At 61.9% G+C, this 55,931-nt stretch carries 59 protein-coding genes (2 of these 59 running past the window's edge); 38 read left to right on the plus strand and 21 right to left on the minus strand.

What is annotated here, in order from left to right; translation table 11 throughout:
- Positions 1-252 carry the end of an alpha/beta hydrolase gene (locus YH3_RS14220; protein WP_047269408.1) on the plus strand. Its footprint begins 441 nt before the window's first position, so the window shows 252 of its 693 coding nt (coding positions 442-693); its start codon lies off the left edge, out of view; it ends in the stop codon at positions 250-252.
- Positions 253-306: 54 nt separating this feature from the next.
- Here YH3_RS14220 and YH3_RS14225 read toward each other — a convergent pair whose 3' ends face one another.
- Both YH3_RS14225 and YH3_RS14230 read right to left on the minus strand, forming a co-directional pair.
- Positions 307-738, minus strand: coding sequence for a MarR family winged helix-turn-helix transcriptional regulator (locus YH3_RS14225; protein ID WP_003942924.1), 432 nt, complete (start codon positions 736-738; stop codon positions 307-309).
- 146 nt (positions 739-884) lie between these two features.
- Positions 885-1,553 (minus strand): DsbA family protein, encoded by a 669-nt coding sequence (locus tag YH3_RS14230; protein ID WP_007730785.1) that lies wholly within the window; start codon positions 1,551-1,553, stop codon positions 885-887.
- A gap of 140 nt (positions 1,554-1,693) precedes the next feature.
- Between YH3_RS14230 and YH3_RS14235 the strand changes: the two genes are divergently transcribed.
- On the plus strand, positions 1,694-2,521 hold the full coding sequence (locus YH3_RS14235) for an AraC family transcriptional regulator (RefSeq protein ID WP_030536057.1): 828 nt from the start codon (positions 1,694-1,696) through the stop codon (positions 2,519-2,521).
- Here the strand turns inward: YH3_RS14235 and YH3_RS14240 are convergent.
- Positions 2,508-3,503 (minus strand): ABC transporter substrate-binding protein, encoded by a 996-nt coding sequence (locus tag YH3_RS14240; protein WP_007730787.1) that lies wholly within the window; start codon positions 3,501-3,503, stop codon positions 2,508-2,510. The two genes, YH3_RS14235 and YH3_RS14240, sit on opposite strands and share 14 nt — an antisense overlap.
- Before the next feature lie 6 nt (positions 3,504-3,509).
- Positions 3,510-4,904, minus strand: a complete 1,395-nt coding sequence (locus YH3_RS14245) for an MFS transporter (protein ID WP_003942889.1) — start codon at positions 4,902-4,904, stop codon at positions 3,510-3,512.
- A 119-nt stretch (positions 4,905-5,023) separates the two neighbouring features.
- Here YH3_RS14245 and YH3_RS14250 point away from each other — a divergent pair, with 119 nt between their 5' ends.
- Positions 5,024-5,686, plus strand: a complete 663-nt coding sequence (locus YH3_RS14250; RefSeq protein ID WP_030536056.1) for a TetR/AcrR family transcriptional regulator — start codon at positions 5,024-5,026, stop codon at positions 5,684-5,686.
- Positions 5,687-5,692: 6 nt separating this feature from the next.
- Here the strand turns inward: YH3_RS14250 and YH3_RS14255 are convergent, their stop codons facing one another.
- A complete protein-coding gene (locus tag YH3_RS14255) occupies positions 5,693-6,913 on the minus strand; it encodes an SfnB family sulfur acquisition oxidoreductase (protein ID WP_064443616.1) in 1,221 nt (406 codons plus the stop codon).
- Positions 6,914-7,011: 98 nt separating this feature from the next.
- Between YH3_RS14255 and sfnG the strand changes: the two genes are divergently transcribed.
- Positions 7,012-8,136, plus strand: coding sequence for a dimethylsulfone monooxygenase SfnG (gene sfnG, locus YH3_RS14260; RefSeq protein ID WP_007730790.1), 1,125 nt, complete (start codon positions 7,012-7,014; stop codon positions 8,134-8,136).
- Between the two features lie 12 nt (positions 8,137-8,148).
- On the opposite strand, the gene YH3_RS14265 is transcribed toward sfnG, so the two are convergent.
- The gene (locus tag YH3_RS14265) at positions 8,149-9,675 is read right to left on the minus strand and encodes an aldehyde dehydrogenase family protein (protein WP_030536053.1); all 1,527 of its coding nucleotides are present in this window, start codon (positions 9,673-9,675) and stop codon (positions 8,149-8,151) included.
- 127 nt (positions 9,676-9,802) lie between these two features.
- Between YH3_RS14265 and YH3_RS14270 the strand changes: the two genes are divergently transcribed.
- Positions 9,803-10,945 carry an acyl-CoA dehydrogenase family protein gene (locus YH3_RS14270; protein WP_030536052.1) on the plus strand — a complete coding sequence of 381 codons (1,143 nt, stop codon included), beginning with the start codon at positions 9,803-9,805 and terminating at the stop codon, positions 10,943-10,945.
- A 9-nt stretch (positions 10,946-10,954) separates the two neighbouring features.
- Positions 10,955-11,647: a GntR family transcriptional regulator gene (locus tag YH3_RS14275; RefSeq protein ID WP_030536051.1), complete on the plus strand. Its 693-nt coding sequence runs from the start codon at positions 10,955-10,957 to the stop codon at positions 11,645-11,647.
- A gap of 10 nt (positions 11,648-11,657) precedes the next feature.
- On the opposite strand, the gene YH3_RS14280 is transcribed toward YH3_RS14275, so the two are convergent.
- Complete coding sequence (locus YH3_RS14280) at positions 11,658-12,278, minus strand: TetR/AcrR family transcriptional regulator (RefSeq protein ID WP_030536050.1); 621 nt, start codon at positions 12,276-12,278, stop codon at positions 11,658-11,660.
- 95 nt (positions 12,279-12,373) lie between these two features.
- Here YH3_RS14280 and YH3_RS14285 point away from each other — a divergent pair, with 95 nt between their 5' ends.
- The 3 genes from YH3_RS14285 to YH3_RS14295 all read left to right on the plus strand — a co-directional run bounded on the left by YH3_RS14285 (position 12,374) and on the right by YH3_RS14295 (position 15,750).
- Entirely contained in the window at positions 12,374-13,264 is an 891-nt protein-coding gene (locus YH3_RS14285) for an oxygenase MpaB family protein (RefSeq protein ID WP_223304557.1), read from the plus strand.
- A gap of 104 nt (positions 13,265-13,368) precedes the next feature.
- Positions 13,369-14,508, plus strand: a complete 1,140-nt coding sequence (locus YH3_RS14290) for an EstA family serine hydrolase (RefSeq protein WP_030536048.1) — start codon at positions 13,369-13,371, stop codon at positions 14,506-14,508.
- Positions 14,509-14,655: 147 nt separating this feature from the next.
- The gene (locus YH3_RS14295; RefSeq protein ID WP_042446343.1) at positions 14,656-15,750 is read left to right on the plus strand and encodes a GGDEF domain-containing protein; all 1,095 of its coding nucleotides are present in this window, start codon (positions 14,656-14,658) and stop codon (positions 15,748-15,750) included.
- Between the two features lie 9 nt (positions 15,751-15,759).
- Here the strand turns inward: YH3_RS14295 and YH3_RS14300 are convergent, their stop codons facing one another.
- Both YH3_RS14300 and YH3_RS14305 read right to left on the minus strand, forming a co-directional pair.
- Positions 15,760-15,972: a hypothetical protein gene (locus YH3_RS14300; RefSeq protein ID WP_007730800.1), complete on the minus strand. Its 213-nt coding sequence runs from the start codon at positions 15,970-15,972 to the stop codon at positions 15,760-15,762.
- 32 nt (positions 15,973-16,004) lie between these two features.
- Positions 16,005-17,435, minus strand: coding sequence for an MFS transporter (locus tag YH3_RS14305; RefSeq protein WP_064443617.1), 1,431 nt, complete (start codon positions 17,433-17,435; stop codon positions 16,005-16,007).
- Positions 17,436-17,498: 63 nt separating this feature from the next.
- On the opposite strand from YH3_RS14305, the gene soxR reads away from it, so the two are divergent.
- Positions 17,499-17,939 carry a redox-sensitive transcriptional activator SoxR gene (gene soxR / locus YH3_RS14310; RefSeq protein WP_003943238.1) on the plus strand — a complete coding sequence of 147 codons (441 nt, stop codon included), beginning with the start codon at positions 17,499-17,501 and terminating at the stop codon, positions 17,937-17,939.
- Between the two features lie 12 nt (positions 17,940-17,951).
- Here soxR and YH3_RS14315 read toward each other — a convergent pair whose 3' ends face one another.
- Both YH3_RS14315 and YH3_RS14320 read right to left on the minus strand, forming a co-directional pair.
- Positions 17,952-18,758, minus strand: coding sequence for an ABC transporter ATP-binding protein (locus tag YH3_RS14315; RefSeq protein WP_003943111.1), 807 nt, complete (start codon positions 18,756-18,758; stop codon positions 17,952-17,954).
- Between the two features lie 15 nt (positions 18,759-18,773).
- Entirely contained in the window at positions 18,774-19,478 is a 705-nt protein-coding gene (locus YH3_RS14320; protein ID WP_003943086.1) for a FadR/GntR family transcriptional regulator, read from the minus strand.
- A 166-nt stretch (positions 19,479-19,644) separates the two neighbouring features.
- Here YH3_RS14320 and YH3_RS37310 point away from each other — a divergent pair, with 166 nt between their 5' ends.
- Positions 19,645-19,941: a cupin domain-containing protein gene (locus YH3_RS37310; RefSeq protein WP_064443618.1), complete on the plus strand. Its 297-nt coding sequence runs from the start codon at positions 19,645-19,647 to the stop codon at positions 19,939-19,941.
- A gap of 53 nt (positions 19,942-19,994) precedes the next feature.
- Here YH3_RS37310 and YH3_RS14330 read toward each other — a convergent pair whose 3' ends face one another.
- Positions 19,995-21,143, minus strand: a complete 1,149-nt coding sequence (locus YH3_RS14330) for a sugar diacid recognition domain-containing protein (RefSeq protein WP_058226894.1) — start codon at positions 21,141-21,143, stop codon at positions 19,995-19,997.
- Between the two features lie 158 nt (positions 21,144-21,301).
- On the opposite strand from YH3_RS14330, the gene YH3_RS14335 reads away from it, so the two are divergent.
- From YH3_RS14335 to YH3_RS14345, 4 genes are read left to right on the plus strand one after another with little or no spacing between them, the layout of a single operon-like run.
- Positions 21,302-22,726 carry a sodium:solute symporter gene (locus YH3_RS14335; RefSeq protein ID WP_058226895.1) on the plus strand — a complete coding sequence of 475 codons (1,425 nt, stop codon included), beginning with the start codon at positions 21,302-21,304 and terminating at the stop codon, positions 22,724-22,726.
- Complete coding sequence (locus YH3_RS37155) at positions 22,723-22,851, plus strand: hypothetical protein (RefSeq protein WP_268875601.1); 129 nt, start codon at positions 22,723-22,725, stop codon at positions 22,849-22,851. The genes YH3_RS14335 and YH3_RS37155 overlap by 4 nt, the downstream gene beginning before the upstream one ends.
- Positions 22,844-23,239: a RidA family protein gene (locus YH3_RS14340; protein ID WP_058226896.1), complete on the plus strand. Its 396-nt coding sequence runs from the start codon at positions 22,844-22,846 to the stop codon at positions 23,237-23,239. The genes YH3_RS37155 and YH3_RS14340 overlap by 8 nt, the downstream gene beginning before the upstream one ends.
- Positions 23,236-24,495 (plus strand): D-amino acid dehydrogenase, encoded by a 1,260-nt coding sequence (locus YH3_RS14345; RefSeq protein ID WP_058226897.1) that lies wholly within the window; start codon positions 23,236-23,238, stop codon positions 24,493-24,495. The genes YH3_RS14340 and YH3_RS14345 overlap by 4 nt, the downstream gene beginning before the upstream one ends.
- Positions 24,496-24,644: 149 nt before the next feature.
- Here YH3_RS14345 and YH3_RS14350 read toward each other — a convergent pair whose 3' ends face one another.
- Positions 24,645-25,205 (minus strand): QsdR family transcriptional regulator, encoded by a 561-nt coding sequence (locus tag YH3_RS14350; RefSeq protein WP_003943195.1) that lies wholly within the window; start codon positions 25,203-25,205, stop codon positions 24,645-24,647.
- A 157-nt stretch (positions 25,206-25,362) separates the two neighbouring features.
- Between YH3_RS14350 and YH3_RS14355 the strand changes: the two genes are divergently transcribed.
- The 6 genes from YH3_RS14355 (at position 25,363) to YH3_RS14380 (ending at position 31,392) form a co-directional block, all read left to right on the plus strand.
- Entirely contained in the window at positions 25,363-26,334 is a 972-nt protein-coding gene (locus YH3_RS14355) for a phosphotriesterase (RefSeq protein ID WP_030536044.1), read from the plus strand.
- 3 nt (positions 26,335-26,337) lie between these two features.
- Positions 26,338-27,993, plus strand: coding sequence for an AMP-binding protein (locus YH3_RS14360; RefSeq protein WP_064443619.1), 1,656 nt, complete (start codon positions 26,338-26,340; stop codon positions 27,991-27,993).
- A gap of 250 nt (positions 27,994-28,243) precedes the next feature.
- A complete protein-coding gene (locus YH3_RS14365; RefSeq protein ID WP_058038323.1) occupies positions 28,244-29,635 on the plus strand; it encodes an MFS transporter in 1,392 nt (463 codons plus the stop codon).
- A 68-nt stretch (positions 29,636-29,703) separates the two neighbouring features.
- Complete coding sequence (locus YH3_RS14370; protein ID WP_054187504.1) at positions 29,704-30,378, plus strand: TetR/AcrR family transcriptional regulator; 675 nt, start codon at positions 29,704-29,706, stop codon at positions 30,376-30,378.
- Between the two features lie 38 nt (positions 30,379-30,416).
- The gene (locus YH3_RS14375; RefSeq protein WP_064443620.1) at positions 30,417-31,049 is read left to right on the plus strand and encodes an HAD family phosphatase; all 633 of its coding nucleotides are present in this window, start codon (positions 30,417-30,419) and stop codon (positions 31,047-31,049) included.
- A 55-nt stretch (positions 31,050-31,104) separates the two neighbouring features.
- Complete coding sequence (locus YH3_RS14380) at positions 31,105-31,392, plus strand: putative quinol monooxygenase (RefSeq protein WP_007730819.1); 288 nt, start codon at positions 31,105-31,107, stop codon at positions 31,390-31,392.
- A gap of 74 nt (positions 31,393-31,466) precedes the next feature.
- Here YH3_RS14380 and YH3_RS14385 read toward each other — a convergent pair whose 3' ends face one another.
- Entirely contained in the window at positions 31,467-32,969 is a 1,503-nt protein-coding gene (locus tag YH3_RS14385; RefSeq protein ID WP_064443621.1) for a class I adenylate-forming enzyme family protein, read from the minus strand.
- 137 nt (positions 32,970-33,106) lie between these two features.
- On the opposite strand from YH3_RS14385, the gene YH3_RS14390 reads away from it, so the two are divergent.
- Positions 33,107-33,787 (plus strand): TetR/AcrR family transcriptional regulator, encoded by a 681-nt coding sequence (locus tag YH3_RS14390; RefSeq protein ID WP_030536039.1) that lies wholly within the window; start codon positions 33,107-33,109, stop codon positions 33,785-33,787.
- Between the two features lie 73 nt (positions 33,788-33,860).
- Here the strand turns inward: YH3_RS14390 and YH3_RS14395 are convergent, their stop codons facing one another.
- A complete protein-coding gene (locus YH3_RS14395) occupies positions 33,861-34,337 on the minus strand; it encodes a MaoC family dehydratase (protein WP_003942878.1) in 477 nt (158 codons plus the stop codon).
- 157 nt (positions 34,338-34,494) lie between these two features.
- On the opposite strand from YH3_RS14395, the gene YH3_RS14400 reads away from it, so the two are divergent.
- From YH3_RS14400 to YH3_RS14455, 12 genes are all read left to right on the plus strand, one after another.
- Positions 34,495-35,316, plus strand: coding sequence for an SDR family oxidoreductase (locus YH3_RS14400; RefSeq protein ID WP_003942864.1), 822 nt, complete (start codon positions 34,495-34,497; stop codon positions 35,314-35,316).
- On the plus strand, positions 35,313-36,116 hold the full coding sequence (locus YH3_RS14405) for an enoyl-CoA hydratase-related protein (RefSeq protein ID WP_030536038.1): 804 nt from the start codon (positions 35,313-35,315) through the stop codon (positions 36,114-36,116). Before YH3_RS14400 ends, YH3_RS14405 begins: the two co-directional genes overlap by 4 nt.
- The gene (locus YH3_RS14410; RefSeq protein ID WP_019745701.1) at positions 36,103-37,323 is read left to right on the plus strand and encodes an acyl-CoA dehydrogenase family protein; all 1,221 of its coding nucleotides are present in this window, start codon (positions 36,103-36,105) and stop codon (positions 37,321-37,323) included. The genes YH3_RS14405 and YH3_RS14410 overlap by 14 nt, the downstream gene beginning before the upstream one ends.
- A gap of 1 nt (position 37,324) precedes the next feature.
- Positions 37,325-38,107 carry an SDR family oxidoreductase gene (locus tag YH3_RS14415; RefSeq protein WP_007730827.1) on the plus strand — a complete coding sequence of 261 codons (783 nt, stop codon included), beginning with the start codon at positions 37,325-37,327 and terminating at the stop codon, positions 38,105-38,107.
- Positions 38,100-39,134 (plus strand): phosphotransferase family protein, encoded by a 1,035-nt coding sequence (locus tag YH3_RS14420; RefSeq protein ID WP_039973187.1) that lies wholly within the window; start codon positions 38,100-38,102, stop codon positions 39,132-39,134. The genes YH3_RS14415 and YH3_RS14420 overlap by 8 nt, the downstream gene beginning before the upstream one ends.
- 45 nt (positions 39,135-39,179) lie before the next feature.
- Positions 39,180-39,938, plus strand: coding sequence for a 3-oxoacyl-ACP reductase FabG (fabG, locus tag YH3_RS14425; protein WP_020909429.1), 759 nt, complete (start codon positions 39,180-39,182; stop codon positions 39,936-39,938).
- A 34-nt stretch (positions 39,939-39,972) separates the two neighbouring features.
- Positions 39,973-41,166, plus strand: coding sequence for an acyl-CoA dehydrogenase family protein (locus YH3_RS14430; RefSeq protein ID WP_003943047.1), 1,194 nt, complete (start codon positions 39,973-39,975; stop codon positions 41,164-41,166).
- Positions 41,163-42,260: an acyl-CoA dehydrogenase family protein gene (locus YH3_RS14435; protein ID WP_064443622.1), complete on the plus strand. Its 1,098-nt coding sequence runs from the start codon at positions 41,163-41,165 to the stop codon at positions 42,258-42,260. Before YH3_RS14430 ends, YH3_RS14435 begins: the two co-directional genes overlap by 4 nt.
- A 31-nt stretch (positions 42,261-42,291) precedes the next feature.
- Entirely contained in the window at positions 42,292-43,275 is a 984-nt protein-coding gene (locus YH3_RS14440) for an NADPH:quinone oxidoreductase family protein (RefSeq protein ID WP_003943088.1), read from the plus strand.
- A gap of 80 nt (positions 43,276-43,355) precedes the next feature.
- Positions 43,356-44,555 (plus strand): acetyl-CoA C-acyltransferase, encoded by a 1,200-nt coding sequence (locus tag YH3_RS14445; protein WP_007730836.1) that lies wholly within the window; start codon positions 43,356-43,358, stop codon positions 44,553-44,555.
- Complete coding sequence (locus YH3_RS14450) at positions 44,552-45,337, plus strand: RhlG family 3-oxoacyl-ACP reductase (RefSeq protein ID WP_007730838.1); 786 nt, start codon at positions 44,552-44,554, stop codon at positions 45,335-45,337. Before YH3_RS14445 ends, YH3_RS14450 begins: the two co-directional genes overlap by 4 nt.
- A 173-nt stretch (positions 45,338-45,510) precedes the next feature.
- Positions 45,511-46,710: a DUF4185 domain-containing protein gene (locus tag YH3_RS14455; protein ID WP_064443623.1), complete on the plus strand. Its 1,200-nt coding sequence runs from the start codon at positions 45,511-45,513 to the stop codon at positions 46,708-46,710.
- A 6-nt stretch (positions 46,711-46,716) separates the two neighbouring features.
- Here the strand turns inward: YH3_RS14455 and YH3_RS14460 are convergent, their stop codons facing one another.
- From YH3_RS14460 to YH3_RS14485, 6 genes are all read right to left on the minus strand, one after another.
- Positions 46,717-48,750, minus strand: coding sequence for a YhgE/Pip domain-containing protein (locus YH3_RS14460; RefSeq protein WP_064443624.1), 2,034 nt, complete (start codon positions 48,748-48,750; stop codon positions 46,717-46,719).
- A 133-nt stretch (positions 48,751-48,883) separates the two neighbouring features.
- Positions 48,884-49,480, minus strand: a complete 597-nt coding sequence (locus YH3_RS14465) for an SRPBCC domain-containing protein (RefSeq protein ID WP_064443625.1) — start codon at positions 49,478-49,480, stop codon at positions 48,884-48,886.
- Positions 49,477-49,854, minus strand: coding sequence for a helix-turn-helix transcriptional regulator (locus tag YH3_RS14470; RefSeq protein WP_050655974.1), 378 nt, complete (start codon positions 49,852-49,854; stop codon positions 49,477-49,479). The genes YH3_RS14465 and YH3_RS14470 overlap by 4 nt, the downstream gene beginning before the upstream one ends.
- A gap of 62 nt (positions 49,855-49,916) precedes the next feature.
- Positions 49,917-50,600, minus strand: a complete 684-nt coding sequence (locus YH3_RS14475) for a GntR family transcriptional regulator (RefSeq protein WP_019745689.1) — start codon at positions 50,598-50,600, stop codon at positions 49,917-49,919.
- Positions 50,601-50,636: 36 nt separating this feature from the next.
- Positions 50,637-51,413 (minus strand): aspartate/glutamate racemase family protein, encoded by a 777-nt coding sequence (locus YH3_RS14480; protein ID WP_225320168.1) that lies wholly within the window; start codon positions 51,411-51,413, stop codon positions 50,637-50,639.
- A 129-nt stretch (positions 51,414-51,542) separates the two neighbouring features.
- Positions 51,543-52,046, minus strand: coding sequence for a PASTA domain-containing protein (locus YH3_RS14485; protein WP_030536029.1), 504 nt, complete (start codon positions 52,044-52,046; stop codon positions 51,543-51,545).
- A 209-nt stretch (positions 52,047-52,255) separates the two neighbouring features.
- Here YH3_RS14485 and YH3_RS14490 point away from each other — a divergent pair, with 209 nt between their 5' ends.
- From YH3_RS14490 to YH3_RS14505, 4 genes are all read left to right on the plus strand, one after another.
- Entirely contained in the window at positions 52,256-52,882 is a 627-nt protein-coding gene (locus tag YH3_RS14490) for a type 1 glutamine amidotransferase (RefSeq protein ID WP_007730853.1), read from the plus strand.
- Positions 52,883-53,001: 119 nt separating this feature from the next.
- On the plus strand, positions 53,002-54,171 hold the full coding sequence (locus YH3_RS14495; protein ID WP_064074987.1) for a DUF4185 domain-containing protein: 1,170 nt from the start codon (positions 53,002-53,004) through the stop codon (positions 54,169-54,171).
- Positions 54,172-54,193: 22 nt separating this feature from the next.
- Positions 54,194-55,456 carry a response regulator transcription factor family protein gene (locus YH3_RS14500; RefSeq protein ID WP_003943037.1) on the plus strand — a complete coding sequence of 421 codons (1,263 nt, stop codon included), beginning with the start codon at positions 54,194-54,196 and terminating at the stop codon, positions 55,454-55,456.
- Between the two features lie 148 nt (positions 55,457-55,604).
- Positions 55,605-55,931: the start of an S-(hydroxymethyl)mycothiol dehydrogenase gene (locus YH3_RS14505; RefSeq protein ID WP_007730860.1), read on the plus strand. The gene runs 762 nt beyond the window's last position; 327 of the gene's 1,089 nt are visible here — the first part of the coding sequence; its start codon is at positions 55,605-55,607; its stop codon lies beyond the right edge, outside the window.

Here is a 55,931-nt window from a genome sequence, read left to right on the forward strand (position 1 = left end):
GCGCTGACGCAGAAACCCATTGCGGGTCAGTGCTTCTCGGACCCGTCAGGGCCGCCGGCATGGCGTGGGAAGCCCAGTTGGTATCAGGTTTCAGGGCAGGACCGAATGATTCCGCCGGAAACCGAGCGATGGATGGCAGAGCGTATCGGTGCCCGCGAGATCGAGGAACTCGACGCAGGCCATGCATCCTTGGCGTCCCACCCGCACGAGGTCACCCAGTTGATTCTGCGTGCTGCTGCAGAATTGTCGTGACGGCGTAAATCGTCCGGCTGTTCGAGTGGGCTGCCCATCACGATTACTTTGTCGTCAGTCCTCGGAACTGCCCAGTCGGTGAAGCAGCGCTGTCAGCGTGGTGATGTCGTCCGTATCCCATTTCGCGAGTCGGGCGCGCCAGCGATCTATCTGGTGATTGCGGATGGTCGTGAGCTTCGTTCGCGCCTCAGGGGTCAGAGCTACCAACTTGGCGCGAGCGTCGTCGGGATCGGGGATTCGTTCCACCAGACCGAGTCGAGCTGCGGCGTCGATTTGCCGGGTCAAGGTGGACTTCTCGATATCGAGGGTGCAGATCAGGTCGGACATCCGCACCGCATCCGAACGGTTCAGGATGACCAGAACCGGGTAGAGCGCCGGATCGAGTTTGGGATGAATTGCGCGCGCATAGGTGCGCGCCTGGGCGCGTCCTCGTTGCCACATGTCGGCAAGTTCCATCTCCAGGCCCGTGATCGGATCTGAAACCACTGTCGTTTCCCCTTTGGTGCGATTCGTTCGGTGTTCATCAAACCAGAAGGGGGGCCGAAGTGATTTGGGTGAAGTCACGCTGAGCGAAAGGTACGTTCGGCGTACTGAAGGCGCCGGGCGTACCTTTCGCTCGCAAGGTGGGTGGGTCAAGCCACCGCATACGCCCGCACGCACGTGTTCAGGTCGCGGGTGAGATCGGCCGCGGTACTGGTCGGAGAACCGAATTTCACGACGGACCCGTCGCTCCCGTGGAACAACAGCGTCGGAAACGAAGTGGCGCCGAGCCTGCGTGCTCGGACGAAATCAGCGCGGGCGGCATCCTTCGAGGCGGCGGTGAACAGGGAAGACACCGCGGCAGATGGGTCGAGTTGGAGGGATTCCGCGATGGATCGGTACGTCTCGGGATCGGAAAGGCTGCGACCGTCTCGGTAGAACGCGATCTGCATGGCCTCCGCGATGTCGAGGGCGCGTGTCGGATCTTGCGCGCGCAGTGCGGCGAGTCCGATCGCTGCATCCGTCGAATCCATGACGAACCGCCCATCAGTCACCAGTTGTGAATATCCGTCACCGAAGACAGCGCCGGTCTGGGCGGCGATGGTCGCGTTGGCTGATTTCAGGTACGGAGCCGAAGACATGGGCGCGACGCGCTCACCGGTGAACAGTCCGCCGCTGACCACGGACAAGTCGATGGAATCGGCATTTTGACGGACGAACTCCGTCAACGCAGGGCCGAAGCCGAAACACCACCCGCAATAGGCGTCGAAGACGTAGGTGAGTTGCGTCTTGCCTGCTGTTTCCGAGCGTGATGTCTGCACTGGAAGATTCCTATCCGAGCGTGAACTGATTGATACCCTGACGATATGTCGCATTCGGGTATTCGGTCACGGTGAAGATGAGTCCCGAACTAGTGAAAAACAGACAAGTACCCGTCCGGGACGTCGGGTACGCATCGTCGGTGGCTGACGCGACCGAGATCGAAGTACTCAGCCTGGACACCATTCGCATCAACGGGGGAAGCGCAGAGTTCGTCGGCCCCCAACGTCCGCAATTTCACTTGCTCGCGCTGGTGACCGAGGGCTCGGCGCTACACACCATCGACTTCGTGAACTACGCGGTGAGCCCGGGGACCGTGTTCTGGGTCAGACCGGGGCAGGTGCAACAGTGGGGGCGAATCCAGGACTTCGAGGCGACGGTTGTTCTGTTCACGCCCTCGTCGCTCGATGCCGTCAGCCAGCAGTTGTTGGACGGGAACGCCCGCAGTCGGCAGGCAGCGTGGCAGTTGTCCGGCGAGAACCTCGAGACCATCAGCACGGGTATGAAACACCTGAACCTGAACTACGGCTGCCCGGATACTTCCGCGCCGGTCGTTCGCGCGGCCATTCTGCGGCACACGCTGACAGCAATTCTGTTGAAACTGACCCATCTCGGTGGACAGGAACAGAGTTCCGTGCTGGCGCACAATGACGTGTTCGAAAGGTTTCATGCCGTTGTCGAACGTGACTTCGCCACGGTCCGTTCGGTTTCGGAGTACGCCAACAAGATCGGGTACTCCGAGAAGACTGTGCTGCGGGCCACCCGAGCCGCTGCCGGGATGACGGCAAAGCAGTACATCGATCAGCGTGTGGTTCTCGAAGCGAAACGTCTGCTGTCTTTCGGCACGGACACGGTCACCCAGGTGGCGTCGAAGTTGGGGTTCGACGATTCTGCGAACTTCACGAAGTTCTTCGCCACCCGGGTGGGTGTTTCTCCGCTGACCTTCCGTCAGGACGTCAGAGCGCGCTGAATGCCGCCCATCGCGCGTCGGCGCTGTCGAGGGTTCCGATACTGTTCTGCCCCTTGCCATGTGCGATGCCGTCCAGATCCTGGATGATCCAGTAGATGGCAAAAGGATGGCTGCCGAACCAGAGATCACCGCTGACGTCCAGAGCGTGCGCCGGATCGGGTGTCAGGTTGTCGAACAGTGGAGTGTTTCGCACGATGGATGCGTCGTACTGCTGCCCGGAAAGTACGGCGACGGTCTGCGCCGCATGCTCGGGTAGGAGTTCCGGCGAGACGGGGGAAATCGTGCCGGTGTCTTGATTGTTGGTCGCGTTGACTTCCGATGCCGGCCTGGTGAATCCGGCCTCGGTGACCAGTGTGGAGATGGGAGTGGTCGGTGGCACGGTGAACAGGTTTCCGCTGTAGCCGAGAAGGATCGCAAGGCTCTGGCCGGCAGCCGCGGACTTGACGCCTTCGAGGCCGGATTCCAGCTTTCCGATCATGGCGGTAGCTTCGCTGCCTCGATCGAGCTGTGCCCCAGCGTGTTCGAGCACATCACGCCACGGCGCCGAGTACGGGAGGACCAAGGTTGGCGCCACGGAATTGATCTGCGCGAACAGGCTCGGTAGTGGACCGGCATTGCTCATCAAGATCTCGTCGGGTTCGACGGACGCGATCTCCTCGACGGCGGGGTTGGCGAAGAAAGTCGGCTTGTCGAGAACTTCGACGCCCTGCTCGCGCAGAATCGACTTGGCGACGTCCGATCGCAGGGTGCTGTAGACGACGGTGGGCTTCACGCCGAGTGCGAGTGCACTCAACCCCGCGTACTCGTCGAGCGCGAGAATGCGCTGCGGTGAGGCCGGAACTTCGACGGTGCCGAGTTCGTGGGTGACGGAGCGAGTTGCAGAGGCGGTGTCGGACTCGGCGGAGCTGCTGCACGCGCTTGCGCCGGCGACGGTCAGGAGAAGCGCCGAGACGATGCCGAATGCGGTTCGGGTGGTGAACATCTGAGGTCAACGATCCATTCGTGGGAAGAAGAAGGACAGGAGGGTACCGGCCAGCAGTAGGCCGGAGCAGACGAAGAGGGCCTGGGAGTATCCGGAAACCAGTGCTTCGGTCGGCGCGCTGTCCGAACGTGCCGTCGAGGAAGCGGCGACGCTCACGAGAACGGCTAGTCCGAGTGAACCGCCGATCTGACGCGATGTACTCAGTAGCCCGGATGCCATGCCGACTTCTTCGGGGGGAGCGTCGGCGGTGGCGACGTTACTGAGCGGCATGAACGACAGACCGATGCCGATGCTCGCCAGAAGCGAAGGCACCAGGATGACGGCCCAGAAGGGACTGTCGAGGTTCATGGTCGAAAACATGAAAGTTCCGATTGCGGCGACTGCTGTCCCGACTACGAGCAGCGGTCGAACTCCGTAGCGCGGAAGGAGTTTGGTGGACGCGAGGATGCCGATCACCAGGCCGAAGCAGAAGGGCAGGAAAGCCAGACCGGTGGTGGTCGGTGAATAGCCCAGCCCGCGTTGCAGGAAGAGTGAGACGAAGAAGAACGCGCTGAACTGTGCCGCGCACACCAGGCACATGATGGCGTTGGCCAGTCCGATTCGGGGTCGAAGCAGGGTGGACAGTCGTACCAGTGGTGTGGCGCAGCGGCTTTCGACCACAACGAAAGCAGTGAGCAGCGCGATCGTGAGCGCGAATCCACCCAGCACGTAACCTGAAGTCCAGGAATGTGATTCCGTGGCGATCACTGTGCCGACAAGGGCGGTGATTCCGGCCGTCGCCAAGATGGCTCCGGGGAGATCGAGGGAGCCGCCTCTGGCGGCTTGGCCGGCCGGCAGGCCACGGGCACCGGCAACTGCGGCGATCAGGGCCACTGGTGCGCCGGCGAACATCACCCATCGCCAACTGAGCCCTTCGGTCAAAATGCCGCTCAGGACGACACCGAGTGCGCCGCCCAGTGCTGACGACATTGCGCCGATGCCGAATGCCTTGGCCCTGGCGCGTCCGGTGGGAAAGGCCTGACTGAGTGCGGCGAGCCCGGCCGGCGCGATCAGTGCAGCGCCGACGCCTTGAAGCGCCCGAGCTCCGACAAGCATTTCGGCGGACACGGAGAAGGTGCCGACGATGCTGACGAGGGCGAACAGCAGAAGCCCGGAAACCAGAACTCGACGAGTGCCCATCACGTCGCACAGACGACCGCCGAGAAGCAGCAGTCCGCCGAAGGCGAGGGCGTACGCGTTGACGACCCAGGACAACCCGGCGTCGGAAAAGTTCAGCGATTCCTGAATGTCGGGCAGTGCGACGTTGATGACCGACATGTCGAAGGCCACCAGGAACTGCGCTGCCGCGGCGGCTGTGAGGACCAGAGCCGGTGCGGCTACCGCTCGAGTTGTTGTTGTCATTGCAGGTACCTAATTTGTATACGCGTTCTCATAAGTAGTTAGGTTTACCTTGCTGGCGACTGAGATGCAAGGGGTTCCCCGGGCGAGAGCGTCGTAGCAGGGGCGCGCACAATCGACGGATGGCCGAAAAGATGGAACCGAGATCACCGCGGCTCGGACGTCCCCCGACGATCACGTCGGAGCAGATAGTCGACGAGGCGAAACGGCAGCTACAGACCGGCGGCGCCGACGCGTTGAGCATGCGAGCGTTGGCGAAGTCGCTCGGCACCACGCCGATGGCGCTGTACCGGCACGTGGGCGACAAGGAACAGCTGATCAGCGCGGTGCTCGATGTGTACTCACAAGATCTCGGCGCGCTGGTCCTGCCGCAGGATCAGGTCGAACGGCTTCGCACGATCTTCACCGCGATCTTCGAAAAGCTGGCGTCGGAGCGCTGGATCATTGAGTTGCTTCAGCGCGGTGGCCGTGGTGGGAGCGGCGCTGTGGTCTTGGTCGATCGGGCGATGGCTGCGTGTGTCGAACTCGGTACGTCACCTCGTCGCGCACTGTTGGTCTATCGAGCGCTGTGGAACTACACACTCGGCGCATTGCTCAACATCTACGACACCACTACGCGACCGGAAGGCAGCGTGTCACCTCTCGCGGTCAAGATCCGAGAAATCGGGCCCGAGAAACTGCCGGTGCTCAGTGAGGTGCTCGAGGACTGGCCTGGAGGGACGACGACTGAGAGCTACTTGGAAGGACTGGAAGTCTTGATCAGCGGATATATGAACTCCGACTGAGTGTGTTCACAGCAGCCCGTGCCGCGGTGGGATTGTCCCGGACAGTGTCCACCGGCCGATGTGCTGGACCTTCCACCTCGTCGGATCGTGCAGGGTGTGCGTGCGCGCGTCACGCCAGAACCGCGAGAGGTTCGCCGATTCGCCTGCGCTTCTGGTGCCACCGATCTCGAACAGCGTGCTCGTGGCCGCCAATGACGCCCTGGCGCCGACCACTTTGGCAGTTGCAGCGTCGATGGATGCTCGGGCCGTGGAGTCCTCGGTGGGATCACGACGCGCCACGTCGATCGATCGCGCTGCTTCCGCCAAGAGGGATCTGGCAGCGCGAACCTCGATTGCCGCTTCGCCGGCGAGTTGAACGAGCAGTGGATCCTCCACCGCTGTATCGACTTTCGCCTCGAAGAAGGGACGCGCCTTTGCCGCGAGTTTCACGGATTCACGCAGTGCAGCCGACGCGATGCCGGTGTCGATCGCGGCGTGCAGGATCTGGGCCTGTGCTCCGTAGGTGGTCGGGTGAGTGAAGAGCGACGTGAAGGGTACGACATTGAACTGCGGTACCGAAACGGATTCCAGGGTCACGGTTCCGCTTGCAGTTGTCTTCTGTCCCATGCCGTCCCAGTCGTCGACGATCGACAGTCCGGGAGTATTCCGGGGTAGGTAGACCGCGGACTTCACCTGTGCGCCGGTCTCGGTGAATTGATCCGCATTGGCGGCACGCACCACGATCCAATCTGCGAAAAGCGCTCCGGTGCAATAGAATTTTCGACCTTCGAGCACAAAGTCTTCCCCGTCGGGGGTGAGAGTGGTGCCGTCGATGTCGATGGTCTGGTTGCCGCGCTCGCTCTGGGCGTTGGCGAACTGCTTGCCCGACAATGCTTCGGCGTAGAAGAACTGCTTCTGCTCGTTAGACCCCTGGTACCGGAGCGCTTCCAGGAAAGTGAAGTGGCTGTGCGGAATCTGCGCGATGCTGGGATCGCCCTCGGCGAGTAGGCGGAAGACCTCGGCCAACGTCTCGGTGCTTGCGTCGATGCCACCGAACTCCTTCGGCACCGAGAGTCCGAGCAAGCCGGACCGCGCCAGGGTGCGAACCTCGTCGTGGGGAAGGTGGCGCTGCGCATCGCGGACTCCGGCACCTGCCGCGAACTCGTCGGACAGCTGTGACGCCACCGAGAGCGCCTCGTCCTCGCTGGTGATGCGGTGCGCGATCTCCTGAATGTCCACAGCAGTCATGCTGCCACCGTTTCACAGTCGCAGCACCCACCCAACACTTACAACCTGTGTGATCGCTACCCTGGAAACCACTGGGAACTGCATGTTTGCTGGGTTTCATGTCTACTGAACGTATCGCCGACGAGATCAAGTTCGCCTACTGGGTGCCCAATGTCAGTGGTGGTCTGGTCACCTCCGACATCGAGCAGCGGACCAGCTGGGACTACGAGTACAACAAGAAGCTGGCGCAGACCGCCGAGAACAACGGCTTCGAGTACGCCCTGAGTCAGGTACGTTACGAGGCGAGCTACGGGGCCGAATTCCAGCACGAATCCACGAGCTTCAGCCTTGCGCTTCTCCTGGCCACTGAGAAGCTCAAGGTGATCGCCGCGGTGCATCCGGGACTCTGGCAGCCGGCCGTGTTGGCGAAACTGGGCGCTACCGCCGATCACTTGTCGAACGGTCGTTTTGCCGTCAACGTCGTCAGTGGTTGGTTCAAGGACGAGTTCACACATCTAGGCGAGCCGTGGCTCGAGCACGACGAGCGTTATCGGCGTAGCGCCGAGTTCCTTCAGGTTCTTCGGAAGATCTGGACGGAGGACGACGTCGATTTCCGCGGCGACTTCTACCGCATCCACGACTTCACGTTGAAGCCGAAGCCTCTCAACACTCCGGAGCGCCCCAATCCCGAACTGTTCCAAGGTGGTAACTCGGCGGCAGCCCGTGAGAACGCGGGCCGGTATTCGGATTGGTACTTCAGTAACGGCAAGGACTACGACGGCGTCACCGAACAGTTGGTCGACGTTCGCCGTGTTGCTCGTGAGAACGATCGGGAGGTCAAGTTCGGGCTCAACGGATTCATCATCGCCCGCGACACCGAGGCGGAAGCAAAGGACACACTGCGCGAGATCATCGCCAAGGCCAACCGCCCTGCGGTCGAGGGATTCAAGAATGCAGTCCAACAGGCCGGCGCATCGACCGCGTCCAAGGACGGGATGTGGGCGGATTCGACGTTCGAGGACTTGGTTCAGTACAACGACGGTTTCCGCTCGCAACTGATCGGCACGCCGGAACAAATCGCGCATCGGATCGTCGAATATCGCCGTCGCGGTGTCGATCTGATTCTCGGCGGATTCCTGCATTTCCAGGAGGAGATCGAATACTTCGGGGCCAAGGTGCTTCCGCTGGTTCGTGAACTCGAAGCAGCCGACAGCGACGAGCAGGTGCTCGTCACCGCCGGCTGATCGCCTGATCTCTCAGGACTTCGCGTGGCGTTTCGCCAGCATCCAACGTGAGATCTTCATGTCCCTGGCTTTTCGCTCGATGGTCAGCAGGTCCAGTGGAGCGCTGAACTTCTGAACGGCCAGTGATTTCACACTGCTGAACTCACGCAGCCCATCGGCTCCGTGGATACGGCCGAATCCGGAATCGCCGACCCCGCCGAACGGCAGGGCGGCGATTCCGGCGAAACCGAGAACCGAATTAACCGTGACGACACCGCATTCGAGCTTTTCGGCAATCGCTCGGCCCTTCGACGAACTCTTGGTGAACACCGAGGCGCCCAAGCCGTACTTCGACGCATTGGCGCGTTCGATCCCCTCGTTCATGTCGGAGACCTTGTTCACCACGACGCTCGGCCCGAACGTCTCCTCGGTGATCGCCGTGGAATCCTCCGGAACATCCGTCAGGATGATCGGATCGATGAACGGACCGTTGAACGAATCAAGTCCGCCGAGTACAGCTTTCGCGCCGCGACTGAGAGCGTCTTCGATCTGGCCCCGGACTATCCCAGTCTGCTTTCCCAGCGTCATCGGCCCGTAGGTCGAGCTGTCGGTGGCGCCGGCGTGGGCGTCTCGTAGCGCGGCGGTGAGCTTGGACAGGAAGGCGTCGTACACGGGCGCTGCGACGTAGATTCGTTCGACGCCGGCACAGGTTTGTCCGCCGTTGCCCACTGCCCCGAATGCCGCGAAGCTCACGGCCGCATCGAGGTTGGCATCGGAGTCCACCAGCATGGCGTCCTTGCCACCGCATTCGGCGACCAGGGGAGTGAGGGTGTCCGCGCAGGCGGCCATTACGCGCTTTGCGGTAGCGGTCGAACCGGTGAATGCGATCTTGTCGACGCCGGACGAACACAGAAGTGCTCCGGTTTTGCCGTCGCCGGTAATGGTCTGCAGGACAGGGTGTCCGGGTGTCGCGATGTCCCACAGCCGGGCCAATTCGACGCCGACGCCTGGTGAGAGTTCGCTCGGTTTGAACACGACGGCGTTACCGGCGGCCAGTGCGTAGCCGATCGACCCCATCGGTGTGTACAGCGGATAGTTCCAGGGGCCGATCACGCCGACGACGCCCATCGGCCGGTAGCCAACGGATGCAGACTGGTTGGCGCTGATCAGTCCTGCACCGACGCGTCTGCGGCGTAACACTTTCTGTGCGTTGCGTGCCGCCCAGTCGAGATGTTCGACGGCCAGCATGACTTCGAGTAGTGCGTCGTCGCTGGGTTTTCCGGTCTCGGCGGAAATGATCGCCGCCATCGATTCGGCGTGAGTGGCGATCGCGGCGCGGAAATTGCCGAGCACCTTCCGGCGGCCTTGGAATCCGAGTTGATCCCACCACTTCGACGCCGTGCGTGCTGCGGCGACCGCTTTCTCGATCTCCTGCTGGTCTGCAATGGGGTGCTGCGCGACCACGGAATCATTGCGAGGGTCGAGGCTCGCGAAAGTGTGATCGTCCGATCTCGGATCTGTCGACGTGGACGTGCTCTGGCGGCCGAGCTGTTCTGTCATGTTCTTCAGATCCTCCACATGTCGGTGCATCACATATATGTGATGTGATTTACTGTGCTGGTAGTCACAGTATGCGTCGGACCGAGCTCCGACAAGCCTCCAGCCTCATCTCACTCGGGAGTTTTCGATGTACATGGATTTCACGCAGGAGCAGTCTGATTTCGCCAAGTCGGTAGCGTCGTTCTGCAAGAAGGAAAGTGGTACCCGTGAGCAGCGAGACCTGCTGACCGATCATGGCGCCCATAACCACAACCAGGCGTTCTACGAGAAGATGGCGGAATTGGGATGGCTCGGGCTGACTGTCCCGGAGGAATACGGCGGATCCGCCGGAAGCACGGTCGACCTGTGCATCTTTCTGGAGGAAGCCGCCAAGGGCATGGCGCCGATCGGTGGACTCGGCCCGACCGTCATCACCGGGGCTGCATACGAGAAGTTCGGCAGTCCGGCCCAGAAGGAGGCAGTGCTCGGCGGGATCGTCCGTGGCGCGTCTCAGTCGATCTCGATGTCCGAACCCGAAGCGGGCTCCGACGTGGGAAATCTGAGTTGCCGCGCCGAGAAGGTCGACGGTGGGTGGCTGATCAACGGCCAGAAGACGTGGTGTTCCAACGCGCACTTCGCCGAGAACGTCCTTCTGGTGGCTCGCACATCCCGAGGTGAAGGCAAGCATGAGGGCCTGACGATGTTCCATGTCCCGGCCGACATCTCCGGATTGAAGATCAGTGGAATCGACACCATGGGCGGCAAGGAGGTCAACGATCTCTACTTCACCGACACATTTCTGCCCGAGGACGCGGTGGTTGGGGAAGTAGGCAACGGCTGGCGTCAACTCATGGCCGGACTCAACATAGAACGCCTCATCCTCGCGGCGATGATGCTCGGGACCGCGCAGCGCGCTTTCGACGACACCCTCGAATTCGTAACCACGCGTAAGCAGTTCGGCCGTCCGGTCGGATCGTTTCAGGCGCTTCGCCATCGGATCGCGGATCTCGCCACGGAGATCGAATGCGGCCGTCTGCTGGTCTACAGCGTGGCCAGGATGGTCGACGCCAACCCGACCAAGATGTTCCCGCGGGAAGCGTCGATGGCCAAGCTCAAGCTGACCGAGACCGCCAAGAAGGTCGCGCTCGAGGGGATGCAGATGATGGGTGGGTACGGTTACGCGACTGAGTTCGACATGGAGCACCATGTGCGAAAGACTCTTGTGTCCTCCATTTATGGTGGTACCAACGAGATTCAGCGAGACATCATCGGCAAAACGTACGGACTGTGAGGATCGGTTGTGGCAACGTCTGCACGCACTCGGAGAGCGACATCTGAGCTGAGGAGACGGCCACAGTTGTCGGAGGACGTGGCCAACCACGTTCGCAACCTGATCATGTCCGGCTCGGTCCGTCCGGGCGAGTTCGTCAGGCTGGACGAAACCGCGGCCGACCTCGGGGTCAGCGTCACGCCGGTGCGAGAAGCCCTCGTCGCATTACGCGGCGAGGGGATGGTCGAGTTGGTTCCGCATCGCGGCTATCTCGTCTCGCCCCTCAGTCGCCAGGACATCGAAGACATCTTCTGGTTGCAGGGGCAGATCGCGGTCAAGCTGGCGTTGCGGGCGATGGACAACATCACCGCTGATCAACTCGCGGAACTCGCGGAACTCAATGCCGATTTGCGAGCGGCGGTCGACGCTTCGGATGCAGCTGCGATCGAGCAGTGCGAATTCGAGTTCCATCGCCTGATCAATCGCGCTGCGGGTGGTGCGAAGTTGGCATGGTTCCTGTTCGGCGCGATTCGGTACACCCCTGCTCGTCTCTACGCGACGGATCCAGGCTGGGGTGAGCTTGCGGTATCGAGCCACGATGCTTTGATCGCGGCGTTCGAGAAGCACGATCGAGAACAGGTGGACGCGCAGATGAGTCTGCAGTTCTCCGACGGCGCTGCTCGACTTCTCGCTCACCTCGACAACATCGGGATCTGGGACTGAATGCAGGAGCTCAAGACGGCGGCAGGGCGGGTGCGAGCAGGATCGCCGCACATTCGGCGACCAGTTCTTCTTCCGTCACGTCGATGTACCCGTCGAGCCATGCACTGAGGGTCTGCGCCAGGCCGCCGACCAGGAACGTGGCCGTCAGGGTCAGATGACCGCTGTCGTTCAATCGGTAGAAGGTCTTCGCGTTGGCGGCCAGGAGACCGATGAATATCGTCGTCGACGCTTGGCGCTTCTCGGCCAGGACAGGGCTCGTCAGGGCGCTGGAGAACAGTAGACGTCCGCGACGGGGATCGTTCGCGATAGTGCGGACGATATTCGCGATTCCAGCGAGCGCCTTGCCGCGTTCGGTCTCGGCGGCGTCCACTGCAGCCTGGGTTGAAACGGCGATGTCCGTGATGACGGTGTCGTAGACGGCCGACATCAGAGCATCACGATCGGTGAAGCTCTCGTAGAAGTACCGCGCCGCGACACCGGCCTTCTTGCACACTCCGCGGACCGTCAGTTCGGGCTCGGCGGAGCCCATGAGTTCCAGACCGGCCTCGATCAGCGCACCCCGTCGTTGGGCTACGCGGAGCGCGCCGTCGACGCCACCGTACGAACGCGGTTGGTCATTCATGAAGACCATCTTTGCATCCTGAGATTGCTTGACATCTCGGCATTTCAGCGTTTCACTCATCTGAGAACATGCGTTCGCAGATATGACTTCGAAGGGGTTCTGCCATGACGGTGAGTAGGGATTCGACGGGCGGGCGCGAGGAAGCGGTGGCAGGCGGCATCGGAGCGGTCGGCGTCCAGGCGGTCGACATCGACGCCGAGGTTGAAAAGGCGATGTCCGGGCTCGGACTGTTGGCAGCCGGCGCCAACGTCATCATGCAGTTGGCGCGCCCGGCGGTGGGTTACGGCGTGTATGAGAGCAAGGTCGAGACGGGTCGGTTGGATCGGCATCCGGTGAAGCGAACCCGGACGACGCTGACGTATCTCGCCGTCGCAAGCCTGGCGACGGACGAAGAAAAGAAGCTGTACCGACGCGCAGTCAACGGCTCTCACAAGCACGTTCGCTCCGATGAGAACAGCGCGGTCGAATACAACGCGTTCGATCCCGAACTGCAGTTGTGGGTAGCCGCCTGCCTGTACCGAGGCTTCGAGGACGTCTACAAAATCTTGTACGGGGATCTCGATCCGGTCACCCGGGATGCGTTCTATCAGCGCAGCGCCACGTTCGGTACAACCCTTCAGATGCGACGCGACATGTGGCCGGCGGACCGGGATGCGTTCGAGGTCTACTGGAACGAGAACCTCGACAAGGTGGCGATCGACGAGACGATTCGTGAGCATCTCTACGGGATCGCGTCGGCGACCTTCACACCGAAGTTGTTGCATCCCGTGGTCGGTCCGCTCAACCGATTTGTCACCACCGGGTTCCTGCCCCAAGCCTTTCGTGACGAAATGCGGCTCCCGTGGTCAGTGCGTCAGCAGCGTAACTTCGACCGATCCATGCGCGTCGCCGCGCTGGTCAATCGGTTCAGTCCGAAGATTCTGCGGATGTTTCCCTACAACTTCTATCTCTGGGATCTGCGTCGGCGCATCGCCAAGGGAATCCCGTTGGTCTGAGCCGACTCTGGCACTTGAAGTGATTGACACCACAGGTGAATCGGACACATACTCGACATAGTTGAAGTTGACGTCAAGTTTCATCATTCCTGTGGAGGCTGTCAGTGGCGAACACCGAAGGCGTATGTGACCAGCGATTCTCTGGCTTGAAGGAGGCGCTGGCACGCAATCTCGATTCCGGCGAGGACGTCGGGGCAGCGATCGCACTGACGATCGACGGCGAATCCGTCGTCGACATGTGGGGCGGTTGGGTCGACGTCGAGCACACTGCTCCTTGGTCTCGCGACACCGTTACCAATGTCTGGTCCTGCAGCAAGACCGTGACCGCACTGGCCGCGCTCATGCTCGTCGACCGCGGGTTGCTTGATCTCGACGCCCCGGTCGCGCAGTACTGGCCGGAATTCGCAGCAGCGGGCAAGGACCGAATTCGGGTCCGGCAACTGTTGTCGCACACCTCGGGTGTGTCGGGGTGGGATCAACCGTTCACCCTCGAGAACATTTGCGACGACGAATATGCCACCGCCCGGTTGGCGACACAGGCTCCGTGGTGGGAACCGGGTACGGCATCCGGATACCACGCCCTCAACTACGGCCACCTGATCGGCGAGGTCGTCAGGCGCATCGACGGACGAACCCTCGGCCGCTTCATCGACGAGGAAATCGCCGGCCCACTCGATGCTGATTTCCGCCTGGGCTTGCCGAAGTCGGAATACGGGCGAGTCTCGAATGTGATTGCGCCACCGCCGTTGCCGATCGACATCGCGGCACTCGGGATGGACAACATCATGGTGAAGACATTCACCGCGCCGCCCGCTGACGCTACAGGTTCGTGGACCGACGGGTGGCGCGCCGCCGAGATCGGTGCGGCCAACGGTCATTCGAATGCGAGGGCACTCGCAAGGATCCAATCGGTGATCGCGTGCGGTGGCAAGGTCGGTGACGTTCGCTTGCTGTCGGAGGAAACGATCGACAAGATCTTCGAGGAGCAGTCGTACGGGGTCGACCTCGTCCTCGGCGTGCCGGTCCGCTTCGGCGTCGGATTCGGATTGCCGACGCCCGAGTCCGTCCCGTTCATTCCGGAGGGGCGAATCTGCTTCTGGGGAGGTTGGGGTGGCTCGCAGATCATCATCGACACCGAGAAGCGCATGACGTTCTCGTACGTGATGAACAAGATGGGGCCGGGTCTGCTCGGTTCCGAGAGATCGGCGCAGTACGTATCGGCGGCCTACGACGCTTTGAGTTGATCGACCGATTCAAATCCGGCAGAACGGTTTTTGTCTGTCGCCGCTGACTATGCTGCCGGATATGCCAGTGTGCTCCGGGGGGAAATCAGCGAGTCCGTTTCGTCGAAGTACGCCCAAAAGTTGCGGAGCTGCATCGGCTGATCGGCGATGAACGGTTTGGTCGACGTCGTCATGCGCTGGTGGCAGTTGCCGGACCAGTTCCACAGTTTCAGCAGGTACCTCCAGGACCGCGGGTTCTTGACTTCCTGCCGGGCGCTGGTCGGCGGAACAGCATTCTGGATGGGGCTGGTGTTGCTGTCGGCGCGATTCAGTGACGTCGGTCCGCAAGGTACGTTCTGGCGAGCGGTCAATCTGGCGGTCATCGCGCTGTGCCTCGGTGCGGCCCTGATCTGGTGGCTGTTTCCGCCTACGCCGCTGTGGTCGTACACCTTTGTCGTGGGTTCCGACGTCGCGATTGCGGCGGCGGCCGCAACCGACTCGGAACCGCTGGGACGACTCATCGCGTGCGTCGTTTTCGCGTCGATCGGCGGCTACATCGCGTTCTTCCACAATCCGAAACTCCAAGTCGGTCACTTGGTCTTCGCCTCGACCGTCACGGTGCTTTCGGGGTGGACTTTGTTGTTCGGGCCAGCAGCGGACGTCGGCTTGGGGCTGGCGAAGATCTCGGTTGTGCTGGCTACGATCATCGTGATTCCTGTTGTGTCACAGATTGTTCTGGCGGTCCTGGGTTCGGATGCCACTACCTCCGACATCGACCCGTTGACCGGACTGCTCAACCGTCGCGGATTGGCGCGTCGGGTGAACGACTTGATGGGCGCTCCGGTCACCGAAGCGGATGCACTGCTCGTAGTGGTGATCGACCTCGATCGCTTCAAGACGATCAACGACGTTCACGGCCATGACGTAGGAGACAGCACGATCATGCGAACTGCACTGCGCATCCGTTTGTGGACAACCCAGTCCGCCTTGACTGCTCGTATGGGCGGTGACGAGTTCGTCGTGGTCGAACGGGTACCGGTCAGCGTGATCTCCAGGCTGGAAGGACAGATCCGCTCCGCGATGGACGGAGCGAACGATGACCCTCCGACGAGCGCGAGCATCGGAATGGCGGTCCGCACCGCGCCCCGGAATCCGGGTGAGTCAGTCGACGCTGCTTTTGCCGAACTCTTCCGCGTCGCGGACTCGGTGATGTACGAAGCGAAGCGCGAAGGTGGCAACCAGGTGCGGGCGAGCCTGGTCTGATGTGAGAGCTCAGTCGGCGAAGCTCAGACCACGTTCGGCGAGTGCTTCGCGCAGAATCCTCAAGGCCTTCGGTCCCATCCCGTGCAAAGCGCCGAGTTCCTTCTCGGACACGGACGTCAGCTGCGCGAGATGGGTGTAACCCGCTGCGATCAGCGCGCGCTGTGCGGGAGCTCCCGTCTTCGGGAAGTCGGTTTCCACTGTGCCCGGATCCGGTTCTGTCACTGGCCAACTCCTCCGTGTGGGTTTCTCACAGTTTAGCGAGCGTCGTGAACGATTTCGGGGCTGCCGATTTTGTCGGGCGTTCGCGGAAGTGCGCGAGCTGCCACGGCAATGCCGACGATCGAGACAGCGGCGAAGGTGAAGAGAAGCAATTGCGCAGAACGAAGCGTCGACGGTTCGCCGATGTTGACCAGCACTCCGGCCAGGGCTGCACCGAAGGCATTGGCGATCAGCTGAACGGTGTTGATGGCAGCCGAGGCACGCGCACCTTCTCCGGGATCGGTGACCGAGGTCATCGCCCCGACTGCAAGATGAGGCCAGGCGATGCCGATTCCGACGCCGGCGAACAGCAGTCCGATCACCCACGCGACCATCGCACCGGCGCCGGCGTGTTCGGTGAGAAATGCTGCCATGATGCCCAACCCGATCGCGACGAGGATCGGACCGCTGACAACGATTCGTCGCACGATACGAGGGGTCGTGGCCGAGGCGCTCGGGATTTCGCCGAGAGTCCAGCCGAGAGCGAGTGCGGCCCCGAGGAATCCGGCCGCGAGAGGCGCCAGGCCGGCAAGTCGTTGCCCGAAGAGTGGAATGAACGTCTCGACGGTCGACGCGACGGCGAGGACGACGATGGTCAGGTACACCCATTTGAGAGATGACGAGTTGAACGTCGACGGCGGTAGTACGCCGTGGCGCGAGCGACGGTCAGCGGCGACAAAAGCGATCAGTAGCAGCACAGCGGCGAGAACCATTGCGGCGGTCACGGCGAGGTTGGACAGAATTCCGGCAACGCTGACCAGCAAAGCTGCCGCAGTCAGCAATGCCAGCGAGAGGACCGGCACCGGGCTACTGGTGGTGCTGCCCGGTTCATGTGCCGGTAGCGCGCTGGGGACGAGAGCGGCGACTGCGATCGTCGCGATGACCAGGACGCCGAAAGCCCATCGCCAGGCTCCGAACTGAGCAAAGACACCGCCGATTGCAGGGCCGGCGAAGGTGCCGACTCCCCACATCGCCGAAACCAGCGCGGCCCCGCGAGTCCACAGATGTCTGGGGAGCGCGGCATTGATGACGGCGTAACCGAGACCGGCCAGCAGGCCACCGCCCGAACCCTGGATCGTGCGGCCGACCAACAGCAATTCCATCGTCGGGCTGACCGCACAGACAACGGTGCCGAGCGCGAAGATCGCGAGGCCGATCAGGTAGGCCCCGCGCGGTCCCCTGGCAGCGAGGACGTTGGTGACCAACATCGAAGAGATGACGGAAGCAATGAGAAAGACCGTCGCGGTCCAGGCGTAGTACTGCTGACCGCCGATGTCGTCGATGGCAGTCGGAAGCAGGCTGGTCGTCAGGTAGACGTTGGTCGCGTACAGCGCAACGCCGCCTGCGAGGACGGTAGCGGTGCCGAGGTATCGACCGCTCAGGAGTTGCCGCCAGGTTCCGGCGGGAGCATCGGTGGGGGAGTGCATGTTGTCGAAGGTAGAATCTCGAGTGCGCTTCAGGTCAATGTCGCGCAGCCATTGGGAGGCAGAATGATCCGTAAGAGTGACGAACTTCTCTCGATCGGTGAGGTATCGGAGCGCACTGGCGTCGCCGTGTCGGCTGTGCGCTACTACGAAACACTCGGTCTGGTTCCTGCGGAGCGGACGGCAGGAAATATGAGGAAGTTCCCGCGGCATTCGATCCGGCGGGTGTCGCTGATCCAGTTGGCAGTCAGATTCGGGATACCCCTGGCCGAAGTTGCCGAAGTATTCGGATCGTTGCCGCAGGGGCGAACTCCGACGAAGAAGGACTGGCGCAAGATTTCCACGGAGTGGAATCAGCGCCTCGAGGATCGCAAGCAGGCCATCAACCGGATGCAGGACGAACTGACGGGCTGTATCGGCTGCGGGTGTCTGTCACTGAAAACATGCAACCTGCTCAACCCTGGAGACGAACTGGGCCGGGAGGGACCCGGCGCCAGACGTCTCTGAAACTACTGTCGGTCACACTCTTTCGCGTGGCCGCGACTGAGCATTCCACCGACCACCACGACGCTCGATCTCGATGGGATGCGAGAAGCACTCGCTGATGTTCTGGGTGGTGATCACATCCTCGGCGAGGCCGCTGGCGGTCACGACGCCGTCCTTGATCAGAAGAGCATGTGTGGTGGTGCTGGGGATCTCCTCGATGTGGTGCGTCACGAGGATGCTGGCAAGTGACGGGTTCTGATTGCGGAGGTCGTCCAGTGCCGTCAAGAGTTGTTCGCGTGCAGCAAGATCGAGCCCGGTCGCCGGTTCGTCGAGCAGAAGCAGGCGCGGTTCGACCATGAGTGCGCGGGCGATCAGGGCTCGTCCCCGTTCGCCTTGGGACAAGTTGGGCCACAGCGCGTCCGAACGCGGACTCATTCCGAGTAGATCGATCAGTGCGTCGGCGTGAGCCTCTTGCTCCGGCGTCGGTGACCAGCGCGGCATCACCTCGGTGGTGTTGGTGAGGCCGGTGATCACGACGTTGCGGACGGTGATCGGAATTCCGATCGTGTGACGAGGGTTCACGTGCCCGATGTCCATCCGCAGTTCCCTCATGTCGACGCGGCCCAACTTGTGGCCGAGGACGTAAACGGAACCGCGAGTCGGGTGGGCGGTTGCTCCGAGCAGGCTCAGAAGCGTGCTCTTGCCCGCGCCGTTCGCGCCGAGGAGGACCCAGTGTTGTCCGGGTTCGATCGAAATGTTGATGTCTTTCAACAAGTATCGGCCGTCGCGGACGAGATCCACGTGTTCGGTAGACAGAACTGTGCCGGTGGGGTGTTGCACGAGAACTAACCTCTCTTAGGCGTCGAGCACACGCAGTCGTCGTAGGACGGTGTCGATGTTTGCTCGAGTTGCCGCTACCGCGGCTTCTGGGTCGGCGTCTTGAAGGGCCTCGACCAACTGATCATGGGCATGTGAGGTGTCGGGGACGCCGGCCTCGTGGGCCATCATCTCGACGAGGGATTCACGAAGGAGTGGACGCACCGACGTGAAAAGCGAGAGCAGAACTGCATTTCCGGACAGTCGAACGACTTCGGTGTGGAAGTCGAGGTCGACGTCGACGAACTTCTCGACATCACCCTCGAAATGACTGTGTCGCATGGTCAGCCGACGCCGCAGGCCGTCGAGGTCCTCGGGTTGTACCCGCTCCGCGGCCAGTCTGGCGGCCTCGATCTCGAGTGCGCGACGGACTTCGAAGACCTCGAGGATCCTCGAGCGTCGAAGAAGTTTGGTGAATTCGTCGACGTGCTCGAGTTCGGACGCGGCAGCCACGAAGGTTCCGACGCCGTGTCGGACTTCGAGTAGTCCGTCGCGAGCGAGGAGGCGGATTGCCTCGCGAATCGAGGAACGCCCGACGCCGAGTTCGACGGCGAGGGCCGCCTCGCTCGGTATGCGCTCGGACGGCGCCCACGTTCCATGCATGATTCGCCCGCGCAGCAACTGTTCGAGTTGCGGTACCAGCGGACCACTGCGAAGTGTGAATCCTGTGTGGTCGTCGGACACGGCTTGCCTCTCGGGTGGGTACCGAAAGAGTAACAACTCATCAGACGTCTGAGGACTCGGGTGGCCGGTGTGTCGGAAAATGGACCACCCGATTGCATGCGTGCAGGTGTCGCGCATTCCTTGTCGGACGAGTGAACAATTTCCGGCAGGGGTCGGGCAACTCGAAATGCTGAAGGCCGAGCTCAACCCTGGAGAGCATTCCGGCGATGGGCCGAGGTCACATCCGGCAGTCGAATGTGCCTACGTCCTCACGGGCACACTTACTCTCATCGTCGGTGTCGGAACGTATGACGTACTCAGCGGCGAAGCGATCACACTCGATTCGAATCAGCCCCACATGTACAGCAAAACTCCGACGCGTTGGTGGAGTTCGTCTTGTCGGCAAGCCCACCCACGCCCTGATCGTTCTCGCAGGCGGGTTCTGCGTTCGATGTTGTTCAGCCTGCCTGCCGGGTGCGGGTGACGATCGCAAACTCGGCGAACCAACTGACGGTCACGACACCTAGGATTCGGCGCTCATCTTCTCATCAAACATGCCAAGTAGAGGGAAATTGCCGTGCCGGATTCGTTGAGAGGACGCCCCACCGCGCGAGCAATCTTGTCGAGTCGATAATTCAGTGTGTTCCGGTGAATGTGCAGACTTGCAGCCGCCGTGCTCGAGTTGAAACCCGAATCGCCCCACGCGATCATCGTGTCCCGAAGCGCGGGCCAGTCCGATTGCTTGGGCAACTTGCCGAGAACAGCCTGGGTGAGACGCTGCCTACTATCATCCGGTATCACTGAAAGTGCCTGGTGCACACGGAAATTCTCGATGTCGTACAACTGACCTCTGGGGTCGAGATGGGTGCCCAGTTGAATGGCGTCATATGCATCGCGTGCGGAACAGTTGAGCCCTTCGACGCCAGAGGCCCGCGATCCCAGGCCGATTCTGATATTCCATGCCTTCGTTCTGGAGTCGGCTGTGAAAGTGCGGCATCGAGAGACGACGGTTGAATCCCGCGTAGTTGATTCGGCTTCGACTTCCGTGGCGACAGCAATCATCGATCGAGCCAGCGGAGCGATCATGTCGGCAGGCGAACTGAAGGTAGAGGCCAAAGCATTCACTACCTTGTCCGGTCCGACATTCGAAGGTAGAGAGTCGATTTCGGACGGAACGTAGCTGACGAGAATCACGGCGCGTGGCCGCTGGATGTCGAACCCCAATGTTCGCGCGCGACGTTCGATTGGTTGGACGCCAAGCGTCGAGCGGTGCCACTCGACGATGTCACGCAGCAATTCCTCGATCGACCGTTCCCGCGTTCGGCGTGATCCGATTCGTTCTGCTTCTTGCATGAGGATCTCTGTCTGGCGCTTGACGACCAACCCGAATTGCTCAACCTTGTCTGGTGAACCCGAGAGGCCGACAGTGCCGACGACATCGCCGTCGATCACCAAGGGGATTGTGACCCCGGGGAGGCTGCCCACGAGATCGCGAACATCCTCAGCTGTGTGTGTAATCGACTTACGGCTGCGGATCACTTCGACTGACGCTTCGTGGAACTGACCAACGCGTTGTTGATCACCGCTGCCGAGAACGACCCCCGCTCCGTCCGTGATCAGGACGTTGTGGCCGATTACGTCGGTGATATCGTTTGCGATCTGCTGGGCGAGGGCGTTGCTTAACATGACATGAGTCTCTCTCGAAGCTGATCTGCCCGGAAGAGAATCGTCTGTGCAATTTGCCTGAAAAAGTGTGCAATTCGACGGCGATCTTCGGGCTGATTGCCAGTGACTTGCGTCATATCTCGTTCATAAGATTGGCCAATCCTCAACTAGGAGTTCACATGGCCATCCTCGATTGGATCCTCCTCGGCGTGTATTTCGGGCTGCTTGTCCTCATCGGAGTGCAGACGATGCGTCGAGTCAAATCACCAGACGATTTTGCAGTTGCCGGCAATCGGATCGTCTGGCCCGTCTTCTTCGGAAGCCTCGCTGCTGCCTTTCTGGGCGGCGGCGCTTCGCTCGGCATGGCAGGCGCTGCTATGCGCGACGGGTACGTCTACATGTTCGCCTTCTGTGCCTTCGGCGTTCAGACCGTACTGGTCGGCTACTTCGTTGCACCGAAACTCAAGAACTACGTCGGCGCCCACACCCTCGGCGACGTCATGGAAACCCACTACGGCAAGCCCGCACGCTTGGTCACCGGAGTACTTTCGGTCGTCCTGTGCGCAGGCATCCTCGGTGCACAGGCATTGGCGATCGGCACGGTGGTCAACGCAACCTTGGACGTGCCGGTCGTTCCATCCGTGATCATCGGTATGGGTGTCGTGGTGCTGTATTCGTCTTTCGGTGGCGCGTGGGCAGTCATTCAGACGGACATGTTGCAGTTCGTCTTCCTCGGTGTGCTGCTCCCGGTAGCGCTCCTGATCGGTCTTGACGCTGTCGGTGGCCCTTCTGCCCTCATCGAGTTGGTGCCAAGCGATCATCTGACCTTCATGGGCGACTACACCCCAGTTCAGTTCCTCACCTTGTTTGCTGCGCTCCTGTTGGGGGAGACCCTCGTACCCCCGTACGCGCAACGAACCTTCTCGACTCCAGATTCCCGTCACGCAAGAAAGGGCTACGCGCTGGCCGGCTTCTTTTCCTTCTTTTTCTTCTTCACTGCGGCGTCCATCGGGTTGATCGCCATGGTGCTGTATCCCGATATCGAGTCGGATCAGGCGCTGCCCACCGTGGTCATGAACTTGATGCCCGTTGGCGTGCTCGGATTGGTCGTCGCAGCGCTGCTGGCGGTTGTGATGTCCACGGCTAGTTCGTATCTCAATTCGACGGCAGTGGTGTTGACCAAAGATATCTATCAGCCGTTGACCGAGACCGAGCTACCTGCCAAGAAGCGATTGACCATCGAGCGTATTACCAGTGTCGTCGTCGGGGCAGGAGCCACGATCTTCGCACTCAGCGTCCCATCGATCGTGGATGCCTTGCTCTACAGCTACACACTGTGGGCTCCCACAGTGATCGTCCCGTTGTTCGGTGCGGTTCTCTTCGGAGTCCGATCGACACCCGCTGCGCTTTCGGCGATCGGAGCCGGCGGTGTTGTCACCGCATTGTGGCAGTGGGTGCTCGAATCACCCTTCGGCTTGGACGGGCTGATCCCTGGCGTCATTGCCAACCTGCTCGTATTTGTTGTTGTCGCGGTGTCGACCAATGCCAAGTATCCGCGCCGCCCACATCCGGCAGCGCCTGTCCTGCAAGGAGATCCGGCATGATTCTCGAACTACTGCTCTATGGTGTCCCGGTGGCAGTCATCGTGGTGACTCTCTGGGTGGGATTCCTCGGATGGAAGTTCTATGTTCAAGAGGTTCTGCATGACGAGGAGAACGAGAATGCGTGAGACTTTCGATGTTGCAGGAATTACGACTGTGTCGTCGGTGTATCCGTCTGCAGTTGCGGTTGGCGAACTCATCTTTGTTTCCGGCCAGGTTTCGTTCGACGACGACGGCGGCGTCATTCATGGAGGCGACGTGACAGCGCAGACAGCGCAATGCATTTCGCGGTTGGCGGACGTGCTGGTCGGGGTCGGGTCGGTGCTTGCAGACGTAGTGCAGGCGACGGTCTATCTGGCAGACGCAGCCTATGCGGACGACTTCAATCGAGAGTGGTCCCATTGGTTTGCCGGCATCAGGCCGGCGCGTGCCACAGTTGTCGCGCCATTGCTGGATCCGCGACTGCTGGTCGAGATTTCGGCCACCGCAGTTCGCGGAAGTGGCGGTGTCCGATGAAGATCGCAATTATCGGCGCGGGGGTGGTCGGGGTCGCGTCAGCCTACTCGTTGGCGCAGCGTGGACATGAGGTGCACGTCTATGATCGACGGAGTGGGGTGGCATCCGATACATCCTCCAGCACAGCAGGTTTGATTGCACCGGGTCACTCGTACGCATGGGCGTCGCCATCCGCTCCGCTCATGCTCGTTCGATCTATGGCAGGCGCACAAACATCGATCCGAGTTGTTCCCCGCGCGGACATCCCGTTGTTGCGGTGGGGTGCGCGTTTCCTGCGTGAATGTACTCCGTCGCGGTCTCGTTCGAATACGCTCGCCAAGCTCGCGCTCGCGAAGTACAGCCAGCAACTCATGGAACAGATCGCCGTTCGAGAGGACCTTCAGTATTGGAAAACTGACGGTGGTGTCCTCTATCTGTATCGCGACGAGAAGGAGCTGGGAAAGGCGGTCGGAAACTCCAGGCTTCTGGCAGATCACGGACGAGTCCAGGAGGTCTTGAGTAGCGCTGAGATTCCGCTTGTGGAACCGGCTCTAGCTTCCAGCCGAGCCGAGTTCGCGGGAGCAATTCACGACCGCTCAGACGGAACTGGTGATCCACACCGCTTTTCGCTGGGTTTGGCAGCATCCTGCGAACGCATGGGGGTGACTTTTCACCTCGGTGAGGCTGTCGATCGAGTCGAAACTGACGGTGCGTCTGTCGACTCGCTCGTCGTGGGCTCTCGTCGTGTCCGCGCGGAAGGATATGTGCTGGCTGCTGGTGCATCGAGTCCACTTCTAGCGCGAAACAGCGGATTTCGGCTTCCCGTGTATCCGGCGAAGGGGTATACCCTCACCGCGCGGGTGAAAAATCTCGAACGTGCACCAACAGTCGGGGGCATTGACGAAAGAACTCTGGTCGCCTGGTCGCGATTCGGGGACAAGGTGAGAATGTCAGCAACTGCAGAATTCGTCGGATACGACCGGAGTCAGTCGCCGAAGGACTTCAATGGGATCATCGCAGCCGGCAACGAATTGTTCCCAGATGCTCTAGATTGGGACACGGCCGAGTATCGAACGGGTCTTCGTCCGATGACTCCGGATGGGCCTCCGTTGATCGGCCGAGGAAGACTGGACAACCTCTACTTCAACACCGGGCACGGGCACGTAGGTTGGACGATGGCATGCGGTTCTGCGCAGATGTTGTGTGACATCGTGGATGGGCTCATTCCGGATCTGGATCCTTCACCGTATTCGCCTATCCAGTCGAGGCGGCACTGATTCGAGTGGGAAGTACCGCCGACTTGTTCGCTTCGTGGGGCGAGCAGGTCGGCGGGAACTCACATCATGACGATGGATCGGAGGTCTTCACCCCGCCGAAGTCCTTCGTAGACGTCGGCCCGTCTTGCGGATGGGCTCGTGTCTTCCTGCTAGTTGCGGGTGACGCCGAGGAGCAGTGCGATCAGGTCGAGGGCCGTCTCGATCTCGGCCTTTTCTCGGCCGAGCAGGGGGGCGTAGAGGTGTACGTCGCAGATGCGGACGAGGGCTTCGCCCAGTACTTGCGGCGAGAGCGTGATCGTCAGCTGGCCGGCGTCGACCTGGGATTGCAGGATTTCGGCGGTAATGGAGGCGGAGATCGATTCGATGGAGCCGGGCATCATCGCGAGTTTGATGAACACCATCGGTTCGCGTTTGGTCAGCGCGCGCAGTTCTGTCGACGATTCCACCGATCGCATAACGCGGCCGAAGACGTCGAGAATGTACTCCGGACCTTGCCCCGACGCCTGTGACATCGCCTTTCGGTATGTCCGTTCGGTGGCCTCGGCCAGCACTGTTCCGAGCAGCTCGTCGCGGTTACCGACCCAGCGGTACAGCGTCGCGCGGCCTACGCCGAGACGTTCGGCGAGCAGTGACATGTCGAGTGGTTCCTCCGCGAGGTACATGCTCGCGGCGGTGTCGATCGCGCGTCGGCGTTCGAGGTCGGTAGGCATCGGGACATTCTCTCCGGTTGTCCGGTACTGCACAATTTCGGCCGTTGAAAAATGGTGAGCCTCGGGGGATCGAGCCTATTGACGAACCTGGCCACGTGAGACACACTAGCTCATTGTCTCATGTTAGTGATGGCGATCACAGTCAGGGGTTCGATCGATGAGTTCAGTACAAACCGTTCGTGGGCCGGTGGATACAGCCGATCTGGGAAAGGTGTTGATGCACGAGCATGTCTTCGTTCTGGGTGAGGAGTTGCGCCAGAACTACCCCGACTACCCCGAACCCTGGGACGAGGAAGTGCGGGTAGCGGACGCGGTGGCAAAGCTGACCGAGGTGAAGTCCCGCGGAATCAGCACGATCGTCGATCCCACAGTGATCGGCCTCGGCCGGTACATTCCGCGAATCGTCCGGATCAACGAGCAGGTCGATCTCAACATCATCGTTGCTACCGGCATCTACACCTACAACGACATTCCCTTCCAATTCCATTACACCGGACCGGGATTGCTGTTCGACGGCCCCGAGCCGATGGTCGAACTGTTCGTCAAGGACATCAGGGAAGGAATCGCCGGAACCGGTGTCCGAGCCTCCTTCCTGAAGTGCGCCATCGAGGAGCCGGGCCTTACCCCCGGCGTCGAGCGGGTCATGCGCGCGGTCGGACAGTCGCAGGTGGAAACGGGAGTGCCGATCACCGTGCACACCAATCCGCACACTGAATCCGGGCTGGTCGCGCAGAAGGTTCTGGCCGAAGAGGGTGCGGATCTGACCAAGGTGGTCATCGGTCACTCCGGCGACACCACCGATCTCGACTATCTGTGTGCGCTGGCCGATGCCGGTTCGCTACTGGGGATGGACCGTTTCGGTCTCGAACCGTTCCTGTCGTTCGAGGATCGTGTCAACACGGTGGTGGAGATGGCCCGTCGCGGTTACGCGGAGAAGATGGTTCTGGCACATGACGCGTCGTGTTTCATCGACTACTTCCCCAGTGCTGCAAGAGAAGCGGCACTTCCGAACTGGAACTACACCCACATCAGTGATGATGTCATTCCGGCGCTGCTCGAACGTGGTGTCACCGAAGACCAGGTCAAGGCGATGCTGGTGGACAACCCACGTCGGTACTTCGAGAGCTGAGATATGACCAACGTGTACGAGAGCAAGCCCTGGCTCGCCAATTACGACGCCGACACTCCGCCGAACGTAGACATCGAGCACGTCGACGCCCTCGCGATGTTCCGTGCTTCGCTGGAGCGCGATCGCACTGCCCCGATCATCAGGTACTTCGACAGGACCGTCAGCTTTGCCGAGCTCGACGAGATGTCGGATGCGCTTGCCGTAGCCCTCGCCAAGGATGGAATCGGGTTCGCAGACAGAGTTTCCTTTGTCCTGCAGAATGTTCCGCAGTTCGTGATCGCGACAGTCGCGGTCTGGAAGCTCGGTGCCGTCGTCGTTCCGGTCAATCCGATGTACCGCGACCGTGAGCTGTCCACCGTACTGGCCGACAGCGGAGCGGCGGCAGTCATCTGCCTCGAGTCCTCGGCCGAGACCGTGGCGACTGCGTCCGAGGGCACCGCAGTGAGACGGGTGATCACCACGTCGGAACTGGATTTTCAGTCGCGCGACGATGAACGGATCTTCGGTTCGGCGTCCAGGATTCGGCACGAGGGATTTCCGGATCTACTGGAATTGATCGAGGCTCATCGAGGGCAGAAGCCCGAGAAGGTCGATCTGTCTCCGGAAGACCTTGCCTACCTTCCCTATACGTCAGGGACAACCGGCCCGCCGAAGGGGTCGATGAACACGCACGCAAATGTCGTGTTCGCAGCGCAGATCTATCGGGACTGGCTGGGGTTGCGCCCCGGCGGCGCGATGTTCGCGGTGGCGCCACTGTTCCATATCACCGGGTTGATCGGGCACGTCGCGGCTCCACTCCTGGCCGGCGCGCTCACGATTCTGACCTGCCGATTCCATCCCATCGTTGCAGCGGAGTCAATTTCGGAGCATCGGGCTACCGCGATCATCGGAGCGATCACGGTATTCATCGCGTGGACGGACAGCGCCGCAGTCTCGAAGGAATCTTTGAGCTCTCTCGAGTCGGTGTATTCAGGTGGCGCGCCGATCCCGCACGCGGCGTTGGAAGCGTTCCGGGCGAAGTTCGGTCACTACATTCACAACGGCTACGGGCTGACCGAGACGAACAGCCCGGCAATCGTGGTGCCGAATTCGCGTGAAGCGCCGGTAGATCCGGCGTCGGGGGCCGTTGCTGTCGGCGTACCGGTATCGAATACGTACGCCGAGGTGGTGGACGAGAACGACAAGCCGGTACAGGTCGGGGAGTACGGCGAGATCGTGGTCTCCGGTCCCCAGGTTGCACTCGGATACTGGAACAAGCCGGACGAGACCGCACATGCCATGCCGGACGGGCGTTTTCACACCGGCGACATCGGATTCATGGACGGCGACGGTTGGTTTTACATCGTCGACCGGATGAAGGATCAGATAAATGCCTCGGGCTTCAAAGTGTGGCCACGCGAAGTGGAAGATGTTCTCTACGAACACCCTGCCGTACGAGAGGCTGCTGTCGTCGGTGTCATGGATCCGTATCGCGGCGAAACCGTGAAGGCCTTCGTGTCCTTCAAGGACGGTGCCGAGGCGACCACCGAGGATCTGGTCGAGTTCTGCAAGGAAAGGCTTGCAGCATACAAGTATCCACGCATCGTCGAGGTCATGAATGACCTGCCGAAAACTGTGAGCGGCAAGATTCTTCGTCGTGAACTGCGGGTACCGAACTAGATCTACCTGACAAACGAATTGCCGGCCGCCGACAAGGTGAGCCGGCCATTCGTCGTGGTGGCTGACGAGCATCGGTAGGGGATTTAGTCCCCTATGCGGCAATGCATTTCAGTGATTGACATCACTCTTTTTGTATCGCAGACTGATCGCAACGCCACAGAGTTGAAGTTGGTGTCAGTTTCTACTTCTGGCCCGGTTCCGCTTCTCAACTCCCGGCGCGACGAGCGTCCGACCCATCGAGGAGTAACCCATGACGAGATCGGCAGTGGATTCGAACACGCAGGCAGGGGGCCTGTCCGATCAGGAACGGAAGAAGAAGAAAGCGCACCGCAAACTTCTCGGCGCGGGACTGCTCGGCAGTTCCATCGAGTGGTACGACTTCTTCTTGTACGGAACGGCTGCGGCACTGGTCTTTCCGCATGTGTTCTTCCCCGATTCATCCGCACTGATGGGCACATTGCTCTCGTTCAGTACGTTCTGGGCCGGCTTCGTTGCCCGCCCCATCGGCGGTTTGGTCGCCGGACACTTCGGCGACAAGTATGGGCGTAAGCCCGCTGTCGTCACCTGCCTGTTGCTGATGGCCGTCGCGACGTTCCTGATCGGCGCGATCCCGAGTGCGTCGGCAATCGGCGTCGTCGCTCCGATTCTTCTGGTGACACTGCGATTCATCCAAGGTCTCGCCTGCGGTGGCCAGTGGGGCGGAATCGTCCTTCTCCTCACCGAATCCGCGAGTCCCAAGAAGCGCGGATTCTCAGGCACTTTCGGTCAGATGGGTGTCTCGTTCGGTGTAGTGCTGGGCAACCTGGTCTTCCTCGTCGCGACCGCGACCATTTCCAATGATGCATTCCTGAGCTGGGGTTGGCGAGTTCCGTTCTTCGCCAGCGCGCTGCTCTTCCCCGTGGTTCTGTACATCCAGACGAAGGTCGAGGACACGCCGGAATTCCTCGAGTTGCAGGAAGACGCCAAGAAGAACCAAAAGGACGTCGTCGTTCAGGCTCCACTGGCGCAGGCGCTCAAGGATCACTGGCGCAAGATTCTGCTCGGTTGCGGACTTCTGGCCGCCACCAATGCACTGTTCTACATCAGCATCGCCGGCGTGCTCAGCTACGGCACAACCGAACTGGGGTTGAAGCGGAACTCACTGCTCATCATCTCGCTCCTGAGCGCGTTGCTGACAGTCGGCGTGGTGCTGTGGTCCGGGAAGATGTCCGACAAGATCGGTCGTCGTCCGATGATCCTGATCGGCGCCGCGGCGATCGTGGTCTGGGCATTCCCGTACTTCTGGTTGATCAACACCAAGTCCCTGCCGCTGTTCTTCATCGCGGTGACAGTCGGCAGCGTGTTCCAGTCGATGACCTACGGGCCGATCGCTGCGTACATGGGTGAGCTGTTCGCGCCCAACGTGCGTTACTCGGCAGCATCGTTGGCGTACCAGCTGGCGGCGATCACGGTCAGCGGTGGTACTCCGTTCATCATGACGGCACTCATCGCGAAGACCGGGACCACTACATGGGTTGCCGTGTTCGTAGCCCTCATGGGTCTGGTGACCTTCTTCAGTGCCTGGGTGCTGAAAGAGACCAACCCGAAGGAAGTTCGGGATGATCCGAACGCAATTCCGGGCGCGCACCTGTACGCCAAGTAACTCTTTCGGTTTCGAGCAGACGCCCGCTATCGGTCACCGGTAGCGGGCGTCTGACGTATAACTGGAGCATGGCTGCAGCACGCACAGGCTCCGAAGATGCTTCGTCGACAGCGTCACGGGAACTCCCCTCCACTCAGCGTGGTTTGCGTACGCGTCGAGCGTTGATCGATGCGGCCCGCACCGTTTTCGAACGGTCCGGCTATCTGGACTCGCGGCTGATCGACATCACTGTGGAGGCGCAGTGCTCGGCCGGTACCTTCTACACCTACTTCGCGAGCAAGGAAGAGATCTTCGCGGCAGTGATGGAGTTGGCGCGCGAAGACATGATGCATCCGGGTATGCCGCACACTCCGAAAGGCGCGGATCCTGCTGAGGTCATCGCGGCGAGTAACCGCGCGTACCTAGAGGCGTACCGACGGAACGCGAAGCTGATGGGACTGCTCGAGCAGGTAGCAAGCATCGATCCGGAGTTCCGGGTTCTCCGCCTCGAGCGTGCTGACGCGTTTGTTCGACGCAACGCGCGCAGTATCGAGAAGCTGCAGAAAGCCGGACTGGCGGACGCGAATCTGGATCCGCTACTGACGTCTCGGGCACTCTCCGGGATGATCAGTCGACTTGCGTTCGGGTACTTCGTATCCCGCGGCGGCGAGGACGGCGCCGCCGGAGTGACCTTCGACGGTCTGCTCGATACCGTCAACCGGTTGTGGATCAACACTTTGCAATTCTCGCTACGCCAAAATTGATGTTGACGCCGGGTTCATGTTTGGTGTCTGATGGAGCAATGACACCTACGCGTACGGCAGTGCTCGTCGATTTCGGTGGAGTTCTCACCTCCAGTGTGCTGCGGGCCTTCGAAGATTTCGGGGCCTCGCTTGGGGGCGACCCACGACTTCCGTTGACCCTGCTCTCCCGCGACGACGTCTCGAAGAGACTGCTCTCCGATCACGAATCCGGAAAGATCGACCAGGAGGCCTTCGAAGCAGGATTCGGGGAACGGCTACGAGCGCACGGCGCAGTCGTCGACAGCGTTGGATTGGTCGACCGTATGCAAGCCGGGCTGATTCGAGACGAGGAGATGGTGCGTCTGCTCGCGGACGTGCGGGCGGCGGGTCACCCTGTTGCGCTCGTGTCCAATGCTTTCGGGCGTGATTGCTACGCGGGTTTTGTGCTCGAGGACCTCGCCGACGAAGTGGTGATCTCCTCGGAAGTCGGGATTCGTAAGCCCTCTCGTCAGATATACACCATCGCGTGCGAGCGGCTGGGTGTTGCGCCCGAAGGCGCCGTGATGATCGACGACCTGCAACAGAACCTCGACGGCGCGGCACGATTGGGGATCGCCGGCATTCTCCACACCGATGCGGAAAGCACTCGCAGTCAGTTGGAATCGACGTTCGGACTACTGCCCATGCAGTGAAACTGTAGGTTCTCGGTAACACTCGAATACTGCTGGAACACTTTTGGAGGAATGAATGATTGCTGTCATCGCGGATATCACCGTCAAAGACGGAAGCGGCGAACAGTTCGAAGCCGTAGTCGCCGAACTTGCCGAGAAGGTGCGCACGGAAGAGCCCGGAACGGTTCTGTATCAACTGATCCGCTCGAAGACGGATACGAATTCCTACAAGTTCATGGAGCTGTATCAAGACAGTGCTGCGATCAAGGCCCATGGATCGTCCGAGCATTTCCAGGCCGCGGGAAAGGCGATGGCGCCCTTCCTCGCAGGCGCCCCGCAGATCGAGTACTTCGACGCACTCTGAGCGCATGGACAGGGCACTCTGAGCGCATGGACAGGTGAACCCCGGCGAAATCTCGCCGGGGTTCACCTGTGTTTTCAGTTCTGCTTCTGGGCGAGGAGTTCGGTGCGGTCGATCGATCGCTTGAGGATCTTTCCCGTCGAACCCTTCGGGAGCGCGTCGATGAACTGGACCACCCGCGGAATCTTGTAGGCGGACAGACGTTCCCGAGCCCACGAGGTGACGTCATCTGCTTCGAGGTCGGAGCCTGGGCGCACGGCCACCACCGCCGCAACCTCCTCGCCGTAGTAGTCGTCGGGTATACCGATCACCGCGGCCTCGATGATGTCGGGGTGCTGGTAGAGCACCTCTTCGACCTCGCCTGGATAGACGTTGTATCCACCGCGGATGATGAGGTCCTTGACGCGGTCGACGATGCGAAGGTCACCGTCGGCGTCGGTCTCGCCGAGGTCTCCGGTGCGGAACCATCCGTCGTCGGACAGGACGGCGGCCGTGTCGGCCGGGCGCTTCCAGTAGCCCTTCATGACCGTCGGTCCTTTGATGAATACCTCGCCCACTGTGCCTGCCTGGCAGACATTTCCGTCGTGATCACGGACCTCGACCTCGGTGCGCGGTACGGCGCGGCCGGTGTATCCGATCTTTGCGACGCGGTCGATGCTGTTGAAAGTTCCGAATGCGCTCGTCTCGGTCAGGCCGTAGCCCTCGAGGATTGTGCAGTTGAACCGTGCTTCGAAGGCGCGAGCGACTTCACCGGGAAGTGATGCGCCACCGGAGATTGCGATCCGCAGTTGTTCGAAGTCGGAGCTGTCCACGTCGGCTGCGGCGTGCAGCATGGCATTCCACATGGTGGGGACGCCGGCCATGATGGTGAGCTTGTCCCGACGCACCAGATCGAGCATGGCGGCCGGGTCGAACCGGGCGAGCAGGGACAGCGATCCGCCGCCGGTGAAGGTTGCCATCATGACCGAACCCTGGCCGAAGATGTGAAAGAGAGGCAGCCCGGTACCGGTGCGGTCCGAGGGATTTCCGCGGCTGCTCTCGGCGCCGATCTCACCGGCAGACAACAGATTCCCGACTGTCAGCTGAGCGCCCTTCGGACGTCCGGTGGTACCGGAGGTGTAGAGAATCGCCGTGGTGTCCGGTGTTGCGCGGTCGACCACCGTTGCCGGTGGATGGTCGGCTTTCGCCGATTCTTCGGTGAGCGTCCACACCGGGACGCCGCGCGCACTCCCTGCATCCTGAACTGCGGGACCGAGCTGGTGCCAGGCGATCGCCAGCGAAATCTCGGCGTCGTCCAGTACGTACTCGACTTCGGGTTGCGCCGACATCGTGTTGATGGGCACCACGACACAACCTGCAGCCTGAATCCCCATGTACGCCACGATGAATTCAGGCACCGACGGCGCCGCGAGCAGAACCCGGTCGCCGATGCTCAACCCTTCGTCGCGAATGCGGCCGGCAAACGCCAGAGACGCGTCGTGGAGCTGTCGGTATGTCCAATGATTATCCGTGCCGCGAATTGCAATATTTTCCGGAGTGGCTTCCGCGTGACGGGTCACCGGGTCGAGAACGCTAACCATGGTTCTGCCTTTCGGGAGGAATCGACCGATTGTGTGTCCTGGGTCTCACCAGAGCGTACACTTGAATCCGGCGTCAACATCGAGTCTGCTGGGATTGTCCCGAAAATGATGTTGATCGGAAGGATGAGGAGCGCACCGTGCTCGACGACGAATCGCGAATTGCCGCCTTACCGGTGGCTCCGCCCGCGCTGCTCCGGGATCGACCGACCACCGAGCGGGGGACACGCACGCGTGCGGCATTGATTGCTGCTGCCCGTAAGGTTTTCGAGCGCAGTGGCTATCTCGATGCACGTTTGATCGACATCGCAAAAGAAGCCGGTTGCGCGACGGGATCGTTCTACACGTACTTCGCGAACAAGGAAGAGGTGTTCGCCGCCGTCCTCGAGGTTGCGCGAGACGACATGATGCACCCGGGCATGGGACGCGTTGCGAGCGCGGACGATCCGTACGCCGTGCTCGAGGCAAGTAATCGAGCGTATCTGGCCGCGTATCAACGCAATGCGAAGTTGATGGGGCTCATGGAGCAGGTTGCTCACATCGACCCGGAGTTCCGGAAGTTCCGCAGCGAGCGTGCCAATGCGTTCATACGCCGTAATGCCCGCGGGATTGCAGATCTGCAGTCCCGCGGCATCGCGGACACGACGCTGGATCCGATGACGGCGTCGATTGCTCTGTCCGGCATGGTGAGTCGACTCGCCTACAGTCTGTTCACCCTTCGTGAGGGTGAGGTGGACGGGCGTTCACCGGAGTTCGATCAGATTGTCGCCACTGTGACCGATCTGTGGGCGAACGCTCTGAAGTTCCCCGACCGTCTCTGACGAGGTGGGCCGCCCCGGCTGCATCGATGTTCGAGCGGCCGGGCGTCCCAGTCTCGGTTCAGCTCTTTTCGGTTCAGCTCTTTTCGACGACGCGAGCGACGGATTCGGCGACCACGACGGGCTTGTCGGAACCCTCGCGCTCGACCACCTGGCTCATCTTCACTTGGATTCCGCCGGGCAACTGCTCCGCGGACACGACGGTTGCGCGCATGCGGACCCGGGATCCCACGGGAACGGGAGCGGGGAAGCGAACCTTGTCGTAGCCGTAATTGAGGCTGTGGGCGAAGCCGTCGAAGTGGATGAGTTGGTAGGAGAACTGGGGGCCCAGCGAGAGGCTGAAGAGTCCGTGCGCGATCGTGCTGCCGAGCGGGCTCGATGCGGCTCGTTCCGGGTCGACATGAATCCACTGATGATCGTTTGTGGCTTCGGCGAACGCGTTGATGCGCTCCTGGGTGATGTCGTACCACTCCGTCGGGCCAAGTTCCTGGCCGATGAGCTTCTCGAGCTCGGCGAAGGTGGACGGGCGGACGGGCAATTGGTTTTCAGTCATCGTTATCCCTTTACTCGCAGTTCAGGAGGACGGAACGGGCCGTTCGGGTGACCGTCGCGATTCGACGGTTGAAACTGACGCCGGATTCAACTATACATGAGGGGAGACGTGGATCACTGTCAGCGCGTAGGTATGACGCAAGCGAGAGGAATCGCTCATGAAGGTTGCCCAGAAGGTAGCAATTGTCACCGGTGGCGGCGGGGGAATCGGCGGTGCACTGGCCGAGCGACTGGCTGCCGAGGGTGCTCGCGTCGTAGTGGCTGACCTGGACGGGGCAGCAGCTTCGGCAGTAGCAGAGGCGATCAACGCGGAGCGTCCCGGAGCGGCCGTGTCTGCCGGTGGCGACGTCTCCGACGAGACGGTCATTGCGGGCCTGATCGCGCAGGCGGAAAAGGAATTCGGCCCGGTCGACCTCTACTTCGCCAATGCCGGCGTTACCGGTGGCATGGGCCTCGACATCAGTGAAGACGTCTGGGACACGACGATCGACGTCAACGTTCGCGCCCACATTCGCGCTGCCAGGCTCCTCGTCCCCGGCTGGACGGAGCGCGGGGAGGGCTACTTCATCAGCACGGCCTCTGCGGCCGGCTTGCTCAGTCAGGTCGGGTCCGCCGCGTACTCGGTGACCAAACATGCCGCGGTCGCGTTTGCCGAGTGGCTCTCGATCACCTACGGAGATCAGGGTGTTCGCGTCAGTTGCTTGTGCCCGATGGGCGTCAACACCAAGCTTCTCTACGAAGGTGAGAACTCCGGCGATCCGGTCGGCAAGGCCGCAACCGGAGCCGTGCTTGCGGCAGGCAATGTTCTCGAGCCTGCCGAATGCGCCGAAATCGTTCTTGCGGCAGTGGATGCCGAAGAATTTCTCATCCTTCCGCACAAGAACGTGCTGGACATGTACCGGCAGAAGGGCGCCGACTACGACCGTTGGTTGCGCGGGATGCGCCGGTACCAGGCGTCGCTCCTCGCGGGAACACGATGACCGAGGAACTCGTCCTCTCCGAGCAGAGAGGAGCGGTGCTGGTTCTGACATTCAATCGGCCCCGCGTTCTCAACGCGTGGACCAACGAGCTCGAAGATCAGTACTACGACTTTCTGGCCGTGGCAGACGAAGATCCCAGTGTCCGAGCAATTGTTGTCACCGGCTCCGGCCGAGGATTCTGCTCGGGGGCTGACCTCGGCAATTTGAAGAACGTCGGCGAAGTCTCCGAAAGTGATCTTGTCCGGCCGCGAGACCGTCATTTCCCGACCACCATCCGCAAGCCGCTGATCGCTGCCGTCAACGGCGTCGCCGCCGGGCTCGGAATGGTCGAGGCTTTGTACTGCGACGTTCGTTTCGGTTCGAGCGCAACACGATTCACTACCGCGTTCGCGCGTCGAGGCCTGATTGCGGAGTACGGCATCTCCTGGATGTTGCCCCGCTTGGTCGGGCACAGTCGAGCAGTCGATCTTCTGCTTTCCAGCCGGATGGTGGATGCCGACGAGGCGTACCGCATCGGTCTGGTCGACCACCTGGTCACCGGCGGTGACGTTCTGGATGCGGCGATTGCTTACGCCGAGGACATCGCGGCCAACTGCTCGCCGACGTCCCTCTCCGTCATCAAGTCGCAGATGAGTGCCGATGCGCACTCGACCTTCACCGATTCCGCCAGGCGTGCGGAATCGCTGATGCTGAACGCATTTCACGGCCCGGATGTCGTCGAGGGCGTCAACAGCCATCTCGAACATCGAGCCCCCAATTTTCCTTCCCTCTCTGTCAGGAGTTCACATGTCAGTGTTTGAGTTCTCGGATCGCACCAAGAAGTACCAGGCCGAACTGCTCGATTTCATGGACAAGCACGTTTACCCGGCCGAAGCGGTCTACGAAGAGCAGATGCGTGAGTCCGGTAACCCGCACTTTCAGCCGCCGATCATCGACGACTTGAAGAAGGAAGCCAAGGCCCGCGGGCTGTGGAACCTCTTCCATCCCCATCCCGAATGGGGCCCCGGCCTGACCAACCTGGAATACGCACCGCTCGCGGAGATCATGGGCCGCAGCCACCTGGCCTCCGAGGCCACCAACTGCGCCGCTCCGGACACGGGAAACATGGAGGTGCTCACGCTCTTCGGCACCGACGAGCACAAGGAGAAGTACCTCAAGCCGCTTCTCGAAGGCGAAATTCGTTCCGCTTTCGCGATGACCGAGCCCGAGGTTGCCAGCTCCGACGCCACCAACATCCAGCTCCGTATGGACCGTGACGGCGACGAGTACGTGCTGAACGGCCGTAAGTGGTTCGCTTCCAACGCCTTGCACCAGAACTGCAAGGTTCTGATCGTCATGGGTAAGACCGACTTCAATGCCGCCACCCACCGTCAGCAGTCGATGATGGTCGTGCCGATCGATGCTCCCGGCGTCACGATCCTGCGCAACCTGCCGGTTTTCGGCTACCAGGACCGCGAAGGACACGGCGAGATCACTTTCGAGGACGTGCGCGTCCCGGCCAAGGACATTCTCGCCGGTGAGGGTGAAGGATTCGCGATCAGCCAGGCCCGCCTCGGCCCCGGCCGCATCCACCACTGCATGCGTGCAATCGGAATGGCCGAGCGCGCACTGGAACTGATGTGCAAGCGCGCATCCACCCGCATCACCTTCGGGAAGCCCGTCAGTGACAACGCGAATATCCAGGACTGGATCGCCGAGGCTCGTATCGACATCGAGATGGTTCGACTCCTCACGCTCAAGGCCGCACACATGATGGACACGGTGGGCAACAAGGAAGCGCGCACCGAGATCGCAGCCATCAAGGTTGCGGCACCGAACATCGCGCTCAAGATCATCGACCGCGCCATCCAGGTTCACGGCGGTGGCGGCGTCACCGACGACTTCCCGCTCGCGATGGCTTACGCCCACATGCGCACCCTTCGCCTGGCCGACGGCCCGGACGAGGTGCACAAGCGCGCCATCGCCAAGCAGGAACTGCGCAAGTACCGCGAAGTCAAGGCGAACTGACATGGCAGGACTGGATCTCACCGGTAAGACGGCAATCGTCACAGGCGCATCGCGGGGCATCGGCCTCGCGACCGCGCAGGCGATTGCGGCGGCGGGCGGAAACGTCGTACTGACTTCGCGCTCACAGGAATCCGCAGATGCGGCTGCCGCGCAGGTGAACGGCAACGCGATCGGCGTCGGCGCTCACGCGACGGACGAGGATGCTGCACGCAAGTGCGTCGAGCAGACGATCGAGCGTTTCGGCAGTCTCGACATCTTGGTGAACAACGCGGGCACCAACCCGTCGTTCGGGCCGATCATCAACCAGGATCACTCGCGCTTCGCCAAGACTTTCGACGTCAACGTGTGGGCTCCAGTCCTGTGGACCGGCCTCGCAGCGCGGGCCTGGATGGGCGAGCACGGTGGTTCCGTGGTCAACACCGCTTCGATCGGCGGCATGGCGTTCGAGGCGGGAATCGGTACGTACAACGCGTCGAAGGCTGCTCTGATCCACATCACCAAGCAATTGGCGCTCGAGTTGTCACCGAAGATTCGTGTCAACGCCGTTGCGCCGGGAGTGGTGAGAACCAAACTCGCCGAAGCTCTGTGGAAAGAACACGAAGAAGCGGTGTCCGCGTCGACTGCTCTCGGACGCATCGGTGAACCCGAGGACGTGGCCGCTGCCATTGCCTTCCTGGTTTCGGATGCAGCCCAGTGGATCACCGGCGAGATCATGACCATCGACGGTGGCCAGTTGTTGGGTGACGCACTCCCGTTCCGGCAGGGAGCGTCCGTCGGTGGCTAGCGTCGGAGTAGTGGGACTCGATACCGAAGCGGTCACCGGGTGGATCGCAGGCCTGGGGATCGACTTTTCCGGGCCGTTGTCCTTCGATCGAATCGGCTTGGGGCAGTCGAATCTCACGTACCTGGTTCGCGATCAGGACGGCAATCGCTGGGTGCTACGACGCCCACCGCTGGGGCATCTGCTGGCCTCGGCTCACGACGTGGCGCGTGAGGCTCGAATCCTGAGCGCTCTCGAATCCACCGACGTGCCTTCGCCGCGAGTATTCGGGTTGACCGAGGATCCTGCCGTCACCGAAGTTCCGCTGCTCCTCATGGAATTCGTGGACGGCGAAGTGGTGGACCGAATGCCTCTTGCGGAGGCGTTGTCGGAAGATCGTCGCCGGGCAATCGGAATCTCGCTCGCTCAGACGCTGGCGAAGATACACGCCGTCGACCTCGAGCAGGCCGGTCTCGACGACCTGGCAAGCCACAAGCCCTACGCTGCACGGCAGTTGAAGCGGTGGGGTGGTCAGTGGGAACAGTCGAAGACGCGGGAATGCCCTGATCTCGACGATCTCACCCGACGCCTGATTGCAGCCCAGCCGGATCACACGGAAACCACGTTGGTGCACGGCGACTTTCACCTACGCAATGTGATCACCTCGGCGAGCAACGGCGAAGTTGTCGCGGCCCTCGACTGGGAACTGTGCACACTCGGTGATCCGTTGGCGGACGTCGGAAGCTTGTTGGCGTACTGGCCGGCGGCTGGTGAGAATACCGGCGGCGATTTCCCGGCATCGGCACTCCCGGGATTCCCCTCGCGAGAGGAGATCTCCCGGATCTATCTCGAGGCCACCGGACGGGATCCTGCTGCGCTGAAGTTCTGGCACACGTTGGGACTGTGGAAGATTGCCGTGATCGCCGAGGGCGTGATGCGTCGCGCCCGCGACGAACCGCAGAATGCCGCCGAGAGCGGAACTCCCACCGTGGAACGTATTGACGCCTTGGTCGCCAAAGCCAGGGAAATTGCAGATCAGGCCGGGATCTGACGAGATCGTCCGGTGTCCGTCGAATCACGAAAGTATGGAGGGCCAGTGAGCCAGGAACGTAGAACCGCAATTGTCACGGGTGCAGCACGCGGAATCGGTGCGGCAGTAGCGAAGCGACTGTCGGAAGACGGTTTTGCCGTCGCCGTGCTCGACCTCGACGAAGCGGCGTGTGCGGGAACCGTCGACGCGATCAAGGCCGCAGGCGGACAGGCGCTGGCCGTCGGCGCTGACGTCTCCGACGAGGCTTCGGTTGCTGCAGCAGTGGATCGTGTGGCCGCAGAACTGGGTGCACCTACCGTGCTGATCAACAATGCCGGTATCACTCGCGACAACCTTCTGTTCAAGATGAGTGTTGCCGAGTGGGATTCGGTGATGAACGTCCACCTGCGCGGAGCGTTCCTCATGTCGCGTGCGGTGCAGAAGTACATGGTGGAAGCGAAGTTCGGCCGCATCGTGAACCTCTCGAGCACGTCGGCTCTCGGTAATCGTGGACAGGTCAACTACTCCGCTGCGAAGGCCGGAATGCAGGGCTTCACCAAGACATTGGCCTTCGAGCTGGGCAAGTTCGGCGTGACCGCGAACGCTATTGCCCCCGGATTCATCGAAACCGAGATGACCGCCGCAACGGCCGAGCGCATGGGCGTCGGCTTCGAGGACTTCAAGACCGCTGCCGCTTCGCAGATTCCGGTCAATCGCGTCGGACAGCCCGAGGACATCGCGCACACCGCGTCGTTCTTCGTCAGCGAAGGCGCAGGCTTCGTTTCCGGTCAGGTCGTCTACGTCGCCGGTGGACCGAAGGACTGACCGTCCGCTCACCGCTCGAACCGAAGGAATGGGCATGGCTTTCGACGAAGAGGCAGTATCGCGTGATCTCACCGAGAAGGTGAACACGCTTCTCGCGGAGAACGATCCGAACAGCGTGTCGGTATCGGACTTCCTCGGCGCACGATTCGACGCCGGACTGGCGTGGGTTCATTTCCCCGAAGGTCATGGGGGACTCGGTGTACCGCAGAGCTTTCAGCGTCAGGTGAACGCTCAGCTGGAGGCCGCCGGTGCACCGGGCCCGGCCACCGGCAAGAACGGGATCGGACTGGGCATGGCGGCACCGACCATCGCTGCCTTCGGCACCGAGGAGCAGAAGCAGAAGTTCCTGCGCCCGTTGTGGACTGCGGAGACGGTCTACTGCCAGCTGTTCAGTGAACCGGGCGCAGGTTCGGACCTCGCGGCCGTCGCTACCCGCGCCGTCCGCGACGGCGACGACTGGATAGTCAACGGGCAGAAGGTATGGACGTCGGGCGCGCAGAATGCGCAGCTGGCGATTCTCGTGGCCAGGACCGATCCGTCACGTTCCAAGCATGCGGGTCTGAGCTACTTCATCTGCGACATGACCGATCCGGGCGTCGATGTCCGGCCGCTGCGTCAGATCACCGGCGAGGCCGAATTCAACGAGGTATTCCTCACGGACGTCAGGATTCCGGACGCCAATCGCCTCGGAGCCGAAGGCCAGGGGTGGAAGGTTGCGACCACCACCCTGAACAACGAGCGTGTTGCCATCGGTTCGGGCGCACCGCGTGAGGGCGGCATGATCGGAAAGGTCGCTCAGGCCTGGCGTGACGAGCCCGAGCTGCGTAACCCGGCGATGCACGACGAGTTGATGCGACTCTGGACCGAATCCGAAGTTGCGCGTCTGACCGGGGAGCGACTGCGCCAGCAGCTCGCCGCCGGCCAGCCCGGCCCCGAAGGCTCGGGAATGAAGCTCGCGTTTGCCGGTTTGGCCCAGCAGATTTCTGGATTCGACCTCGAACTGCACGGCGAAGCCGGTCTGCGCTACGACGACTGGACACTGCGTCGACCGGATTCCGTCGACTTCACCGGGCGTGAACCCGGATACCGGTACCTGCGAGCCAAGGGCAATTCGATCGAGGGCGGAACGTCGGAGATCCTGCGCAACGTCATCGCAGAACGTGTACTCGGGTTGCCGCCCGAGCATCGCGTCGACAAGGACATCGCCTGGAAGGACCTACCCCGATGAGCGCCGATCTGCTGTACTCCGAGACCGAACAAGATCTGCGAGCCAGCGTCAGACGACTGCTGAGCGAGCGGGCCGGCGCCGACACCGTGGTCACGGCGTACGACGACGTGTCCGCCGACTTCACCGGGCTGTGGAAGTCGCTGGCGTCGGAACTCGGTTTGGCGGGACTGCTGGTACCCGAGGAACTGGGCGGGGCAGGTGCGTCGACGCGTGAGGCGGCGGTCGTGATGGAGGAGATCGGACGTGCGGTCGCTCCCGTTCCGTTCTTCACCAGCGCGGTGCTGGCGACGACGGCGTTGCTGAAGGCCGACGAGACCGAGGTGCTCGGTCAATTGGCAGCGGGGGATTCGACGGCTGCTCTGGTCATCCCGCTGTCCACTGCACCAGGAACTTTCACACCTACTGTCAAGGCAACGGCGAGTGGACTCGTCGGCAGCGTCACGACGGTTGCCGGCGTCGCCGAGTCCGATGTTCTTGTTGTTCCGGTTGCCGGTGAGAGCGGCCTGGAGCTGCATACCGTTCGGATCGCCGACGCCACCGTCACGCCGGTTCTGTCCCTGGACATGACGCGCCGATTGGCGGACGTCGAGTTCTCGGGTTCGTCGTCGGTCCGTGTCGACAGCGGCAATGCGGCGCAAGCGGTTGAGGAAGCGTTGCTCTGCGGGAGCGCACTTCTGGCGTCCGAACAGTTCGCTGTAGCTCAGTGGTGCCTCGAAACGACTCTCGCGTATGTGAAGGAGCGCAAGCAGTTCGGCCGGGCGATCGGTTCGTACCAGGCGATCAAGCACCGCCTCGCCGATCTCTGGCTCGAAGTCAGCTCTTCGGGCGCGGCAGCACGCTATGCGGCGGACACCTATGCACGCGGCGACGAAGATGCGGCGATCGCAGCGACGGTGGCCCAGGCATTCTGCAGCGGCGTCGCGGTTCATGCTGCCGAGGAGTGCGTCCAACTTCATGGTGGTATCGGAATGACGTGGGAGTATCCGGCGCACCTGTACCTCAAACGGGCGAAGAGCGATCAGCTGTCGCTGGGAACCGCGTATCAGCATCGGGCACGCCTCGCCGAGTTGGTCGACCTCCCGATCTCGTCCTGAAACTCACCCACTATCTGTCTGGAGAATTGCTGTGAAGGCTTGGCGCGTCAACGAACTCGGTCAACCCCGCGATGTGCTCGCGTTGGAGGAGACCGCGGATCCCACCCCGAATGCGACGGAGATGTTGGTCAAGGTGCTGGCGGCTCCGGCCAACTTCCCCGACGTCCTCATGTGCCGCGGTGAGTACCAGATCAAGCCGCCGCTGCCCTTCACACCCGGTGTCGAACTGTGTGGTGAAGTGGTCTCGGTCGGTGAATCGGTGACCAAATTCGCAGTGGGGGACCGGGTGATCGGTAATCCGAGTCTGCCGTCCGGCGGATTCGCCGAGTACTCGGTACTGGATCAGAACAACACGTTCCCGGCGCCGTCGGCTCTCGACGACGCGGAAGCATCCGCTCTGAGCATCGGCTATCAGACAGCGTGGTTCGCTCTGCATCGCCGCACCCAACTGCTCGAGGGTGAGACGTTGTTGGTCCACGCTGCTGCGGGTGGTGTCGGTAGTGCGGCAGTGCAACTCGGCAAGGCGGCAGGCGCCAAGGTGATCGGTGTCGTCGGCGGCCCGGACAAGGCCGAGTACGCGCGCAAGCTCGGCGCCGACCTCGTCGTAGACCGTCACAGTGAGGACTTCGTGGCAGCGGTCAAGGAGTTCACCGGCGGCAAGGGCGCCGACGTGGTCTTCGATCCGGTCGGCGGCGACGCATACGCGAAGTCCACCAAGTGCATCGCCTTCGAGGGACGGATCGTCATCATCGGCTTCGCCGGTGGCACGATCCCGCAGCCGGCACTCAATCACGCTCTCATCAAGAACTATTCGATCATCGGACTGCACTGGGGGCTGTACAAGGCCTACAACCAGCAGGCCATCGACGACTGCCACGTCGAGCTCACCAGGCTCGCCGATGCCGGCTTGGTCAAACCACTGATCAGTGAGCGGCTGTCGTTGACGGACGTTGCCGACGGTATCGGTCGCCTCGGCGACGGCACCACGGTCGGTCGCGTCGTGTTCCAGCCCTGATTCTTTGCTGTGCGCCTTTATTAACCCCCGGCGGTTAATAAAGGCGCACAGCACTTCGTGTTCGACGAAAGGATTCCCCGATGAGGCAAGCTGTCATCGTTTCCACCGCCCGTACCCCGATCGGTAAGGCGTACCGCGGCGCGTTCAACAACACTCAGGCTCAAGAGCTTGCTGCACATGCCATTTCGAATGCAGTTCAGCGCGCGGGCCTCGAGGGCGGCGAGGTCGAGGACGTCATCCTCGGCGCCGCGCTGCAGCAGGGCTCTTCCGGCGGCAACGTCGCGCGGCAAGCGGTACTGCGGGCCGGGCTTCCGGACTCGGTTTCCGGAATGACGATCGACCGTCAGTGCTCGTCCGGGCTCATGGCCATCGCGACCGCAGCAAAGCAGATCGTGGACGACGGAATGCAGATCGCGGTCGGCGGCGGAGTCGAATCGATCTCGTTGGTCCAGAACGATCACATGAACAACTTCCGCGCGGCTGATCCGTGGCTGAAGGAAAACAAGCCGTCGATCTACATGCCGATGCTGCACACGGCCGAGATCGTCGCCGAGCGCTACGGAGTCACCCGCGAGCAGCAGGACGAGTTCGCGCTCGTCTCCCAGCAGCGGACCGCAGCGGCCCAGGACGCAGGTCGGTTCGATCTCGAGATCGTCCCGCTGCCCTCGATCAAGCAGGTGCAGGACAAGGAGACGGGTGAGATCCGCAGCGAGTCCGTGACGCTGACCCGCGACGAAGGCAACCGCGCTTCCACCACGTTGGAAGGGCTGTCGAGTCTGCGACCGGTTCTGGCCGACGGGACTGTCAGTGCTCATTCGTCCATCACTGCGGGCAACTCGTCTCAGCTCTCCGACGGCGCTTCGGCGTCGGTGCTGATGGAGGCAGGCGAGGCGGAACGCCGCGGGTTGGCGCCTCTCGGTATCTACCGTGGCATGGCTGTCGCGGGTTGCGCTCCCGACGAGATGGGCATCGGACCGGTGTTCGCGATTCCGCGTCTGCTGGATCTTCACGGCCTGAAGGTCGACGACATCGATCTCTGGGAACTCAACGAGGCCTTCGCCTCTCAGGCCCTGTACTGCCGCGACAAGCTCGGGATCGATCCCGAGAAGTACAACGTCGACGGCGGCGGTATCTCCGTCGGCCATCCGTACGGAATGACGGGGGCTCGTCTGGTCGGCCATGCTCTTCTTGAAGGAAAACGGCGCGGAGCCAAGCTCGTGGTGGTGACCATGTGCATCGGCGGCGGTATGGGTGCTGCCGGGCTTTTCGAGGTCGCATGAGCTTGATCGAGGGACTGTTCGACGTCAGTGGCAAGACCGTTGTGGTCACCGGTGGATCACGCGGCATCGGATACATGATCGCTCGCGGGTTTGTCGAAGGCGGAGCGACGGTCGTCATTTCGGCCCGAAAAGCCGAAGCCTGTGACGAAGCCGCGCGAGAGCTTTCGGAGTTCGGCACCTGCATTTCGCATCCGGCCGATCTGTCCACGGACGAGGGGGTCGAGAGCCTCGCTGCGAAGGTCGCCGAGATTTCGCCGACGCTCGACGTACTGGTCAACAACGCCGGTGCCACGTGGGGAGCTCCCGTCGACGATTTTCCGGCCGCAGGCTTCGACAAGATTTTCGACATCAATGTCAAGGCAATCTTCCTCCTGACGCAGAAGCTGTTGCCGCAGTTGCGGTCTGCAGCCACGGCGGAAGATCCCGCGCGCGTGATCAATATCGGATCGATCGACGGACTCGTGGTGTCGGGTTCGGAGAACTTCTCGTACGGAGCCAGTAAGGCTGCGGTGCACATGTTGACGCGCAAGCTCGCGGCAACGCTTGCGGGGGAACAGATCACGGTCAATGCCATTGCGCCGGGCCCGTTCCCGTCGAAGATGATGGCATTCCTCCTCGAGGACGAACAGAGTGCAAAGGCTGTGGCGGACTCGGTCCCGTTGGGCCGGGTCGGAACTCCCCAGGATGCCGCAGGTCTTGCCATCTTCCTGGCTTCACGTGCCGGGGCTTATCTGACCGGCGCGGTGATTCCACTCGACGGCGGTGCGAGCGGAGCGCGCTGACCTACTGACCGATCTCCTCTGTCCCAAAAGGCCTGAAAGTCTGAACTACTATGACGTTCAGGCCTTTTCGTCCCTTTGTCTGATTGGGTTGTCTGTGACTGCAGTTGCTAGATTATCCGAGGTTCGGGGGGAACGACGACGACAACACCAACAATCCCGGCCTTGGGGGAGTCATGTTTCGCGCGGGGAGATCGTTGGGGGTGTTCGGGGTAGTTGCTGCTCTGGCAGCTGCTGCCGTCACGGTGGTGGCTTCGCCGGCGATGGCTGCGCCGGGATGCGTCGGAGTCAGTGGCGTCGGTAGTAGCGGTGGTCCGGCCAATGCGGCGCCGTGGCTCAACGGCAACACCGGAGGGTTGCCAGGTCTGTCCGGTCGTACTATCGCGATCGAAAAAGTCACCGGCACATACAGTCCCAACAAGACAGTTGATCGCTTCAATGTCCTGGGTACCGACCTCGGCATCATGTGGGACAACGGTGCGGGGCAGATTCTGACGGCTTTCGGCGATACCACCGGGCTAAGTCGTAACCCCACCTGCGACGGTTTGGTGGGCGAGTGGCGAAGTAATGTGCTCTTCCGCAGCTCGGATCGGGTACTCGCCGACGGGATGCGCATCGACAGCGCGCCGAAGGACGGTACCGGTCAGGCGCGTGAGATCATCTCCGGTCTGAAGATTCCGGGCGTCGAGGCCTCCAGCATCCCCACGAGCGGCATCGCAGTGAACGGTGTGCAGTATCTGAGCTACATGTCGGTGCGCAACTGGGGCGAGGCCGGGCAGTGGAGTACAAACTACTCACAGATTGCTACCTCCTCGGACAACGGCGAGACGTGGACCACTCGTCCGGAAACTCTGCGCCCCAACATCGGTGGGGTTCTTCCCCCGGGTGTCGCCCCCGTCGCCGGTAGCGAGAACTTCCAGATGAGCTCGATGGTGAAGGACGGCGGGTTCGTCTACAACTACGGAACCCCCGCGGGACGATCCGGCGAGGTTCGACTTTCTCGCGTGCCCGAGGGGGCGATCCTCGATCTTTCCGCCTACGAGTACTGGAACGGAAACGGCTGGATCCTTGCCGATCCCGCTGCGGCCGTACCCGTCATGGACGGCCGCATCGGTGAGGTCGCCGTTCAGTACAACGAGTTCCTCGGCAAGTTCGTGGCGATGTACGCCGACGCGTTCAGTTCGATCGTGATGCGAACCGCTCCCAGTCCGGTCGGTCCGTGGACGGCACCGGAGACACTGGTCAATCTGGTCGAGGTTCCCGGTATCTACGCCGCATACATCCACCCGTGGTCCAGTGGTTCGGATCTGTACTTCCTTGCCACCACGTGGGCCGACTACAACGTCATGTTGATGCGTACGACGCTCCTTCGCTGATCCGGCTCACGCTTGCGTTTGCTGGAGATACACGATCTCCTCGGTGATCGGCGCGTCGTCGTCGGTCGGCGGTTCTTGTCGGCGGCGCCACCAGATGGTGAACAGGACGGCTCCGATCACCAAGGCAGCCAGAGCGATTACCGCCACCCAGAATTTCGGGCCGTAGTATCCGACAAGGACCATGCGCATGGCGTTGCGCGCCCACGTGAGTGGCATCAGAGCGTGCAGCCACTGCAGAACCGTCGGCATCTGTTCGATGGGGTACACCGCGCCGAAGGCGAAGATCTGAATCATCAAGGCGCCCAAAGCGATGAAGGTTCCGTTGACGGCTCCGAACACAACGGTGAAGAGCCTGCCCGAGCTGACCGCGGCGGCACCCACCAGGATCATCACTGCGATCATCGCCAGGACACTAGGTGGTTCGACGTTTGCCACGGTCAGTGACACCACCGACAACACGAGCGCCGCGATCAAGGTGACCAGGGCGGGAATGCGGTAGCGGCGCAGCCCCTCACGTACCACGCTGGTGTGCGAGTTCAGTGAACGTCCGCGTCGTGGGCGGACGACGAACCACGTGAGAATTCCGCACAGGAACAGTGCCACCGAGATCACGGCAGGGACGGCTCCCGGTCCGAAACCGGCTGCGGGATAGTTGTTCCGCGCGTCGACGGCAACCGGGGACGAGAGAAGATTGGCCGTGGTGGCGCGCTCGTCGTCCGTGAACTGCGGCACCTGGGCGGCACCGTCGGACAAACCGGTGGCGAGTTCCGCGCTGCCCGCGTCGAGCTCGCCGACGCCGGCCGATAGCTGCCCGAGACCGTCACGGAGCGCAATACTTCCAGTGTCCAACTGCCCCAGCCCGGTGGAGAGTTCCTGTGCACCGGTAGCGAGTTGGCCTGCACCGTCGGACAGTTGGCCCAGGCCGGTGTTGAGTTCACCTGCACCGGCCGCGGCGGCAAGGAGCCCACCACGGTAGTCGCTGCTCGGATCAGTGAGCTGCCGCGAGATTTCCCGCGCGCCGTCGCGAAGCTGACCGAGCTGACCGATCACGTCGTCGTCCGACGGTTGTGCAGTCAGGGAAGCCCGCAGTCCACCCAGGGCTTCGACGAGTCCGGCGGAGACCGGATCGGCCGAGTTTCGAAGCATCGACGTGAGGGCGTCGATCTGACCGACGACGGCGTCCGAGGACCCCGCGAGGTCGAGTACCGGGGTGGTGACCATGTCGACCACTTCGCTGATCTGTCGGGCGCCTGCGCCGAGTTCGTCGGTGCCCCCGACCAACTGGTTGAGTCCGCTGCTCAGCTCGCCCGAGCCTGCAGCAGCTTCGCGAGCTCCGGCAGCCAGCTCGCCGGCTCCGGCGGCCAGCTCCTTGCCGCCCTGATTTGCTTCGCCCATGCCGGTGGCGAGTTCCTTGCTTCCAGCGTAGAGCTCGTTGGTTCCGGCAAGCGCTTCGGAGGATCCATCGGACAGCTGTTGCGCTCCTGCTGCTGCTTCACCGAATCCTGTTCCGAGTTCACCCAACCCGACCAGCACCTGGTCGATGGACTGCTCGCCGATCGACTCGGAGACCGCCGAGCGCACCTGAGCGATGATGCTTTCACCGACCGGGCCGGCGACCAGACTGTTGTAGTCGTTGTACAAGACGTCGAGTTCGGCCTTGCGGCCCGAACCCGATGCGGCACTGGCCACATCCGCGCTGAAAGTTTTCGGAATGACGACCGAGAAGTAATAGGTGCCGTCGTTGACGCCGTCGGCGGCTTCCTGTTCCGAGACGACCTTCCATGCAACGTCTCCGCTCTCGACGAGCGCGGCAACAACTTCATCGCCGGCTTGCAGACGTGTTCCGTCGAGTTCTGTGCCCGCATCGGCGTTGACGATGGCGACGGGCAAGCGGTTGACCGTGTCGCCCGGATCCCACAGTGCCCACATGTAGAACGCCGCAATCGACAGCGGTGCGATGACGAGGACAGCGAGAACTGTCCGGATGATGTGCGTGCGTCGCGTCGTGGCCGCGTTGTCGACTACGGGTTGTGGCGCCATGTGGAGCTCTCTTCTCGTGGACCGAAGCAGGTGTGGCACGAAAGGGAGCCACCAAAACTGCTGGACATACGTCCAGCTCGGTCACGATACAAAGCAAACGGCCATCCTGTGACCGTTTTCGAAGAATTGGGCGTTATCGGCCGCCGTGCTCTGCCTCGATCTTTGCCCACTCCCACCCTCGGAAGTTGGCCAGACGAAGCTCCTCTGCTTCGTCGAAGGTGTACCACTCGGTGCTCGGCGCATCAGGGAGAGTGCCGCGCAAGTATTCGCCCAGGTAGTGAAGTGGGCCTTCCCAGCCGGTTCCGACGCCGTAGCAGCCGGTGTCCGGGTCGTTACGGAAGACATCGGCGACGGAGGCGTGCTCCAACTCGAGCCAGGTGGCGTCGGGGCCGTCGGCAGTCAGCCGGATCTCGACCTGATCGCTGTATCCACGATCGCCGGGCGGTGTCCACTGCAGTCGCAGCAGGTGTGGGGCGTCGCAGGCCAGGATCTCGCCACTTGCCTGGCCTTCGAAGGCGTAAGAGCCGCCCACCTGGAAGTTTCCGCTCACCGGGAGGAAGAAGCGGTTGATGCGGTCAGGGGTCGTGATGGCGTCCCAGACGTCGTCGACCGACGCGTTGTAGCGGCGCTTGAGTACGGCTGTTCGAGCCGAACCTTCGGCGATCTCGCGGTTGCCCATGCTCCGCTCTACCGCGGTGAGGCTGGTGTCCTGGTTCGCGATCTCGGTCATTGTGAGTCTCCTTCGTCGGAAGAATTCGGTTGTGAAGATCTGCTCCGCTTCGAGCCGCGTCGTTTCCCGCGTGCGAGTTCTGTGGCCAATGCGTCGAGAGGACCGCTCCAGAACTGCCGGAATCCGTCGAGCCATTGGTCCACTTCTTGCAATGGCGCGGGCTCGACGGCATAGAGACGCCTGGTGCCTTCGCTGCGGACGGTGGCGAATCCGTTTTCTCGGAGCACTCGCAGGTGCCCGGACGCGGTCGGTTGCGAGATTCCGAACTCCGCTGCCACGACTTCGGCGATCTGACCCGCCGAGCGCTCGCCGCTGGACAGGAGTTCCATGATTCTTCGCCGAACTGGGTCTCCGAGAACGTCGAACGCATGCACCAGTCATTTATATCGGCAATGGCCAATATAGGCAAGCGCCGAAACTTGTATTCGGGCGTCGGTCAGTCCGAGAGCGCGAACTCGTCGGCGTCGAAGAGTTCACCGATCAGCCCGCCGAGATGGCGTCGATGTTCGGCCGACAGTGTCGCTGCCGCCTCGGCATCGTGGTCTGCGCACAGCTCGATCAGCTTGTTGTGATGGTCGACGGAGTCCTGGCTGCCGAGAAGGCTCGAGAACTTGCGGTAGTAGATGCGGTGAATTTGTGGGTGAACCTGGTGAATCAGCTTCTTCAACAGCGGATTTGCCGCAGCGTCGATGATGACGCTGTGTAGGCGATCGTCTGCGGTCAGGGCTCGGCCTATGTCGTTTCGTTTGACGGCGGCAGCGAAGTCCTTGTTGGCCGAACGCATCGCCCCGATCATCTCGTCGGTGAGATTCGGTACAGCGGTGACGACGGCCAGTTGGTCGAGAGCTTCGATGACTGCGAGTGTTGCCTCGACGTCGCCGCGGTCGAGGGTGGTGATGCGCGTGTACGCACCAGGTTTCGCTTCCACGAGTCCGGTGTCGACCAGCCTTGCGAGCGCTTCGCGGACTGGAGTTCTGCTCAGTCCCAGATACTCGGCGAGTTCGCTGTCCTTGATCTTCGAGCCCGGCGCCAGTTCACCGGTGACGATCGCTTCGCGAATGCGTTCGAGAGCGATGTCGCTCATTCGTGCTCGCTCAACCGGTTTACCGCCACGCAACATACTGGATATCGTACTCTGCAGCCTCCCTGCTGCAGGTCAGCCCGAAACGACCATCGAAGGGTGTCTCCGGGCATCCGCAACCCGCCGGAGCAGAGCGCGGGCGAGAATTGTTGCCGGATCGATGATCTGACAGGTTGTGGCGTCGGCGGGCAGTCCGAGCGGAATCTCGGTGCACCCGGCCACGACGACCTGCGCGCCCGATTCGACGAGAAGATCAGCGGCCCTGACGAGCTTGTCGGTGGTCTCGTCTCCGACGTTGCCGCTCTTGATTGCTCGGATCGCCGGCATCACCAGTTCGTCCTGGATCGCAGGTCCGGGCACCAGGACGTCGATCGAGTATTCCGACAGCCATTGTTGATACAACCCGGTGCGGACCGTCCCCGTGGTGGCCAATAGTCCGACGGATGTGACGGCGGGTGAGAGCGTCCGGATGTGCCGAGCGACTTCGTCGATCATGTGGACGACGGGAAGTCCCAGTTGGGACGAGATGGCGGGCAGGAAGGCGTGGGCGGTATTGCATGGGATGGCGAGCGTCGTCGCGCCCGACTCTCGGAGAACGCGCGCACCGCGGATCAGCCACGGAGTGGGGTCAGGGCCGTTCTCGGTGAGTGCCAATGTCCGGTCGGGAACGGTGGGATCGGCCCAGATGACAACTTTGGGGTGCTCCTGATCCGTCGAACCTGGTGTCAGCGCAACGAGTTTGGAGTAGAAGTCGGCAGTAGCGGCGGGCCCCATGCCTCCGAGTATTCCGATGACGGGGTCGCTCATGGACGCCGGAGAGCTGGCGCTCTGCCGTATTCGTGGCACCTTCATGTTGCAATCCAACCTTTCGCATCCAATATATTGGATACTCGTAATGTTGACTACAGTGAAGGAGGTCGGAGGTAGTTGTCAAGTAAGGCGCAGTGTTCCCGGAATTGCGAAGTTCGAGAACTCAGCCGATCAGCAGGGGTTCGGTTCGCCGATCTTCACGGCCGAGAGCACGGCTTCGATTTCCCCGAAAGGACTTCCGGCAGAGGGTGTCTGATCGACGACAATCCAGTTGGAATCGACCAGTTGGCGTCGACCCGCGCCGGTTGCGTCAGCACTTCTGGAGAAGAAGACTCCGGCCGACTGAATGGTGTCCTGTGCGTCTTGAAGATTCATGCACACGACGTTGGGCATGACCGCGGGAGCTGCAGCGGGCGTCACTTCCGCGGCGACTGGGGTCGTGGCCAGTGGAGAATTCGTCGTACCGATCACCGAGGTGGTCAATGGAGCCTGAGTCGTCGTGGGTTGAGTTGTCGAGGTTGCAGTGGTGGTCGCGGTGGATGTTGATTCGGCCTCGCTGTCGGTGCTTGTTCCTGAGCACGCGGCAAGTGACGCCAAGGCGAATGCGCTGAGTCCGATGCGAACGGCAGTTGAGGGCGGGCGAATCGATGTCGAAAAGAGGTGTGGTGCGCGCACAGACGTTCCTTGTCGGTAAAGGGGCGATGAAAGCGGAGATTCGAGCGCAGAGCACATCCGACGCCGTCGATGTGCCTTATGTCGAATAGAACCATAGGCTTTCGGCACCGGATTCGAGAGGAATTGCCTACATGCATTTTCTGGAACTACGACACGCGCAGTGTGAACCCCCAGCGGCGTATTCGCCTGTCCTGGAGAGCTACGGAGACGTGCAGACTGTTCTTCTGGGCACCGACCCGCTTCCGGCACATCGACGGTTCGACGCCGTGATCGTGATGGGCGGGCCGATGGGCGTCGGCGATCAGGGCGAGGTCGAGTGGTTGGCATCCGAGATCGAATACATTCGCGATCTGGTCGAGAGCGACGTCCCGGTGTGGGGAGTGTGTCTGGGTTCGCAGTTGCTCGCCGCGGCGCTGGGTGCTCGCGTCTACACGGGCGCTGTGCCTGAAGTCGGAGTTGAGGAGATCACCTTGACTGTCGAGGGCCGGCAAGATCCCGTGTGGGGAGATCTGCCCTCCACATTTCCTGCAATGCAATGGCATTCGGATACCTTCGACATTCCGAACGGCGCGGTGCGGCTCGCTGGTTCAGCCAAGTATCCGAATCAACTCTTCCGATACAAGCAGAGTTACGCCGTTCAGTTTCACCTCGAAGCGTCCTCCGCGGTGGCGCGCGAATGGATGGAACTGGCCGAGTACCGCGATTCGCTGCATGCTTCGCTGGGAGCGGACGGTCCGCGCATCTTCATGCAGCAGTTGAGTGCAGCCGAGTCGCAGGGGCTCGAGATTGCCGCAGCCGTGATGGAGAAATGGTTGAAATCCATCTCCACCGAATAAGCCCGTTTCGTCCTGATTGACCGATTTACCTGTTACCTTGTGTTCTCGTGGGTGGATGAACCGATCCGGTCGAGCAACACACCTCGTAGAGTCCGGATCTCCCCCGCGAAAGGGGAGCGATGCGCCGGATGCGGAAGATATCGACAGCAGCAGTGACGTGTGTACTCGCGTCGACCGCGGTCTTGGGGGCGACCCAGGCCAATGCATCCCCGTGGGATTGCAATGTCACCGGGAGCTTGGATCAATCAGGTGGGCCGACCAATCCGATTCCCTGGCTCAACGGCACGGATGGCAAACTGCCGGAATTGCAAGGCCGCACCTCGGCGGTCGAGTACATCACGGGCGCGCTGAGCCCCAACCAAACCGTCGAGCGGTTCAACGTTCTCGGCACGGATCTGGGCATCATGTGGGACAACGGCGCAGGTCAGGTCCTGACAGCTTTCGGTGACACCGTCGGTATCGGATCTGACCCTCTGTGCTCCGGGGTGGTCGGCGACTGGCGCAGCAACGTCCTGTTCCGTAGCTCGGACGGAAATCTGTCCGACGGCATGAACATCGACTCCTCGCCGACCGACCGACCGAATCACTCGCGCGAGATCATCGGAAGTCTGAAAGTCACCGGCGTCGAAACCAGCAGCATTCCGACGACGGGTATCTCCGTGGGCGGCGTTCAGTACGTCAACTACATGTCGATACGTTCGTGGGGAGGGTCGGGCGAGTGGGTCACCAACTTCTCGCAGATCGCGTCCTCGCACGACAACGGTGAGACCTGGCAGATCGAACCGGCCTCGTCCCGGCCCAATCTGCCGTTGACAGGTAACGACAACTTCCAGATGGGGTCCTTCGTCAAAGACGGTGGTTACGTCTACAACTTCGGCACCCCCGCCGGACGCTTTGGCGAGGGGCGTCTCTCGCGAGTCAAGGAAGCCTCCATCGCGGACGTCGCGGCGTACGAATACTGGGACGGAAAGGCATGGGTCCCCAACAATCCCGCTGCCGCGGCGGTAGTTCTCGACGGGGATGTCAGCGAACTGTCGGTGCAGTACAACAACTATCTCGGCAAGTTCGTCGCGATGTACTCCAACGAGTGGGGAGCGCTGGTGCTGCGGACGGCGTCGGACCTGACCGGTCCGTGGAGTGCACCCGACGTAGTGATCGGCACCGACGAGGTTCCGGGCCTCTACGGCGCGTACATGCACCCCTGGTCACAGGGGCAGGACCTCTACTTTCTCGCCACCACTTGGTCCGACTACAACGTGATGCTCATGAAGACCACGCTGCACCAGTGAACCGGATGGTTATCGTTGAACGGTGAGCACCACCGACAATGCGCTACTGATCACCGCCCTTCGAGACGTGTTGGTGGGACCACTACCCGAAATCGGCCGACGATTTTCGACGTTGATCGCGGACATGGCGCCGCACACCTCTCTGGTGATCTTCACCCGTGAGTGCACCGGTAGGCCGCGCAAGGTTGCCGGGGATCCAGCTGTCGTCGATCGTGTGACCATCGCCGAACTCGACCGTATCCGTACGGATCTCACTGTCGGACAGATATTTCGGGGAAAGTGCGCTATCGCCGGCCGAGACCGTGAAGTGCTCGCGATGCTCGATCGAACAGACACCCTCCTCGTGCTGACGCCACACCCCGGACCGGTGAAGGCGGCATCCCTCGAATTGATCCAGGCACTGTTCGCGGTGACTGCAACCGGAATTCAGCTCCAGGTGCGGAACGCGAGTCCGGCATATCTCGCCGAGTCGCGGGCAGCGTCGTCCGAGCGTGCACGCACCGTGGCAGAGATGACGGAGGTGCATGCGGCCACCCTCGAGACGATGCTGGCGACGCTGCGCTCGGCGGATCTCGACGACACACGTGCGCGAACCTCGGCCAGGGAGACTGCGGCCTCGGCTCTGATCGGCCTGCGTTCGGCCGTCGACGTGCACCGCGAGTTGGCCGAAGAGTCGACCACCACCGCTTTTGCGCGGATGCGTGGGGAATTGCGTTCGCTGCTCAAGCATCGGGAAATCGCGTTGGAGTTGGTGGAGCCACCCGTCGACGGGCGTGGGTTACCCGGTGAAGTGGCGCACGGCGCCCGCGCGGTCGTCCGCGGCGCGGTCTTGGCCTTGTCGGATCAGCAGACGCTCTCGCGAATCCGGGTGGCCTGGACCCTCGACGCGGCTTCGCTCTCGATCGACATCCGCGACGACGGTGGTGGTGAAGCCGACGTGATCGACGTGGAACGCCAATTACGTTCGAGGGTAGAGACTTTGGGTGGAACCGTCGAATCCGAGTCGACGCCCGGGTGGGGGAACCGGATCAGCGCAACCATCCCGCTCGACGCGCCCGTCGCCCTACCGAACCGCGACGTCCTGACGGAACTGGCTCCGCGGGAGTTCGAGGTACTCGAGCATCTGGTGGCCGGACGGCGCAACAAGGCAATCTCGGAGCGACTCGGCGTCAGTGAGAGCACAGTCAAGTTTCATGTTGCCGGGGTCCTGCGAAAATTGGGCGTCGAGAGTCGGGGTGCGGCGGCCGCCGCGGGCGCGGAGGCCGGCGTGAAGCCTGCACCCTAGTCCTTTCGGCCAGGTCGGTCAGTCAGTTCGACCAGGGTTGCGGGCACCTGCTTCGGGCTAACCTTTCAACGAGTGCACATATCGCAATGTGAAAACACGGCGCCATGTGACGACACGTCCTCAATCGCACGAAGCCAGGAGCAAAGCCATGCCACAGCAGGTACGCGGCGTCATCGCCCGATCCAAGGGTGCCCCCGTCGAAATCGTCCCCATCACGATTCCCGATCCCGGCGCCAACGAGGTAGTGGTCGCCATTGCAGCGTGCGGTGTGTGCCACACCGACCTGACCTACCGCGACGGCGGAATCAACGACGAGTACCCGTTCCTGCTCGGGCACGAGGCGTCGGGCATCGTCGAGAGCGTCGGCCCCGGTGTCACTCACGTCGAGGTGGGCGACTTCGTCGTGCTCAACTGGCGTGCAGTATGCGGGCAGTGTCGTGCGTGTAAGCGTGGCCGCCCGCAGTACTGCTTCGAC

It is taken from the genome of Rhodococcus sp. YH3-3 (genome assembly GCF_001653035.1).
Lineage (GTDB): Bacteria > Actinomycetota > Actinomycetes > Mycobacteriales > Mycobacteriaceae > Rhodococcus_F > Rhodococcus_F qingshengii.

What these genes read in the sequence shown, in the direction of transcription:
- YH3_RS14240 (WP_007730787.1), bottom strand. Translation starts at nt 3,503, where the DNA reads ATGTTCACCACCCGAACCGCATTCGGCATCGTCTCGGCGCTTCTCCTG.
- YH3_RS14245 (WP_003942889.1), bottom strand. Translation starts at nt 4,904, where the DNA reads ATGACAACAACAACTCGAGCGGTAGCCGCACCGGCTCTGGTCCTCACA.
- YH3_RS14250 (WP_030536056.1), top strand. Translation starts at nt 5,024, where the DNA reads ATGGCCGAAAAGATGGAACCGAGATCACCGCGGCTCGGACGTCCCCCG.
- YH3_RS14255 (WP_064443616.1), bottom strand. Translation starts at nt 6,913, where the DNA reads ATGACTGCTGTGGACATTCAGGAGATCGCGCACCGCATCACCAGCGAG.
- sfnG (WP_007730790.1), top strand. Translation starts at nt 7,012, where the DNA reads ATGTCTACTGAACGTATCGCCGACGAGATCAAGTTCGCCTACTGGGTG.
- YH3_RS14265 (WP_030536053.1), bottom strand. Translation starts at nt 9,675, where the DNA reads ATGACAGAACAGCTCGGCCGCCAGAGCACGTCCACGTCGACAGATCCG.
- YH3_RS14270 (WP_030536052.1), top strand. Translation starts at nt 9,803, where the DNA reads ATGTACATGGATTTCACGCAGGAGCAGTCTGATTTCGCCAAGTCGGTA.
- YH3_RS14280 (WP_030536050.1), bottom strand. Translation starts at nt 12,278, where the DNA reads ATGGTCTTCATGAATGACCAACCGCGTTCGTACGGTGGCGTCGACGGC.
- YH3_RS14285 (WP_223304557.1), top strand. Translation starts at nt 12,374, where the DNA reads ATGACGGTGAGTAGGGATTCGACGGGCGGGCGCGAGGAAGCGGTGGCA.
- YH3_RS14295 (WP_042446343.1), top strand. Translation starts at nt 14,656, where the DNA reads ATGAACGGTTTGGTCGACGTCGTCATGCGCTGGTGGCAGTTGCCGGAC.
- YH3_RS14305 (WP_064443617.1), bottom strand. Translation starts at nt 17,435, where the DNA reads ATGCACTCCCCCACCGATGCTCCCGCCGGAACCTGGCGGCAACTCCTG.
- soxR (WP_003943238.1), top strand. Translation starts at nt 17,499, where the DNA reads ATGATCCGTAAGAGTGACGAACTTCTCTCGATCGGTGAGGTATCGGAG.
- YH3_RS37310 (WP_064443618.1), top strand. Translation starts at nt 19,645, where the DNA reads ATGCTGAAGGCCGAGCTCAACCCTGGAGAGCATTCCGGCGATGGGCCG.
- YH3_RS14330 (WP_058226894.1), bottom strand. Translation starts at nt 21,143, where the DNA reads ATGTTAAGCAACGCCCTCGCCCAGCAGATCGCAAACGATATCACCGAC.
- YH3_RS14335 (WP_058226895.1), top strand. Translation starts at nt 21,302, where the DNA reads ATGGCCATCCTCGATTGGATCCTCCTCGGCGTGTATTTCGGGCTGCTT.
- YH3_RS37155 (WP_268875601.1), top strand. Translation starts at nt 22,723, where the DNA reads ATGATTCTCGAACTACTGCTCTATGGTGTCCCGGTGGCAGTCATCGTG.
- YH3_RS14340 (WP_058226896.1), top strand. Translation starts at nt 22,844, where the DNA reads ATGCGTGAGACTTTCGATGTTGCAGGAATTACGACTGTGTCGTCGGTG.
- YH3_RS14345 (WP_058226897.1), top strand. Translation starts at nt 23,236, where the DNA reads ATGAAGATCGCAATTATCGGCGCGGGGGTGGTCGGGGTCGCGTCAGCC.
- YH3_RS14350 (WP_003943195.1), bottom strand. Translation starts at nt 25,205, where the DNA reads ATGCCTACCGACCTCGAACGCCGACGCGCGATCGACACCGCCGCGAGC.
- YH3_RS14355 (WP_030536044.1), top strand. Translation starts at nt 25,363, where the DNA reads ATGAGTTCAGTACAAACCGTTCGTGGGCCGGTGGATACAGCCGATCTG.
- YH3_RS14360 (WP_064443619.1), top strand. Translation starts at nt 26,338, where the DNA reads ATGACCAACGTGTACGAGAGCAAGCCCTGGCTCGCCAATTACGACGCC.
- YH3_RS14365 (WP_058038323.1), top strand. Translation starts at nt 28,244, where the DNA reads ATGACGAGATCGGCAGTGGATTCGAACACGCAGGCAGGGGGCCTGTCC.
- YH3_RS14370 (WP_054187504.1), top strand. Translation starts at nt 29,704, where the DNA reads ATGGCTGCAGCACGCACAGGCTCCGAAGATGCTTCGTCGACAGCGTCA.
- YH3_RS14375 (WP_064443620.1), top strand. Translation starts at nt 30,417, where the DNA reads ATGACACCTACGCGTACGGCAGTGCTCGTCGATTTCGGTGGAGTTCTC.
- YH3_RS14380 (WP_007730819.1), top strand. Translation starts at nt 31,105, where the DNA reads ATGATTGCTGTCATCGCGGATATCACCGTCAAAGACGGAAGCGGCGAA.
- YH3_RS14385 (WP_064443621.1), bottom strand. Translation starts at nt 32,969, where the DNA reads ATGGTTAGCGTTCTCGACCCGGTGACCCGTCACGCGGAAGCCACTCCG.
- YH3_RS14395 (WP_003942878.1), bottom strand. Translation starts at nt 34,337, where the DNA reads ATGACTGAAAACCAATTGCCCGTCCGCCCGTCCACCTTCGCCGAGCTC.
- YH3_RS14400 (WP_003942864.1), top strand. Translation starts at nt 34,495, where the DNA reads ATGAAGGTTGCCCAGAAGGTAGCAATTGTCACCGGTGGCGGCGGGGGA.
- YH3_RS14405 (WP_030536038.1), top strand. Translation starts at nt 35,313, where the DNA reads ATGACCGAGGAACTCGTCCTCTCCGAGCAGAGAGGAGCGGTGCTGGTT.
- YH3_RS14410 (WP_019745701.1), top strand. Translation starts at nt 36,103, where the DNA reads ATGTCAGTGTTTGAGTTCTCGGATCGCACCAAGAAGTACCAGGCCGAA.
- YH3_RS14415 (WP_007730827.1), top strand. Translation starts at nt 37,325, where the DNA reads ATGGCAGGACTGGATCTCACCGGTAAGACGGCAATCGTCACAGGCGCA.
- YH3_RS14430 (WP_003943047.1), top strand. Translation starts at nt 39,973, where the DNA reads ATGGCTTTCGACGAAGAGGCAGTATCGCGTGATCTCACCGAGAAGGTG.
- YH3_RS14435 (WP_064443622.1), top strand. Translation starts at nt 41,163, where the DNA reads ATGAGCGCCGATCTGCTGTACTCCGAGACCGAACAAGATCTGCGAGCC.
- YH3_RS14445 (WP_007730836.1), top strand. Translation starts at nt 43,356, where the DNA reads ATGAGGCAAGCTGTCATCGTTTCCACCGCCCGTACCCCGATCGGTAAG.
- YH3_RS14450 (WP_007730838.1), top strand. Translation starts at nt 44,552, where the DNA reads ATGAGCTTGATCGAGGGACTGTTCGACGTCAGTGGCAAGACCGTTGTG.
- YH3_RS14455 (WP_064443623.1), top strand. Translation starts at nt 45,511, where the DNA reads ATGTTTCGCGCGGGGAGATCGTTGGGGGTGTTCGGGGTAGTTGCTGCT.
- YH3_RS14460 (WP_064443624.1), bottom strand. Translation starts at nt 48,750, where the DNA reads ATGGCGCCACAACCCGTAGTCGACAACGCGGCCACGACGCGACGCACG.
- YH3_RS14465 (WP_064443625.1), bottom strand. Translation starts at nt 49,480, where the DNA reads ATGACCGAGATCGCGAACCAGGACACCAGCCTCACCGCGGTAGAGCGG.
- YH3_RS14475 (WP_019745689.1), bottom strand. Translation starts at nt 50,600, where the DNA reads ATGTTGCGTGGCGGTAAACCGGTTGAGCGAGCACGAATGAGCGACATC.
- YH3_RS14480 (WP_225320168.1), bottom strand. Translation starts at nt 51,413, where the DNA reads ATGAAGGTGCCACGAATACGGCAGAGCGCCAGCTCTCCGGCGTCCATG.
- YH3_RS14495 (WP_064074987.1), top strand. Translation starts at nt 53,002, where the DNA reads ATGCGCCGGATGCGGAAGATATCGACAGCAGCAGTGACGTGTGTACTC.